Genomic DNA, 42557 nt, shown 5'->3' with positions numbered 1-42557 from the left:
GTCGACGACGCCGGCGCCGCGATCCACGCCGCCCAGCAGGCCCTCGGTCATGCCCGGCGGCTGGTGCGCACCGCCCGCACCGCCGACGCCGCCGATGAGGCCGCCTGGGCGGCCAGCCCGGCCGGGCGGGTGGCCGCCGCTCCCGACGCGCTGGCCGCGCTGGCGGCCGCCGCCGACGCCCAGCGCGCCGAACTCGCCCGGCTGCTGGCCACGACCGGCGGTGGTGGGCTGGCCGACCGGCCCCGCCTCGCGCTCACAGACGCGCTCACCGGCGCCCTCGTGGCGCTCACCGACCTGCCCGGGCTGCGGCGCGCCGCGCACTGCGGCGCTCCCGCCTGCCGCCGCCGGCCCCAGACCTGCCCCCACGACCTGACCGGCCGCCCCGGCCTGAGCGCACCCGGGCCCACCGACGGCCACCGCCCCGGCGCCGCCCTGGACCGCTTCGTCCGCGCCCGCGACCGCCGCTGCCGCTTCCCCGGCTGCCGCCGCCGCATCCCCCGCGGCGGCGAACTGGACCACTCCCGGCCCTGGCCCGCCGGACCCACCAGCGCCACCAACCTCACCGGCTACTGCACCCCCGACCACCGCGGCAGACACCAGGCACCGGCCTGGCGACACACCCTCGCCCCCGACGGCACCCTCACCGTCACCACCCCCACCGGCCTGACCGCGACCACCACACCACCGCCCTACTGAGCCGCGACACGCCAGGCAGTGCTCGCCCTGAGCGGCCCACTACGGGACAGTTCCGAGGCGGCCAGAGCCCAACAAAGGCCTGACATGACGACGAGGTCTGCACGAGCGCCGCGTACCGGGTCGAGCGTCAGCCCGCACGCAGCGGCGTGGGGTGGTGCCTGTTCGCCGCGTAGTCGCCAGACAGACGCCCTCACCGACAACGCACGCGTGCCCGTGGCTCCACTCGCGGGGGGCGTACTGTGCCGTCCTTCGAGAGACCCGGCGAGGAGGTCGCCATGCCAGTCGTTCTCGTCCACGAAGGCCCAACTCTCACCCAGGAGCGGTACGAGGAGACCGTCCGCCGACTCACCGGTGGCCGAGGTCCTCTGGAGAAGCCGGCTGACTGGCCGGTCGAGGGCCTCCTCGTCCACACCGCGGGGCAAGGCCCCAACGGGTTCCGCGTCGTCGATGTCTGGGAGTCAGAGGAAGCCGCCCGGCGCTTCGGCGAGAAGCTCCTGCCCGTGCTGCAGGACGTCGGCATCACCGAGCAGCCAAACCTGTATCCCGCTCACACATTCGTCTCCGCCTGACGCCCGTCTCAGCGTGACGCCGTCGCCGCACCCTTCGCGCCAGGGGTGGTCCTCGAGCTCCGCGCGGGCCTGGCGTGCGCTGAGAGGCGGGTCACTTCTCGCAGTTCGCTCGACTTCTCGTGGCCGGCCGCCCCGAGGCCGGCCGCTCGATGAAGTGCCGTCGAGAGGGGCCACCTGGTACGCGTCGGCGCTCACGATGGCGACGAGAACACCGGCGTGGCTCGCGGATACCGGCCAGTCTGGGTCCGGCAGGACCGAGGCGGTTGGCGCTCACTGGCGTGTGTCCTTGAGCGGCCCACTAAGAGACACCTGCCGGGCGGCAGTCAGGCGAAGTCAACGACTGATCGCAGGCTCGCTCGGAAGGCCTGGATTGCCGGGTGTCCGGCGGCGCCGCGGCGCACCCCGGTGAACAGGCGTCTGGTGGGTCGTCCAGGCAAGTGGACCAGTTCGAGGTCGGCGTCACGGTCGGTCCAGAGCAGGTCCGGGAGCATGGCGATCGCGTGACCGGTCTCGACCAGGTGGACGTGGAGCAGGTAGTCCGGGCTGTCGAACCGGACGTCGGGTTCGAAGCCGACGCCGCGGCACAGCGCGCGCGCCCACCGGCCCGGTGGCGAGTCGGCCGGGTCGAGTACCCACGGTGCGTCGGCCAGGTCGCCGAGTGTGGTGCCCGCGTCGCTCCACCTGCCGCATTTGGGGAGGGCCAGCCGGATCTCATCGAGCAGCAGGTCCTCCTCGTCCACTCCTGACACCGCCACCCCGGGCTCTCCCGCGTACTCCTCGCCGAGGACGACGTCGAAGTCGTGGGTCAGCAGTCCGGCGAAGGCCTGTTCGGGCTGTCGCTGGGTCATCTCGACCCGCAGTCCGGGGTGCTGGTCGGCGAGACGGGTCAGCGCGGAGGGGATGAGGGTGAGCAGCACGCTCTGGAAGGAGGCGACGCGCAGGGTGCCCCCTACCTCGGTGAGCGACGCGGTCAGCTCTGCTTCGGCCAGTTCGAGCCGCTCGAGGACGGCATCGGTGTGCCGGACGAGGATGCGAGCTTGCTCGGTCAGTCGGACGCCGCGTCCGACCCGCTCCAGTAGTTGCACGCCGGTCTCGTTCTCCAGCTGGGATAGCTGCTGGGAGATCGCTGAGGGGCTGTAGGACAGCGCCCGGGCGACCTCGGCCAAAGTGCCGCGCCGCTGCAGTTCCCGGAGCAGGCGCAATCGGTGGACGTCGAGCATGCCGTCGCCCTTCCAATCAGTAAGCAGCGCTGACCGATGTAGTTCGGAATCATTCGCTGGACCAGAGGGTATGTGTCGTCGACGCTGAGCGTGTGCCCAATGTCGCCCCCATCTCGTCCTCGTGATCTCCCGCGACGCCGGCAACGGCCCGGCCGTCCTGATGGTGCTGGGCTCCTGCATCTCCTTGCAGGTGGGCGCCGCGAGTGCCGCGCAGCTGTTCCCCACGATGGGCAGCGCCGGGGTCACTCTGCTGCGGCTGCTCGTGGCCGCGGCCGTGTTGTTGATCGCAACTCGTCCGCACCTCCGCCGGTGGACCTGGCGGCAGTGGATGGCTGTGGTCGCGTTCGGGCTCTGTCTGGCCGGGATGAATGCCTCCTTCTACGCCGCCATCGCACGCATCCCCCTAGGCGCCGCCGTCACCATCGAGTTCCTCGGCCCGCTGGTGCTCGCCGCTGTGCTCTCCCGGCGGATGCGCGACCTGGGGTGGGTGCTGCTTGCCGCGGCCGGCGTCGTCCTGCTCGGACTGGCCGCTCACGCAGGTGCAGGTTCCGGCCTGGATCGGATTGGCGTTGCCTTCGCGCTGCTGGCCGGGGTGTTCTGGGCCGGATACATCCTCACCAGCGCCCGGGTAGGCGCCGCCGTACCCGGACAGGGCGGTCTTGCGGTCGCCCTCGCCGTGGGCTCCCTCGCCCTCGTTCCCGTCGGAGCCGCGGGTGCGGCGGCCGCGATCGGCCGGCCTGACCTGCTCCTGCTGGGGGCCGTCACCGGCCTGCTCGCCTCGGTGGTGCCCTACACGCTGGAGTTGTCCGCTCTGCGGCGGCTGACGCCCAGCGTCTTCGGCGTCCTGCTCAGCCTCGAGCCGGCCATCGCTGCGCTCGCAGGCTGGCTACTCCTGGATCAGCCGCTCGGGGCACGCGAGGCTGCGGCTGTGGCGCTGGTCGTGCTCGCCAGCATCGGCTCCACGACCTTCGCGCAGCGGCCGGCCGGCAGCGATCCACCGGCACCGCCAACCGACGTCGGTCAGGCTCCCCCAGCGGTGGAGAAGCAAGTGCCGCAGCTGTCGTGAGCAAGCGTCCCTGAAGCCGCCCTTGCGGTCAGCCGGGCCTGCTGTCTCAGAGCGGCCCACTTTGGGACACCCGGGGCTGTGCCTGTGCCGTAGCCCGCGCCTGTGCAGTAGGCCACCTCAGGAGCGGGGAGCCCGTCCCTTCCGGAGCGTCTCATGAAGCCCAGAGGTGGCCGACTCACCCGGGCCAGCCGCCGGCACGAGCAGCCACAGCAGCGGGTACACGAGGATGCCGGCGCCCATCACCGCTAGAGCGACGAACCCGACACGCCATAGCAAGGGATCTGTGTCGGTGTACTCGGCCAACCCGCCGCACACGCCGCCCAAGACCTTGTTGGTGGAGCTGCGGACGAGCCGACGGTGCGGAAATCCAGCTGCGGGTACAGGCGCTGCCGGCTGCCAGGACGGCTGATCCGGTCGAGGAGGCTCGCCGGGAGACGGGACGGCGGAGGCCGAGGGATCCGGGAACGGGCTCGCTGTCATGGCATGAAGCCTTTCTCGCGCCTGCGCCGGTGGACACGGAACAAGGTCCCCTTCAACCCTGGCCATCTGGCTGGGGCGGTCACCCCCTCACAGCGGGCACCCCCAGGGAGGCCCATCGCTCGCCAGCAGACGGCGGCTCGCAGAGGGCGGCCAGACGTGCGCCAACGTCTGGGGTGTCCCTGGGGTCGTCTCCAGGGTGAGCCGGCGGCGGTGTCCCCAAGCGGCCCATTCAGGGACACTTCGTTGCGCCGCCTGCCAACCCTTGACGATCGACGTTCGTTCGTCCAGGCTTACCGTTCGTGGACGCTTACCGACCTGATGTGGCGTGGACCGCGCTGGGGGACCCCTCGCGGCGCGCCATCGTCGAGTGCCTGGCCGAGCGGCCTCGAGCGGTCGGCGAGCTGGCCGACGCGCTGCCGATCAGCCGGCCGGCGGTGTCCCAGCACCTGAAGGTGCTCAGGGACGCAGGACTCGTCGCCGAGCGCGTCGCCGGCACCCGGCGGATCTATCGGCTCAATCCGGCTGGCGTCGCTGCGATGCGCGACCAGCTCGACACGTACTGGAACCGGGCGCTGGCCGGTTACCAGGACACCGTCGGGTCCCCCGACGACAGCGAGGAACAACACGTCGTCGACCCAGGACAGGAGAGGTCATGACCCAGGCAGCCACCGCCGCTGTGCGCAAGCAGATCGTCGTCGAGGCGCCCCAAGAGCGGGCGTTCACTGTGTTCACCCAGAACTTCGGGGACTTCAAGCCGCGTGAGCACAACATCATGCAGTCGCCGATCGCCATGACGGTGTTCGAGCCGCAGGTCGGCGGGCACATCGTCGACATCGCCGAGGACGGCAGCGAGTGCCGCTGGGCACGGGTGCTGGCCTACGAGCCGTACGAGCGGGTCGTGTTCAGCTGGGACATCGGCCCGGACTGGCAGATCGTGACCGACCCGGACAACGCCAGCGAGGTCGAGGTGCGGTTCATCGCTGAGAGCCCACGGCGCACCCGCGTCGAGCTGGAGCACCGCAACATCGACCGGCACGGCCCCGGCTGGGAGGCCGTCCGCGACGGCATCGCCACCGATCAGGGATGGCCGCTCTACCTGGACCGCTACGCCGCCCTGATCAACGAGGGAAGCTGACGTGCCCCCGATCCTCGCCACCGCCGAGGTGGACCGCCCGGCCGAGGAAGTCTTCGCCTATGCCACCGATCCCGCGCGCTTCCCCGAGTGGCAGGCGGGCGTGGTCAGCGGTCACATGGACGGCGAAGGGACCCGGGTGGGCGCGCGGTGCATTTCGGTCCGCCGCATCGGCGGTGCCGAACGGGCGTCCACGTCTGAACTGGTGCACGTCGACCCGCCGCGCACGTGGAGTGTGCGGGGCATCGACGGGCCAATCCGTGCCGCGGTCGACGTCACTGTCGAACCCATCAGCGCCAAGCGGTCCCGCGTGTCTATCGGGGTCGACTTCATCGGCCACGGCATCGGGAAGCTGCTCGTGCCGCTCGTAGTCCGTCGCGAGGCGCTCAAGGAGATGCCGGCCAACCTCGCCCGGCTCAAGGATCGCCTCGAGCAGCACACCAGCTGATTCGGCCACTAGCCGCTCGCTTGAGAGGCCGGTGCTCCGGATGTGGAGCTGGCATCGTCGACCTGCTCGCCCCGGCCGGCTGTGGGCCGGGACGGGTCGTGCTCGGTGAGCCACTTTCGATGCGCCTCGGTCCACACGCCCGCCGATATGTCCCTGAAGCCGCCCTCTGTCCCAGAGCGGCCCACTGTGGGTCACGTCGTTCGAGCTTGGGCGCGATCACGGCTCTGGCGCAGGCCACAGACCAAGCGAACTGGGCGTCGGTGACTCCGATGAGAGCAAGACCAGCGCGCTGCGATCCCTGGTCGGCTGCGCGGTGAAAAGGACTTGCGGGGCGTGGACTTGGTCAGACACAGCCAACAGCACACGCCGTCTACCCACGGTGATTCGCGCGGTCGCGGATGGGATCGCGAGTCCGTGCAGGGGCGTGGGACTCGGCGGTAGACGGCGGGGGTCGCTCCCAAGCCTGGGGCGCTAAAGCGAAAGGGCCGGTCTGCCGATCAGGAGACGTGGGACGACTTGAGGAGCGGTGGCGGCGTCGGCTTGAAGTCCATGGGCACACACGGGAGCCGAGACGCCAAGGTGAGAGTCGCACGGTCAGGTTTCAGGAGGCGGCCAGGCTGTGCCATCCGTCCGGAAAGGTGTGGGCGCTCATCCACCCGGCCGAATACGCACCCTTGCTTTCGCCCACCACGGCACGCGGCTTCAAGGTTCCGGGGACCCCGGACGGCGTCGGAGAACAGCAGTGCTTCATCGACCTGGACGGTAACGCCAGCATCATCGAGGTGACCCACTTCGACCTGGAACGCCGCGCGACGACGCGGGTCGTGTCACCTCCGCCCCCCGTGCCGACACGGACGGGGTTTGAGGTCCAACCCGTCGAGGCTGGCTGCATCGTCACGCTCACCTGTGAGGTCGACCTTCCGATAGGGCAGGTTCTTCGGCCCGACGGTGAGACGGAGTGGCGGCACGTCCGGCGGGTTCTGGACGATGAGGCAGGAAGCCAGTTGTTCCGCGAAGACCTGAGCATTCAGCCAAGTCATCGCGCTGACAGGTGGGCTCGGTAGGCGCCCTGTCCCTGAGCGGCCCACTCAGGGACACCGGGCCACTTGTGCTTGGCAAGGCGTACACCCGATGGAGCCAAGATCCGCTGCCCCGACAGGCAACTGTTCGCCATCACCACGGCAGTAAGAGCAGCGGCAGTTAGCGGCACGAGGGCCCTGACCAGTTCTCGGACGACACGGCGTCGTCTCTTGCTGCGCCGAGTTGTTCTCGGCAAGGAGCGTCCCGGTTCACAGTGGCCCAACGCGGGCATACAGAAGTGCGCCTGACCCCGTCCCCAACTTCCCCGAGCTCGTCCCCAGACCACCACATCGAGGGGTTCACCATGACCTTGCGGCGTAGTATTTCCATCATTTTCGCGGGCCTGGCGGTCTTCGCCGGCTCTGCAACTGTCAGCGCACAGCCGGCGTCAGCGTCAACTGGTCACACTGAGTGTCGCGAGGTAGGCGTTATGGAGTACGAGGGCGTCGACTACCCCGTCCTTGAGTGCGTATACAAAGGCGGAGGAGGTTCTCAGCCTGTTGATATCAACGCGGGTACGGAGGCCCTCGGGGGAGGACCGACGGAGCGCGAAGCCGGAGGTCGTGCGCCAAGGCCGCCGGAATGCGCATGGGGCGAAGAGCGGAAGGCAGACGGGAACTGTGCGCCGAAGCAGATCAGCGAACAGGACCAGATAAAATGCGAGGAGCGAGGCCGAAGAGCTAATGCTGTGTGCCTACTGCAAGCAGCCGCGGTTTGCGGCGTGCTGTCGGGGCCGGACGCTCTCGCGTGTATTGCGATAGTTCCAGCGGTAGGAGAGCCGCTGTGCGAGCAGCGGGAGAGAGTAGTTGCCGCAGAATGCAAGTATGGGCCAATGCCTCCGCTACTTTCTATTGTGGACCCGTGAGTCTCAGCGCACGCGAACTAACAGCTCCGCCTCCAGTTCGGTGACTTTGTGAGACTCTCGGGACGCGTCGGGATGCCAGGCCCGAAGGCAGCAGATCGTCCGGTTGCACTTCGGGGGATACCCGCGCGGCGGATCCCGCGAGCGGCCGGGCCAGGTCGACGGTCGACTGGGGTGTCTCTGAGGCCGCCTTCAGGGCGGGCGCTTCGGACGCGGGACCAGCGCGGCCGCAACGGGGCAGTGGGCTCCGGCGATCCGGCCGCACAGTCCTGCAGAGCGAGCGGTCAGCTGTCGAGGAGGCGGCGAGCGTGATCGGCGGCGGGTCCGGCCAGGCGAGCGGCCAGCTCGGCGAACAGGTCGGCGGCGCGAGCGCCGTTCCAGTCCCCCGGCAACAGCTCCAGCGGGAGCCCCGGGTCGGCGTAGGGCAGCCCGCGCCAGTCGGTGACCAGCCGGACGTGGTCGGCGAACGCCCCCGCCGGGTCGACCGGCTGGTCCGGCCGGGCGCGCTCCAGGGCTGGGGCGTGCCGGTCGAGGAAGCCCGCGTAGCGCTCGTGCAGCGCGTCGAGGTCCCACCAGCGGGCGACCGCCACCCGGGCCTGCTCCCGCGGCACCCGCGCCTGCGAGAACAGCTCCACGTAGCCGGCCAGCCCGCGCCGACGCAGCACCTCCCGGACGTCGTCGCCCAGGTGCCCGGGCGCGATCCAGACCCCCGGCGCCACGGTCCCGAAGCCGAGCCGGGTCAGCTCCGAGCGCAGCCGGTGGCGGTGCTCGCGCTCGGACTCCGGCACGGAGAAGACGACGAGCAGCCAGCCGTCGGACTCGCGGGCCCGGCGCCGGCCGAAGATCCGCGCGTCCCCCTCGGCGAGCACCTCCAGCGCCTCGCCGGTGAGCGCGTACCCGGCCACGTCCCCGTCGCGCCGGGCGTCCAGCAGCCCCCGACGCTTGAGCCGGGAGATCGACGAGCGGACGGCGGGTTCCTCGACACCCAGGTCGGCCATCAGGCGGACGACCGCGGCGACCGACAGCCAGCCCCCGCGGGCGCGGGCGTACAGGCCGTAGAGGCTGACGATCAGCTGGCGGGGCTGGAGGACCACCAGGCCCGCCGCCTCCTCGACGGCGGTCACGGGTCCACGATAACCGGCGCCGAACCGCGCATGTCGGCCCGTTGACTCCCGTCAGGACAGCGCCATACTGGCGGCAGGGTGCGGCCCGGCCGGACCCGGCGACCGCAGGGAGGTCCGTCCCGTGACGCTGAGCGCCCCGCCCCTGTCTCCCTCCACGCACGTCGACTCCTTCTGCCGCGACCACCTGCCCCCACCGGGGTCGTGGCCGGTCCTCGAGCTGGGGGACCTGTCCTACGGCGAGCGGCTGAACTGCGCGACCGAGCTGCTCGACGGCACGATCGCGCGGTACGGCACCGACCGGCCCTGCGTGCGGGCGCCCGGCGGCCCGGCCTGGACCTACGGACAGCTGCGGGAACGGGCCGGCCGGATCGCCGGCGTCCTCGCCGACGAGCTGGGCGTCGTCCCCGGGAACCGGGTGCTGCTGCGCGGCTTCAACAGCCCGCACCTCGTCGCCTGCTGGCTGGCGGTCCTCAAGGCGGGCGGGGTCGTGGTGACGACGATGCCGGCGCTGCGCGCCGGGGAACTGGCCACCGTCGCGCAGATGTGCCGGCCGACCGTCGCGCTGTGCGACAGCCGGCTCACCGACGACCTGACCGCCGCCGCCGTCCCGGGGATGACGGTGGTGACCTACGGGGACGGCGGCCCCGGGGACCTGCTCGCCCGGGCCGCGGCCCACCCGGCCGACTTCTCCGACGTCCTCACGGCCGCCGACGACGTGGCCCTGCTGGCGTTCACCTCGGGCACCACCGGCAAGCCCAAGGCGACGATGCACTTCCACCGGGACGTGCTCGCCATCGCCGACACCTTCTCCGCCCACGTGGTGCGGCCCGAGCCCGACGACGTCTTCGCCGGCAGCCCCCCGCTCGCCTTCACCTACGGTCTCGGCGGGCTGGTGGTCTTCCCGCTGCGGGCCGGCGCCAGCGTGCTGCTGCTCGAGCACCCCTCCCCCGACCTGCTCGCCGACGCCGTCGGTGAGCACGGGGTGACGGTGCTGTTCACCGCGCCCACGGCCTACAAGGCGATCGTGGCCGGGGGGAACGGGCGCCGGCTGGCGGGCCTGCGCCGCGCGGTCTCGGCCGGGGAGCCGCTGCCGGCCGCGGTGTGGCACGGCGTGCACGAGGCGAGCGGGGTGCGGGTCATCGACGGCATCGGCTCCACCGAGATGTTGCACGTCTTCATCTCCTCGGCCGACGACGACATCCGGCCCGGCTGCACCGGCCGCGCCGTCCCCGGCTACACCGCCGTCGTCCTGGACGACGGCGGCAACCCGGTGCCCGACGGCACCGAGGGCCACCTCGCCGTCCGGGGCCCCACCGGCTGCCGCTACCTGGACGGCGACCGGCAGGAGGGCTACGTCCGGCACGGCTGGAACCACACCGGCGACACCTACGTCCGCGACGCCGACGGCTACTTCACGTACCGGGCGCGCACCGACGACATGATCATCTCGGCCGGGTACAACATCGCCGGGCCGGAGGTGGAACAGGCGCTGCTGACCCACCCGGCCGTCGTCGAGTGCGCGGTCGTCGGCGCCCCGGACCCCGACCGCGGCACGATCGTCAAGGCGTTCGTGGTGCTCGACCCCCACCACGCCGGCCAGGTCTCCGGCGAGGAGCTGCAGGAGCACTGCCGGCAGCTGATCGCCCGGTACAAGTGCCCCCGCGCCGTCGAGTTCCGCACCGAGCTGCCCCGCACCAGCACGGGCAAGCTGCAGCGGTACCGGCTGCGGTGAGCGGCATGCGCATCGCGGTCACCGGCGGCGGGCCGGGCGGGCTGTACTTCTCGGCCCTCGTCAAGCAGCTCGATCCGGCGCACGAGGTCACCGTGTGGGAGCGCAACGCGCCCGACGACACCTTCGGCTTCGGCGTCGTCTTCTCCGACGAGACCCTCGGCGGCATCGAGCACGCGGACCCCGTCGTGTTCCGGGAGATGGAGCGGCACTTCGCCCGGTGGGACGACATCGACGTCCACCACCGCGGCCGGGTGACCACCTCCGGCGGGCACGGGTTCGCCGCGATGAGCCGCAAGGAGCTGCTGGGCATCCTGCAGCGGCGCTGCGCCGACCTCGGCGTGCCGGTGCACTTCCGCACCGAGGCCCCCGACCCCGAACAGCTGCGCGCCGGGCACGACCTCGTCGTCGCGTCCGACGGCGCCCGGTCGGCGGTCCGCACCCGCTACGCCGACGTCTTCCGGCCGACCTTCGACACCCGGCGCTGCCGGTACATGTGGCTGGGCACCGACCTGGTGTTCGAGGCGTTCGAGTTCTACGTGGAGGAGACGCCGTACGGCGTCATGCAGATCCACGGCTACCCCTACGACCGCACCGGCAGCACGTTCATCGTGGAGATGCACGAGGACGTGTGGCAGCGCGCGTTCGCCGACGTCGCCGCACTGGACCTCCCGCCCGGCGAGAGCGACACCAAGTCGATCGCGCTGGTCGAGCACCTGTTCGCACGTGTGCTCGGCGGCCACCGGGTGTTCGCCAACAACTCCAAGTGGCTGAACTTCCTGTCGCTGCGCAACGAGACCTGGCGGCACGGGAACCTGGTGCTGCTCGGGGACGCCGCGCACACCGCGCACTTCTCGATCGGTTCGGGCACCAAGCTGGCGATGGAGGACGCGCTCGCGCTGGCCGCCTGCCTGCACGAGCAGCCCGACGTCGACGCCGCGCTCACCGCCTACGAGGCCGAGCGCCGGCCGGTGGTGCTCTCCACCCAGCGCGCCGCGCAGGCCAGCCTGGAGTGGTTCGAGGACATCGGCCGCTACGTGCACCAGGACCCCGAGCAGTTCGCCTTCAACATCATCACCCGCAGCCGGCGGGTCACCCACGACAACCTGCGGCTGCGCGACCCGGAGTTCGTCGCCGGCGTCGACGCCTGGTTCGCCCGCACGCAGCCGGTCCCGGTCGAGCCGCGGCCGCCGATGTTCCACGCGTTCCGGCTCGGCTCCCTGGAGCTGGCCAACCGCATCGTCGTCTCGGCGATGGACATGTACTCCGCCGTCGACGGCCTGCCCACCGACTTCCACCTCGTGCATCTGGGCAGCAAGGCGCTCGGCGGGGCCGGTCTGGTGATGACCGAGATGGTCTGCGTCTCCCCCGAGGGCCGGATCACCCCGGGCTGCACCGGCTTCTACACACCGGAGCAGGAGGCGGCGTGGTCGCGGGTCGTCGACTTCGTGCACTCGGCGACCGACGCGCGGATCGGCGTCCAGCTGGGGCACTCCGGTCGCAAGGGCTCCACGAAGCTCATGTGGGAGGGCATCGACGAGCCGCTACCGGAGGGCAACTGGGAGGTGGTCGGCCCGTCGGCCGTCCCCTACTCGCCGGCCAACGCCGTGCCGCGGGAGCTGACCGACGCCGACCTCGCCACCATCCGCGAGCAGTTCGTCGCCAGCGCCCGCGCCGCGGCCCGCGCCGGCTTCGACGTCCTGGAGCTGCACTGCGCGCACGGCTACCTGCTGTCGTCGTTCATCTCCCCGCTGGCCAACCACCGCACCGACCGCTACGGGGGCCCGCTGGCCAACCGGCTGCGCTACCCGCTGGAGGTGTTCGACGCCGTGCGCGCCGCGTGGCCGGCCGAGCGTCCGATGACGGTGCGCATCTCGGCCACCGACTGGTGCGAGGGCGGCACCGACGTCGAGGACGCCGTCGCCGTCGCACGGGCCTTCGCCGAGCACGGCGCCGACGGCATCGACGTCTCCACCGGCCAGGTCGTCAAGGAGGAGCGGCCGGCCTTCGGCCGCAGCTACCAGACGCCCTACGCCGACCGGATCCGCAACGAGGTCGGCCGCGAGTACGGGGTGGCGGTGATCGCGGTCGGGGCGATCTCCAGCTGGGACGACGTCAACTCGATCCTGCTGGCCGGCCGCGCGGACCTCTGCGCGCTGGGCCGGCCGCACCTGTACGACCCGCAGTGGACGCTGCACGCCGCCGCCGAGCAGGGCTACGCCGGCCCGGGTGCCCGGTGGCCGGCACCGTTCCGCGCGGGCAGCCGGCGGCCGCAGACCGGGCGCAGCGACGGGCCGCGGCCGCGGCTGGAGCTGATCCGTGAGGGGACGACGGGCACCCGGCACGCCCGCTGGCGCCCCTCGGCGTGAGGCGGTGCCGGCCGCCGTGCCCCCGCCGCCGCAGGGAACGGCCGTCGTCGCGACGGATCGGCCGGGATGACAGCCCGGCGCGACAGCCGACACGATGGGGCCCCGGTCACCGGCGACCGGGGACGGACCGAGGGGAGCGGCCATGACCGACCGACCAGGGATCCCGGCGCGCGAGCTGTCCGACGAGGAGCTGGAACGCCAGGGCGTGCACGCCCACGCGATGCGGCACTGGGTCTTCCTGCACGGGACGGCCGAGCAGTTCCGCACCCACACCGAGCGCATGCTCGAACTGGAGCAGGAGTACCTGCGCCGACACCCGCAGCGCACGTGGCAGGGCTCCGGTGGGGACACGGCGGCACCGTCCCGCGACGACCGCATCCGCGACCTCGTGCAGACCTTCTCCCGGGCGATCACCGCGCTGCTGGACGAGGAGCCCTCGGCGGCCGCGCCGTCCCGCGACCGGACCGACCCGGAGCAGGCGCAGGCGGCGCTGCTGCGCCGGTTCGCCGATGCGCCGGGTGGCCGGATGCACAAGCTGGAGGCCCACCAGATCGCCCGGCAGCTGGCGCCCGACAGCCACCTGGTGGCCCGGCTCTACCGCCAGGACCCCCCGCTGCTCCAGGCCGAGCGGGACATGCGGGTGCTCACCGACGCCGGCCGGGAGTGGCTGGACCGCCACCCCGTCCCCGCGTGAGGGAGGACCCCCTGCCCCACCACTCGCAGGCTCGCGGCGGGACCCTGCAGGAGGGCCGCGAGCCCGGCCCCGTCCTCAGCGGTCGGCGGTGAGCTGCACCCAGGCCTGCTGCGCGCGCGGCGCCCACGTGGCGTGCCGCTCCCGGAAGACCTCCGCCGCGCGACTGCCGCTCCAGCGGGGCGGCAGCAGCTCGCGGGGCAGCCCGGGGTCCAGCAGCGGGAAGCGGCGCCACTCCTGCACGAGCCGGACCTGGGCGACCAGCGCCTGGCGGTCGGTGCGCGGGCGCCGCCGGCCGACCAGCTCGAGGAAGTCCTCGTAGCCGCGCTCGATGCCGTCGAGGTCCCAGGCGGTGCGGGCCAGCGAGCGCTCGTTCCCGACGACCCCGGCCGTGGCGACGAACGACCAGCTGCCGGCGAGCAGCCCCAGCTCGTCGAGCACCCGGCGCGCCTCCTGCTCGCGGTCCACCCGCGGGGTGACCCACGTGCCGGCGTCCAGCGAGCCGAGCCCGGCCCAGCCCAGCTGGGTGCGCAGCCGCTGGCGCACCGCCCGGTTGTTCTCCGGGACGCCGACCGACAGCACCAGCCAGCGGCCGTCCCACGCGCGGTCGTCGGCGGCGAAGCCGTAGATGCGCTCGGTGCCCTCCCGCAGCAGCCGGGTGCCGGCGGCCGTCAGCGACCAGCGGGTCTCCCGCCCGATCCGGCTGGCCTCGATCCACCCGCTGTCGGCGGTCCGCATGATGGCCTGGCGGGCCGCCTTCTCCGCGACGTCGAGGTCGGCGAGCAGCTCCAGGAGACTCGCGGTCCACACCGGCCGGCCGCTGGGCAGCACGAACTCCCCCAGCACCGTGAGCAGCAGGCTGCGTGCGCTGGCCGCCCCCAGCTCCTGACGACGGGTGACGAACGGTCCGTCCACGACCTCCACGCCCCTCATCGTGACACCCCGTGCCGCCCTGACCCGCGTTGCGCGCCGACGGCGACACCGCAGGTCACGGAACGACACCATCTCCGCCGGAGCGCTGGTGTGACCCTTGACACAGGTTCATCGTGCGCTACATGGTCTCGGAGCATCAGACGTGCGGGTGTAGCACGTCGTGACCCCCGGAGTGTGCCCGTGCTGCATCACCTGTCCGGTCGACGACTGCTCGGCGGCCTCGGCGCCGGTGTCCTCACCCTGGCCATGACCGCGTGCGGAGGCGGCAGCCTCGGCGGGGAGGAGGAGGGCGGTGGAGCCGGTGGCGGCGAGGGCGGTGGCACCGTCCGCGTCGGCCTGGTCATCCCGCAGGCCGGGGTCTACACCCCGCTGGGCGAGGACATGCAGCAGGGCTGGGACCTGTGGCTGGAGCAGAACGGCGGGGAGATGGGCGGCTTCACCGTCGAGACGGTGACCGCCGACGAGGGCGAGGGCCCCGACACCGGCGTCCCGGCCGTGCAGCGGCTGCTCACCGAGGGCGACGTCGACGCGATGGTCGGCATCGTCAACTCCGCCACCGCCCTCGGCGTCGCCGAGCAGGTGACGGAGGCCCAGGTGCCGCTGATCGTGGCCAACGCCGGCGCGGAGGCCATCACGAAGGACGCCGCGAGCCCCTACGTGTGGCGCTCGTCGTTCACCAACGCCCAGATCGCCGCAGCCATGGGCGAGCACCTCGCCGCGGAGGGCATCGGCCCGGTGTACGTGATGGCCCCGGACTACGCGGCCGGCCAGGAGGTCGTCGCCGGGTTCACCGCGGCGTACACCGCCGGCGGCGGCACGATCGCCGGCCAGGCGCTGACGCCGTTCGGCACCACCCAGGACTTCCAGCCGTTCCTCTCCGGCATCCAGGGCTCCGGCGCCGCCGCCACGTTCGTCTTCTACGCCGGTGGTGAGGCGGTCAGCTTCGTCCAGCAGTACGCGGACTTCGGCCTCAAGGACACCACCCCGCTGTACGGCTCCGGCTTCCTCACCGAGGGCAGCGTGCTCGACGCGCAGGGCGCGGCGGCGGTCGGCGTCCGGACGACGCTGCACTACTCGACCGAGATCGACAACGCGGCCAACACGGAGTTCGTACAGGCCTACCAGGAGGCCTACGGCGAGCTGCCGACGACCTACGCCGTGCAGGCCTACGACGCCGCCAACGTCCTGGCCCGCGCGCTGGAGGAGGCCGGCGGCACCGGCGGCGAGGCGCTCAGCGAGGCCCTCGGCGGCCTCGGCGAGATCGACGACAGCCCCCGCGGCCCGTGGAGCTTCACGAACCAGACCCCGGAGCAGGCGGTCTACCTGCGTGAGGTGGCCGACGAGAACGGCACCCTCGTGAACTCCGTCGTCGAGGACCTCGGCGTCTTCCCCCAGCCCTGACCCCGCCCGGCGCCGGGCCGCGAGGACCACCCCGCGGCCCGGCGCCTGCGAGAGGAGCAGTTCCCATGCTCGGCTGGTTCGACGCGAACCTCGTCAGCATCCTCAACGGCTTCGCGATCGGTGCGCTGCTGTTCGTCCTGGCCGTGGGGCTGTCCATCGTCTTCGGGATGATGGACGTGCTGAACCTGGCCCACGGCGCGTTCTTCCTCGTCGGCTCCTACCTGGCGGTCAGTTTCGTCGCCGGCGACTCCTGGGGCGGGTTCCTCACCGCGCTCGGCGTCGCCGCCGTCGTGGGCCTCCTGGCCGGCGCCGTCCTGTCGGGGATGACCGAGCCGCTGGCCCGGCGGCCGATCCTGGACCAGGCGCTGCTCACCCTGGGCATCTCGCTGGTCGTGGCCGAGGTGCTGTCGATCGTCTACGGCAACGACGTCCGCTCGGTCTCCCCGCCGCCCGGCCTCGACGGCAGCGTGGACGTCGCGGGCAGCGCCTACCCCACCTACCGGCTGATGCTCATCGGCGTCGGGCTGGTCCTGGCGCTGGTCGTCTGGCTGGTCGTGGAGCGGACCTCGGTGGGTGCACTGGTCCGGGCCAGCGTCGCCGACCGGGAGATGGTCTCGGCGATGGGCATCGACAACCGCAAGGTGAAGGTCGCCGTCCTGGGCATCGGCTCGATGCTGGCCACCGTGGCCGGCGTGCTCGCCGCCCCGGTGTACGGCGCGCGGCCGGGCCTGGACGAGACGATCCTGCTGCTGGCCCTGGTGGTCGTCGTCATCGGCGGCCTGGGGTCCATCCGCGGCGCGCTGATCGGAGCGCTGGTGATCGGCCAGGTCGAGTCGCTGGGCCGCGCGCTGCTGCCCGACCTCGCCTCGTTCATCCTCTTCGGCACCCTCGCCCTGGTGCTCATCGTCCGACCCCGTGGACTCTTCGCCGGGAAGGTGGCCCACTCATGAGTGTGGAGAGCCCTCCCGTCGTGAGCACCGCGGACGGCGCCCCGGACACGACCGCCACGCCGTGGCGCCGCAACCGGCGGCTCACCGTCGTGCTGGGCCTGGTCCTGCTGGCGGTGCTGGCCGTCGTCCCCCTGTTCGTCGACCCGTTCGGCACGAACACCGTCTCCCGGATGCTCGTCTTCGCGTTGTTCGCGATGAGCCTGGACCTGCTGGTCGGCCTGACCGGGCTGCCCTCGCTGGGGCACGCCGCCTGGTTCGGCATCGGCGCCTACACCGCGGGGCTGGTCGCGATCCACTGGAGCGCCGAGGGCCTGGTCACCGTGCTGGCCGCGGCGGTCGCCGGCGCGGTCGCGGCGGCGGCCACGGGGTGGCTGGCGGTGCGCAGCGGCGGGGTCTTCTTCCTGATGCTCACCCTCGCCATCGGCGAGCTGGTGCACCAGCTCGCGCAGTCGCTGTCGTCGGTCACCGGCGGCTCCAACGGGCTGTTCGGCATCCCCTCGATCCGGATCGCCGGCACCCCGTTGACGCTGGCCGGCTACGTGTACTGGTTCGTCCTCGCGGTCGTGCTGCTCGGAGCCCTCGCCCTGTGGCTGGTCGCCTCGTCGCCCTTCGGTGGCGTCCTGCGTGGCATCCGCGACAACGAGGCCCGCATGCGCTCACTCGGGTACTCGCCGTTCCGCTACAAGTACGCCGCCTTCGCCATCGCCGGCGGGTTCGCCGGCCTGGCCGGCGGGTTGTTCGCCGGCCTGGTGCGGATCGTGAACCCGAGCGACACCGGCTTCACCACCAGCGCGCTCCTGCTGCTGGCGGTCGTCCTCGGCGGCGCGGGCACGTTGTGGGGGCCGGCGCTCGGGGCCGCGCTCGTCGTCCTCGTCCGCGACACCTTCGGGCCGACGCTCGACGGGCACGGCCCGCTGCTGCTCGGCCTGGTGTTCATCGCCGCGGTGTACGTGCTGCCCCGCGGGTTCGCGGGTCTCGCGGGGCTCCGGCGCCGGCGCACGCCGAGGAGCCCGGCATGACCGCACCGCTGCTGTCCCTGTCCGGGGTGAGCCGCTCCTTCGGCGCCCTGACGGCCGTGGACGACGTCACCCTCGACGTCCCTCCCGGCGCCCGGCACGCCCTCATCGGCCCCAACGGCGCGGGCAAGAGCACCCTGTTCAAGCTGGTCACCGGGTCGATGCGGGTCTCCGCAGGCACCGTCGCCCTCGCCGGGGACGACGTCACGCGGCTGCCGGAGCCCCAGCGCGCGCGGCGCGGCATCAGCCAGACGCTGCAGCACTCGAGCCTGTTCCTCGGCCAGACGGTGGAGCAGAACGTGCTGCTCGCCGCCCAGCGGCAGTACCGGAGCCGGCACTCGCTGGTCCCCCGCCGGCAGGCCGCCGCCCGGGCACGGGCGCGGGAACTGCTCACCGACGTCGGGCTCGCCGCGCGCGCGGGCACCCCCGTCGCCGCGCTCTCCCACGGCGAGCGCCGTCAGCTGGAGGTGGCGGTCGCGCTGGCCTGCGAGCCGCGGCTGCTGCTGCTCGACGAGCCCGCCGCCGGGATGTCGCCGGCGGAGAGCGCCCGGCTGGTGGCGCTGCTCCAGGCGCTGCCGGAGTCGGTGACGGTGGTGATCGTCGAGCACGACCTCGACGTCGTCTTCGCCCTCGCCACCTCGGTGACGGTGCTGCACCTGGGCCGGGTGCTGCTGACCGGCTCCCCCGACGAGGTGCGGGCCAGCGCGGCGGTGCAGGAGGCCTACCTCGGCACCGGGCGCGGCGCCCTGTTCCTGGACGGCACCGGTCCGGCACACCTGGAGGTGAGCTGAGTGCTCGAGGTCCGCGGGCTGCGGTCCGGTTACAAGCGCAGCACCGTCCTGCAGGGGGTGGACCTCGACGTCCCCGACGGCCGCGTGGTCGGCTTGCTGGGCCGCAACGGCGTCGGCAAGACCACGCTGATCCACACCCTCATGGGCCTGGTGACGCCGTCGGCGGGGTCGGTCCACCTCGACGGCGCCGACCTCACCGGCCGACGTCCCGACGTCGTGGCGCGGGCCGGGGTCGCCCTGGTGCCGCAGGGCCGGCGGGTGTGGGCGCCGCTGACCGTCACCGAGCACCTCGCCCTCGCCGCCCGCCGCGGCCGGGGGCGCGGCCCGTGGGACGTCCCGCGGGTGATCGCGCTGCTGCCCCGGCTTGGCGAACGCCTCCGGCACACCGCCGGGCAGCTCTCCGGCGGGGAGCAGCAGATGCTGGCCATCGCGCGGGCCCTGCTCACCAACCCCCGGCTGGTGCTCATGGACGAACCCTCCGACGGGCTGGCCCCCGCCGTCGTCGACCTGATCGGCGAGGCGGTCGCCGGCATGAAGGCCGAAGGCGTGACCCTGGTGGTCGTCGAGCAGGACCTCCACCTGGCGTTCGCCGTCGCCGACGAGATCGCCGTCATGGACAAGGGCCGGGTGGTGCACCGCTCCCCCACGCTGGAGTTCCGCAGTGACAGCTCGGTCGCCGCCGCGCTGCTCGGCGTGGCCTGACCCTAGCGCTACATCCGTCCGCCCACTTGCGTGCCATCGTGTAGCACGTCAGGATGAGTGGTGGGCGTCACACGCGCGGCGCCGGCAACTCCCTGGAGGTCCCGTGACAACCCTCGAAGACCGCTCGGCCGCGACGGAGGGCCCCGGCCCGGTCGCCGAGCCGGCCGCGACTCCCGAGGTCTCCTTCGACACGTCCCCGGAGGCCTACCGGCACTGGACGCTGTCGGTCGACGGCGAGGTCGCCACGCTGACCCTCGACGTCGCCGAGGACGGCGGCATCGTCCCCGGCTACGAGCTGAAGATGAACAGCTACGACCTCGGCGTCGACATCGAGCTGCACGACGCGGTCCAGCGGATCCGCTTCGAGCACCCCGAGGTCAAGGCGGTGGTCGTCACCAGCGCCAAGGAGCGGATGTTCTGCGCGGGCGCCAACATCAAGATGCTGGCCGCCTCCCCGCACAGCTGGAAGGTGAACTTCTGCAAGTTCACCAACGAGACCCGCAACGGCTTCGAGGACGCCAGCGCCCACTCCGGCCTGCCCTTCCTCGCCGCGGTGAACGGCACCGCGGCCGGCGGCGGCTACGAGCTCGCGCTGGCCTGCGACCAGATCGTGCTGGTCGACGACAACTCCTCCGCCGTCTCGCTGCCCGAGGTCCCGCTGCTGGGCGTCCTCCCGGGCACCGGCGGGCTGACCCGCGTGGTCGACAAGCGCGGCGTCCGCCGCGACCTCGCCGACGTCTTCTCCACCACCGCCGAAGGCATCCGCGGCGAACGCGCGGTGCAGTGGCGCCTGGTCGACGCCAGCGTCAAGGCCCGCGACTTCCCCCAGGAGGTCGCCCGCCGGGCCGCCGAGCTCGCGGCCCGCTCGACCCGGCCCGGCGCCGGCGCAGGCGGCGTCGCGCTGACCCCGCTGCGTCGCGAGACCGACGGCGACACCACCCGCTACGAGCACGTGCGCGTGGTCCTCGACCGGAACTCTGGCACCGCGACGATCACCGTGCTCGGCCCGGCCGCCGTCCCCGGCACCGTCGAGGAGTTGCAGGAACAGGGGGACGCCGCCTGGCTGCTGGCCGCCACCCGAGAGCTCGACGACGCCGTCCTGCGGCTGCGCACCAACGAGCTGGCGATCGGCACCTGGCTGCTGCGGACGGAGGGGGACGTCGCCACCACCGCCGCCTACGACGAGTTCCTCCTGGCCAACCGCGGACACTGGCTGGTCAACGAGACGATCGGCTTCTACCGCCGGACGGTGAAGCGGCTGGACACCACCAGCCGCAGCCTCTTCGCGCTCATCGAGCCGGGCAGCTGCTTCGTCGGCGCCCTGGCCGAGATCGCCTTCGCCGCCGACCGGCAGTTCATGCTCGAGGGCATCTGGGAGGACGCGGCCGAGGAGGGCCGTGAGGCCCTGCCGCCCGCGGTGATCCGGCTGGACGAGTTCAACACCGGCCTGCTGCCGATGAGCAACGACCTCACCCGGCTGCAGGTCCGCTTCCTCGGCAGCGCCGCGGAACTGGCCGCCGCCGAGGCCGCCGTGGGCCGCGACCTGCTCGCCGCCGACGCCGCCGAGCTGGGCCTGGTCACCAGCACCCCGGACGACATCGACTGGGAGGACGAGATCCGCCTGGTCGTCGAGGAGCGGGCCAGCTTCTCCCCCGACGCCCTCACCGGCATGGAGGCCAACCTCCGCTTCGCCGGCCGCGAGACGCCGGAGACGAAGGTGTTCGGCCGGCTCACCGCCTGGCAGAACTGGATCTTCCAGCGGCCCAACGCCGCTGGGCCGGAAGGAGCGCTGCGCCGGTACGGCACCGGCAAGCGGGCCGACTACGACAGGAAGCGGGTCTGAGCATGACCACCACCGAGAGCACGCCGCAGAGCGGCACGGTCACCGGTGACGCCCCCCGGCCCACCGGTCCGCTGTCGAAGATCGACTACAGCGAGCGCATCCCGAACAACGTCAACCTGGCCGGCGACCGCAAGCTGCAGCGGGCCCTGGAGAGCTGGCAGCCGAAGTTCCTCGACTGGTGGAAGAACCTGGGCCCCTCCATCCCCACCCACGACGTCTACCTGCGCACCGCCATCGCGGTCGGCCGGGACGGCTGGGCGCACTTCGACCGGGTGCCGATGGAGGAGTACCGCTGGGGCATCTTCCTCGCCGAGCGCGACCCCGACCGCACGGTGGCCTTCGGCCACCACAAGGGCGAGCCGGCCTGGCAGGAGGTGCCCGGCGAGTACCGCTCGGACCTGCGCCGCCTGATCGTCATCCAGGGCGACACCGAGCCGGCGTCGGTGGAGCAGCAGCGGCACCTGGGCATGACGGCGCCGTCCCTGTACGACATGCGCAACCTCTTCCAGGTCAACGTGGAGGAGGGCCGCCACCTGTGGGCGATGGTCTACCTGCTGCAGGCCTACTTCGGGAAGGACGGCCGTGAGGAGGCCGAGGAGCTGCTCAAGCGCAACTCCGGCGACTACGACTCCCCGCGCATCCTCGGCGCGTTCAACGAGGAGACGACCGACTGGCTGTCGTTCTTCATGTTCACCTACTTCACCGACCGGGACGGCAAGTACCAGCTCGGCACGCTGAAGGAGAGCGGTTTCGACCCGCTCGCGCGCACCTGCGAGTTCATGCTCAAGGAGGAGGCGCACCACATGTTCGTCGGGACGACGGGCGTGCAGCGCACCGTCCAGCGGACCGCGCAGCTGATGAAGGAGCACGGCACCGACGACATCTGGGAGTACGGCGGGATCCCGCTGTCGGTGATCCAGAAGTACCTGAACTTCCAGTACTCGGTGTCGATGGACCTCTTCGGCTCGGAGGTGTCCTCCAACGCGGCGTCCTACTACACCGCCGGCCTCAAGGGCCGCTGGATGGAGACCCGCCGCAAGGACGACCACCTGCTCACCGACTACACGATGGAGGTGCCCGGCATCGAGAGCGGGCGCATGACCACCCGGACCGTCCCGATGCTCAACGCGCTCAACCTCGACCTGCGCAACGAGTACTCCGCCGACTGCGAGAACGGCGTCAAGCGCTGGAACCAGGAACTGGAGGAGGCGGGCCTGGAGCAGCGGCTGTTCCTCCCCCACCAGGGGTTCAACCGCAAGGTCGGTGCCTTCGCCGGGCACCACGTCACGCCCACCGGCGAGATCGTCGACGAGGCCACCTGGGAGCGGTCGGTCGGCGAGTACCTGCCGACCGCGGAGGACCGGGCGCGGGTCGCCGAGCTGATGGTGCCGCACCACGAGCCGGGCGAGTTCGCCGGCTGGATCTCCCCGCCGTCGGTCGGCATCAACTCGCTGCCGGTCGAGTACGACTACGTCCGATTCTGAGCAGCCCGAGCGGAGTCGCTGGAGCACGTCACCGCCCTCCAGCGACTCCGCTCCGGCAGAAGGGCTGAGCAGCGTGGCCACCCTCGACACCGTTCCCGTCGCACCGTCCCTCCCCCCGCCGCCCGGCGCCGAGCCGTTCAACGCCGCGGAGTGGCTGGTCACCCGGCACGCCCGCACCGACCCGGGGCGGCGCGCGATCACCGCGATCGACCTCGACGGCGGCGTGCGCACCCTCACCTACGGCGAGCTCGACGACGCGGTCACCCGCTTCGCCGCCGCGCTGATCGCCTCCGGCGTCCGCCCCGAGGAGCGGCTGCTGCTGTGCATGGGCGACACCCCGGAACTGCTGACCGCCTTCCTGGCCGGCCTGCGCATCGGCGCGGTGCCCGTCCCGGTCAGCACGATGCTCAAGCCCAAGGACATCGCCCTGCTGGCCACCGACAGCCGCGCCCGGCTGGTCGCGCTGAGCTCCGAGTTCGCCGCGCTGGCACCGGCGGTCGGCGGGCTGCGCGACCTCGCCGACGTCGTGCTGCTCGCCGGCCCGGACGAGCCCCTGCCCGAGGTGGTCGGCGCCCGGGTGCGCGGCTGGGACGCGTTCGTCGCCGCCGGTGCCGACGCCCTCGACCAGGCCGCCACGCCCTACCCCACCGTGGCCGACTCCCCTGCCTTCTGGCTCTACACCTCCGGCACGACCGGCACGCCCAAGGGCGCGATGCACCGGCACGGGTCGCTCCGGGACACCGCCGAGACCTACGCCCGCGACGTGCTGGCCATCGGCCCGGACGACGTCACGTTCTCGGTGGCCAAGTTCTTCTTCGCCTACGGCCTGGGCAACACGATGACCTTCCCGTTCTCGGTGGGGGCCAGCACGGTGCTCGACCGCGCCCGGCCCAGCCCGGCGAGCACGCTGCGGGTGCTGCAGGAGCACCGGCCGACGCTCTTCTTCGGCGGCCCCACCTACTACGCCGCCCTGCTCGCCGCGGGCCTGCCGGCCGACGCCTTCGCGGGCGTGCGCGCCAGCGTCTCGGCCGGCGAGGCGTTCCCCGCCGCGCTGTTCGAGCGGTTCACCGGCACCTTCGGCGTCGAGATGCTCGACGGCATCGGCTCCACCGAGATGCTGCACATCTTCATCAGCGGCCGGCCCGGGCGGACCCGCGCCGGCTCCACCGGGGAGATCGTCGCCGGCTACGAGGCCAGGATCGTCGACGACGACGGCGCACCGGTCCCCGACGGCACCCCCGGCCACCTGTACGTGCGCGGCGACTCCGCGGCCACCGGCTACTGGCAGCGGACCGAGGTGACCCGGCGCGTCTTCCAGGGCCCCTGGGTGCGCACCGGCGACACCTACGTCCGCAGCGCCGACGGTTACTACACCTCGCTGGGCCGCACCGACGACATCATCAAGGCCGGCGGCATCTGGGTCTCCCCCACCGAGGTCGAGGAGCGGCTGCGCCAGCACCCGGCGGTCAACCAGGTCGTCGTCGTGTCGCTGCCCGACGCCGACGGCCTGGACAAGCCGGTCGCCTGCGTCGTCCTGCTCCCCGGCGACCCGACGACGGAGGACGACCTCGTCACCTTCTGTCGCGAGGGGCTGGCCGCGTTCAAGCGCCCGCGCCACGTCCTGGTCTTCGACGAACTGCCGACGACGGCCACCGGCAAGCTGCAGCGCTTCCGCATCCGCGAGCTGGCCCTCGACCGGCTCAGCGGCGCCGCCCGCTCCGACAACCTGGCCGCCGCGACCCCCGGAGAACCCGCATGACCGCGACCGACCTCGCCCCGCCGCACACCGGGGCGGGCGACGGCCGCCGGGTCGACGTCGACCTGCTCGTGGTCGGGGCCGGCCCGGCCGGCCTGTACGCCGCGTACTACGCCGGGTTCCGCGGCCTGCGGACGGCGCTCGTCGACAGCCTGCCCGAGCCGGGCGGGCAGGTGACGGCGCTCTACCCGGAGAAGCTGATCTACGACGTCGCGGGCTTCCCCGGCATCAAGGGCCGCGACCTCGTCGGCGGGCTGGTCGAGCAGGCCGCCCGCTTCGACCCGGTGTACGTCCTCGGCGAGCGCGCCGAGACGCTGACCGACGAGGCCGGGCACCGCCCGCGGGCCGGCGCCCGGCTGGTGGTCACCACCGACAAGGGCACCCGCATCACCTGCGGCGCCGTGGTCGTCACCGGCGGGATCGGCACCTTCACCCCGCGCCCGCTGCCCGGTGGCGCCGAGTGGGAGGGCCGCGGCCTCACCTACGTGGTCAAGGAGATCGCCGCGCACGCCGGCCAGGACGTCGTCATCGTCGGCGGCGGGGACTCCGCGGTGGACTGGGCGCTGGCCCTGGAGGACGTCGCCGCCTCGGTCACCCTCGTGCACCGCCGCAGGCACTTCCGCGCCCACGCCGCCAGCGTCGCGGACATGGAGCGCGGGCGGACCGTGATCGTCACCGACGCCCAGGTCCAGTCCCTGGCCGGGGGCCTCGTCGATGGGGAGGAGGTCCTGCACACGGTGCACGTGCGCGCCAAGGACGGCACCGTCACCCCGTACCCGGCACAGGCGGTCATCGCCGCGCTGGGCTTCACCGCCGACATCGGCCCGCTGGAGACCTGGGGCCTGGACATCGTCGACCGCAAGATCATGGTGGACACCGCCATGCGCACCTCGGTGCCCGGCGTCTACTCCGCCGGGGACATCACCGAGTACGCGGGCAAGGTGCGGTTGATCGCCGTCGGTTTCGGGGAGGCAGCGACCGCGGTCAACAACGCCGCGACCTACCTCGACCCCGACCAGCCCCTCTTCCCCGGCCACAGCAGCGACGACCCCGCCGGGATCGGCGCGACCGCCCACGCCTGAGCCCGGCCCCACCTCCGAGGAGACCTCCCGTGCCCTACGTCATCGGCGCCGAGTGCATCGACACCACGGACATGTCCTGCGTCGAGGAGTGCCCGGTGGACTGCATCTACGAGGGGGACCGCAAGCTCTACATCAACCCCAAGGAGTGCATCGACTGCGGCGCCTGCGAGCCGGTGTGTCCGGTGGAGGCGATCGCCCAGGACCGCCGGGTGAGCGACGAGAACGAGCCGCACATCGACGACAACCGGCGGTTCTTCGTCGAGGTGCTGCCCGGCCGCGACGCCCCGCTGGGCAGCCCCGGCGGCGCCTCCAAGGTCGGCCGGATCGGCGTGGACACCGAGCTCGTCGCCGGGAACTCCTGACCGTGCGCGTCGTCCTCGCCCTCAGCAGCGACCAGACCGCCGTCGCCGCCGAGGCCCGCGCCGCCGAGGCCGCCGGCTACGACGGGATCGCCTGCGGGGAGCACCTGTTCTTCCACAGTCCCCACCCGAACGGTTTCGTCGCGCTGGCTGCGGCCGCGGGGGCCACGAGCACCATCCGGCTGCTCAGCGCGCTGACCGTCGTCCCGCTCTACCCGGCCGCCCTGGCCGCGAAGCTGGCCACCACGCTGGACCGGGTCAGCGGCGGCCGCTTCGACCTGGGCGTCGGCGTCGGCGGCGAGCACCCGCCCGAGTTCGTCGCCGCCGGCGTCGACGTCGCCGAGCGCGGCGCCCGCGCCGACGAGGCGCTGGAGCTGTTCCGGGCGCTGTGGGCGGGCGGCCCGGTCGACTTCGCCGGCCGGTTCACGACCGTGCCGGGTCTGGCCCTCGACCCCGGTCCCGTGCAGCCGGGTGGGCCACCGATCTGGCTGGGCGGGCGCCGGCCGGCCGCGATCCGCCGCGCCGGCCGCTTCGCCGACGTCTGGATGCCGTACATGTACACGCCCGAGCAGCTGGCCCGCAGCCTCGGCGAGGTGCGGCAGGCCGCCGAGGCCGCCGGCCGGGACCCGGCGACGGTGCGCGGCGCCGTGTTCTGCTGGGGCGGGGTGGACGAGGACGCCGCCCGCTCGCGGCGACAGGTGGTGGAGACCGTCAGCGCGGTCTACCAGCAGGACTTCGACCCGCTGGCCGACCGCTACCTGCTGCACGGCGACCCGGACCGGGTCGCCGCCCGGGTCCGCGAGTACGCCGACGCCGGGGCCGGGACGCTGGTCTTCTCCCCCGTCGGGCAGGACGCCGAGCGCCGAGCGCTGGTCGACCTGTTCACCTCCGCCGTCCTGCCCGCCGTCCGGCCGGCGCCGCGCGACTGACGCCGCCGGACCGCGCACACCGCGGCGCGGTCCGGCGGAGCGGAGGAGGATGGGCGGATGGACAGCGACGGCCCCGGCCAGCAGGCGGCGATCCGGGCGGAACAGGCGGGCCGGCGCACCCGCGAGCTCGCCGACCGGCTGGCCCGGCTGGCCGAGGAGCACGGCTCGGCCGGCGACGCCCGGCTCGCGCAGCAGCGTGCCGCGGAGGCGGTCGAGAACGCGCGCCGCGCGCACGAGCGCGCCGCCGCCGGCCACGAGCGGGCCGCCCACAGCCACGAGGCGGCCGCCGAGGCGCACGAGCAGGCCTCCCGGCGCGGCAGCGGCGACCCCGAGGAGCACCGCCGCCGGGCCGGCGCGCACCGGCGGGAGGCGGCGGCCGACCGCGAGCACGCCGCGGCCGACCGGCAGCACGCCGCCGAGGACGGCGCCCGCCGGGCCGACGAGGCGCCCTCGCGATGAGCGGACCCGACGGGCTCGGCGCAGGCGAGGCCCTGGACACCCTCGCCGAGCTGCAGGTGGCGCACGAGGAGCTGAGGGTCGCCGAGGAGGAGGTCCGCGTCCAGCAGGAGCAGATCCAGCAACTCCTGAACCGGTACGAGGCCGAGCGCCGCTGGCGCGGCCACCTGTCGGCGGTCGTGCCGGTGGGGCTGTGCATCACCGACGGCGACGGGAAGGTGCTCGACGCCAACCCGGCCCTCGCCCAGCAGCTGCACGTGCCCCTGTCGCGACTGCGCGGCAAGCCCTTCAGCGTCTTCCTGTCCCCCGCGGACGTGCGCTCGTACCGCTCGGCGCTGCGTGCGCTCGGTTCGGGTCAGGCCCGCGAGCACCACTCGCACGTCCTCGTGCGGGGCCGGGGGCCCGACGAGAGCCCGGTCTCGTTGTTCGGGTTCCCCGAGCTCCACGGCGAGCCGGGGGGCGACACCCGGATCCAGTGGGTCCTCATCCCGGCCGGAACGCCGGACGGTGATGCCGACGCGGGGAGCCGGTCCGTCGAGGCGGAGAGCCTCGGTCTGGCCACGGCGCTGGCCGAGCTCTCGTCGCTGCCGCTGGCCGAGGGCCACCGCCAGGAGCTGATGGGCCGCATGGCCGTCCTGGTGCGCAGCGCGGTGCCGGCGGCGGGAGCGGTCAGCATCAGCCTCGGCTCGCCCCTCGCACCCCAGGTGCTGGGCAGCGACTCGACGGCGGCCCAGACCTTCGACGGCCGGCAGATGCAGGCCGGCGAGGGCCCGTGCTGGAACGCCTACTCCTCCGGCGAGGCGGTGGTCACCGGCGACGTCGACGCCGACCCGCGGTGGCCCGTCCTCGCGCGCACGGCCGCCGACGGCACCGTCCGGAGCGTGCTGGCCATCCCCCTCCCGGAGGACGGCGTGCCCGCCGGCGTCCTCAACGTCTACTCGGCCGACCGCAACGCCTTCGACGCGACCGGTCTGCGGATCGCCGAGCTGGTGGCCGCCGCGGTGAGCGGGGTCCTGCAGACCGTGGCCGAACGCGAGTCCCTGCGCACGCTCGCGGCCAACCTCGAGAAGGCGCTGACCTCCCGCGCGGTCATCGACCAGGCCAAGGGCGTGCTCATGGCCCGCCTGGGGGTGGGCGCCGACGACGCGTTCGCCCGCCTGGTCACCTTGAGCAACCGGCTCAACGTGAAGCTCCGCGACCTCGCGCAGCTGGTCGTCGAGGGCCACGCGGACGAGGTGATCGCCGCCGGCCGGTGACCGGCCGGGGTCAGGGGTCGGTGGGGTCCATGAGGACGACGGCCCCGGCGGGACCGGCCGGCCCCTGGGTGAAGGCGGTGACCGTGACCCGCACGCGCACCGGGCGTCCCCGCCGGTTCACCGCGTCCAGCTCGACGACGTCGTGCCCCTCACCGCCACCACCGACCTGCCGCCGCAGCAGCGGGTGCAGCGGCCCCGCGGGCAGCCCGATGTCCAGGCTGAGCAGGTAGCGGCCCTGCACCTCGTCCTCGCGCAGGCCCCACAGGTCCTCCGCCGCGGAGTTCCACACCAGGACGCGCAGGTCCGGGTCCACGACGACGACGCCCGCCCGGAAACTGCCCAGCACCCCGCTCATGAACCGGTTGAGGCCGGCGACCTCGTCGGTGCTGACCCGCAGCTCCTCGTTGGTGGAGTGGAGCTCGTCGTTCATCGACTGGAGCTCCTCGTTCATCGTCTCCAGTTCCTCGTTCGTCGACTGGAGCTCCTCGTTGGTGGTCTCCAGCTCCTCCACCGTCGACTGGAGCTCTTCGTTGGTGGTCTCCAGCTCCTCGTTGGCCGACTGGAGCTCCTCGTAGGCGGTCTCCAGCTGGTGGTTGGCGAACTCCAGCTCCTGCTGCAGCCGCCGGTAGCGGGTGACGTCGTCGAACACCACCGTGGTGCCCAGCAGACCGCCGTCCTCGCGGAACACCGGCACCACCTGGACGTCGAAGACGGCCGGCTCCTGCCCCGGCCGCGGGCGCTCCACGCCCCGCAGCCACAGCGGGCGGCGGGTCGCCACCGCCTCGGCGATCGAGGTCCGCAGCTCCACCGGGCGGTAGGAGATCTCCAGGTCCTGGAACGGCCGGCCGACGTCGCGCAGGTCGAGGCCGAACACCCGCTCGGCCTCGTGGTTGACCATGGCGAGGCGTCCGTCGACGTCGACGGCGAGCTGGGCGGAGGGCCCGGAGAGGAACGCCTCGGCGCGCAGCCGCGAGATGTCCGCGCCCGCGCCGTCCTGGGCCACCGCGAACACCGCGGACGCCGTCCGCCGCTCGCGCACCGGACCGCTGTTCCGCCTGTGGAAGAACCGTCGGCCGAGGTCGATCGGCGTGAACAGCTGCGTGTGGGACAGCAGCATCTCGGCCTTGCCGAGGAACAGCACCCCGTGGGGGTTGAGCGCGTAGTGCAGCCGGCCGAGGATGCGCTGCTGGGTCTCGGCGGTGAAGTACATGAGCGTGTTGCGGCACAGCAGCAGGTCGACGTGGGAGATCGGCGCGTCCTGCACCAGGTCGTTGCGGCCGAAGATCAGCGAGCGGCGCAGGTCCTTGCGGAACGCGAAGCGCCCGGCCTCGGTCGTGAAGTACTCCTGCACCTGCTCGGGCGTCAGCCCGGACAGCTCCCGCTCGCTGAACGCGCCCTGGCGGGCGTGTGCCAGGGCCTCCTCGTCGACGTCCGTGGCGTAGATCTTGACCCGTCGGCGGAACTCGTCGACCCCGAGCGCGTCGGCGAGCAGGATCGCCACGCTGTAGGCCTCCTGCCCGGAGGCACACCCGGCGCTCCACACCCGGATGCCGGGGCCGGACGTGCTCAGCAGCTGGGGCAGCAGGACCTCACGCAGGTGGTCCCACGACGGGCGGTCGCGGAAGAAACTCGTGACGTTGATGAGGATCGTGTTGAACAGCGGCGTGAACTCGTCGGGGTGCACCTCCAGGTGGTCCTGGTAGTCGCCGACCCGCTCGATGCCGACCTCGGCCATGCGGCGTTGGACCCGCCGGACGAGACTGGGCCGCTTGTAGCCGGTGAAGTCGAAGCCGCGGCGCTCCCGCAGGTAGACCAGCAGCGCCTCGAACTCGGGGTCCCGGCCCTCCGCGGCGTCGCCGGTGGCCGGCTCCTCGGTGGCGAGACCGTCGCCACCGGCCCGCCCGTCGTCCTCGACAGCGGGAGGGGCGTCCGTGGTCCGGGGGTCCACGGGCTCAGGCCTGGCCGGACTCGTCGGGGAGGCCCTCCGCGCTCAGCTCCCCGCGCTGCAGCAGCTTCCGGAGGACGGCGGCGGCGTCCATGGCCTCGTCGTGACGACGGCGGAACGTCGCGGCACTGTGCGGGTGCCCCCGGTCCGCGGCGCGGTTGCTCATCTGGCTGCTGAGCGCCGCCTTCTCCTCCAGGCTCCGCAAGGCCATCCAGAGCGCGCCCTCCAGGGCCTGCGACTGCTCCTCCGCCAGCGCCTGGGGCGACCAGGCGTGGCCGACCCGGCAGCGGTAGCGCTCCAAGCCGCCCTCGGTGATCGTGAAGAGCGCGCCGTGGCAGCTCGGGCAGCCGAAGCCGGAGGGCTCACCCGGCCGATCGTCCTGGTCGTACGCGGTGCCGTTCAGTTCGGCCATGGCCGTCTCCGTGTCCATGAGGTCGCTCGGGGGTGGCGCCGCGGCCGTGTCGACCTCCTCGGCGAGCAGCCGTTCGAGGAGCGCCCCCATCTCGGCCACTGGGACGGCGTGCTCGGCGCCCCCGACCTCCAACGCGTGCTGCGGCATGCTCCGGTACATCGCCTCGTCCGGCCGCTGGACGACGCCGACGCCGCCGCGCGCGCGGATGCCGACGATCCCCGCGGTGCCGTCGTCCAGCGCCCCGGACAGCACGACGCCGACCACGCGGGGGCCCGCAGCTCGGGCGGCGGAGCGGAACAGGACGTCGACCGCCGGCCGGTGCCCGTTCTCGCGCGGCCCCCGACTCAGCATCAGCCGGCCGTCGACGACCATGAGGTGCCGGTCGGGCACGGCCACGGCCACGGTGCCCGGCTCGAGCGGCTGACCGTCGCGAGCCGGGCGGACCGGCAGCGAGGACACCCGCGCGAGGATCTCGGGCAGGGCACTGCGGGCGCTCGCCGGGATGTGCAGCACGACGAGCACGGCGGCCGGGAGGTCCGTCGGCAGGCCGCGCAGCAGCGCCTGCAGCGCCTCCACCCCGCCGGCCGAGGCGCCGACCACCACCAGGTCACGCCGAGTCGCCACCGAGCCCGCCCATCCCGTCACGGAGGCCGCCTCGGTCCGGCGGCGCAGGAGGTCGTGACCCCTGAACGGTAGCCCCGCCACCCGGCGGACACGCTCCCCGGCGCTCCGCTGCGTACGTGCGCTGTTACGGCACCGATGGGGGTCGGAGCCCCGGCCCCGCGCACGCCCGTGCGCGTTCCCGGCGAGCTCGACCGCGCCGGCGCCCACCACCTCCTCGACGCCCTGGCCGCGCTCGCCCTCACCGGCCACCCCGAGTCCCGGACCCGGCCGGCGCCCGGCCGCGCGCTGCGCGGCGCGGCTCGCCCGTCGGGGTGGTCGACGCTGGAACGAGGGCCGCGGGCGGGCCCGATCCGGGATGATGACGTGGGCGGTGGCCGGGCGATCGGCTGCCCGCGAGCCGCCTCCGTCCCGGACCGGGTCGGTCGGGCCGGTGCGATCCGCCGGCGGCAGGAACGGGGTGGGCCGATGGCCGGACGCGGCACGGGACCGGACTTCGTCGAGGCGCTCGCCCGCGGTCTCGACGTCATCGCCGCCTTCGGCGCCGACCGCCCCACCATGTCCCTCACCGAGGTCGCCGCCGCCGCCGGGCTGGCGCGACCCACCGCCCGCCGCCTGCTGCTGACGCTGGAGGAGCTGGGGCTGGTCCGCTCCGCCGGCGGCGTCTTCCACCTCACCCCCCGCGTGCTCGGGCTCGGCACGGCCTACGTCAGTGCCCTGGGGCTGTGGGACATCGCGCGCCCGCACCTGGAGTCGCTGGTCGCGCAGACCGGCGAGTCCTCGTCCATGGCGCAGCTCGACGGCTCCGACATCGTCTACGTCGCCCGGGTGGCGGTGCCCCGGATCATCACGCTGCGGGTGGAGATCGGCACCCGCTTCCCCGCCGTCCGCACCTCGCAGGGCAAGGTGCTGCTGGCCGCCCTCTCCACCGATGAGCTGGAGGCCGCCCTCGCGCAGCCCAGCCGTGCCGGCCTGCCGCCGGCACCGCAGCCGGACGCCGACCAGCTGCGTGACGAGCTGGTCAAGGTCCGGGCGCGGGGCTGGGCACTGGCCGACGAGGAGCTCGCCCCGGGCATCCGTTCCGTCGCGGTGCCGGTGCGCGACGGCAACGGCACGGTCCGCGCCGCCATGAACGTCACCGTGCACGCGGCCGAGACCTCGACCGAGGTGCTCGTGCAGGAGCACCTGCCCCGGCTGCTGCACACCGCCGCGGACATCAGCGTCGAGTGGGCGCTGTGGCAGTCCCGGCCGCACGTGGAGGTGCCGCGGCCCGCGGCCGGGAGCGCCGTCTCCGCCTGAATCGGCCGGCCGGCGCCGCGGTCAGGGCAGCTCGAGCGCGGCGTGGGTGCCGAACACCCGGCCGTGGTAGGTCAACGGCTGCCCCTCGGACGTCCCCGCGGCGACCACCGTGCCCAGCGCCACCACGTGGTCGCCCCCGTCGACCAGGGTGGCCACCTCGCAGGCCAGCCAGCCGGGCGCGCCCGGCAGCCGGGGCAGGTCGTGGTCGATCTCCCACCGGACACCGGAGAACTTGCCCGTGCCGCCCTTGCGCGCGAACGCCATCGCCAGGTGCGACTGGTGCGCGCCGAGCACGTTCACCCCGAACCGCCCGGACTCCCGGACGACGGCCAGCAGGTCCGACCCCCGGTCGAGGCTCACCAGCACCATGGGCGGGGTCATCGACAGCGAGGCGAAGGCGCTGACCGTCGTCCCGTGCGGCAGGCCGCCGGTGGTGCTGGTGATCACCGAGACCGGCGTCGGCACACCCGCCATCACCTCGCGGAACCGGGCCTGCAGCTCGGGATCGACGGGTGCGGCCTCGACGGGCGCGACCTCGACCGACGCGGGGTCCGGCTGGGCGGGGTGGGTCATCGGTGGGTCCTCCCGAGGTCGTCGGCGTCCGTGTCGGGGCCATGCTGGATCGGCTCGATCATGCCCGGGCCACCGGTCCGCCGTTGCGGCCGGCTCGCGCCCGGTGCCGCCGCGTCAGGTGCGGCGCAGGTAGCGGGAGATGGCCACGGCCGCGACGAGCGCGCCGCCGTAGAAGAGCTGCTGGGCGTAGTCCTGCGCGCCGAGCAGCTGCAGGCCGGCGGTGCCGGTGGCGAGGAACAGCACGGCCACCCCCGTGCCGAGGGCGTTGAACCGGCCCGGCTGGATGGTGGTGGCCCCGAGGAACACCGCCGCGTAGGCCGGGAGCAGGAAGGTCTCCACCGAGGTGGGGCCCGCCGAGCCGGTGGTGCCGACGTAGAGGATCCCGGCCAGCGACGCGATGACGCCGGCGAGGGTGAACGCACCGAACCGGATGCGGTCGGCGTTGATCCCGCTGAGGACGGCCACCTCGCGGGACTGGCCGACGAACAGGTTGCGCACGCCCAGCGGGGTGTAGTTCATGGCGTACCAGATGACGAGCATGACCAGCAGGCAGTAGTAGAACTGCACCGGCACCTGGCCGATCTGGCGCAGGTAGGTCCACATCGACAGGTCCCGGTCGACGCCGACGATCGTCGTGGAGTTGGCGATCCAGAAGACCAGGCCGCCGAAGAGGGTGCCGGTGCCGAGGGTCATGATGAACGGCTCGGTCTTGAACCTGACCACGAACAGCCCGTTGAACGCCCCGCACAGCGCGCCCACCGCGACCGCCGCCAGGCAGGCCAGCGGCAGCGAGACGCCGTGCCGGACGTTGAGCACCGCGACGATGATCGCCGACAGGCCGCCGATGCTGCCCAGCGACAGGTCGAGGTCGCCGGAGCGGGTGGGCAGCAGCGCGGCCAGCGCCAGCATGAAGAGGATCGACTGCGATCCCAGGATGTTGGCGATGTTCCCCATGGAGAGGAACGTGTCCGGGGCCAGCGCGGCGAAGACGACGAAGAGCACCAGCCACGCGATGGGCAGCGCGGCCTTCTCCCCCCACCGGCCGCGGGTCGAGCCGCGGCCCTGCGCGACGCTCGGTGCCGGCTGGGGGTCCTTCGCCTCGAGGGTGTCCGTCGCGCTCATCGTGCCACCTGTTCAACGGTCGGGAGGATCGTGGACTCACTGGTGCTGGCCCCGTAGACGCCGGCGGTGATCGCCTCCGGGGTGATGTCCCGGAGCGGGATCTCGGCGCCGGCCACCCCGCCGCTGACCACGACGACGCGGTCGCAGACGGTGGCCAGCTCGTCGAAGTCGCTGGAGACCCAGACCACCGACATGCCGTCCTCGGTGGCCCGCCGGACGACCCGGTAGATCTCGGCGCGGGCGGCGATGTCGACGCCCTGCGTCGGCTCGTGCAGCAGCAGGACCCGCGGCCCGATCTCCAGCCACTTGCCGACGACGACCTTCTGCGCGTTGCCGCCGCTGAGCGTGCCGACCGGCAGGTCGGTACGGCGCGGGCGGACGTCGAGCGTCTCGGCACGCGCATCGGCGGCGCCGCGCAGCCGGCGGTTGCGCAACCACCCCCGGACTGCGAAGCGCCGCACCACCAGCAGCATCATGTTCTCCGCGACGGACACGGCCGGGGCGATGGCGTCGCGGCGCCGGTCGGCCGGGATGAGCGCCAGACCCATGCCGACCGCCGTGGCCGGCTGCTGCCTGGCCACCGGCACCGTCGTCCCGTCGAGGGTCAGCTCGCCGCCGGTGGCCTGCTTCGCGCCGAAGAGCAGGTAGGGCACCTCCTCGGCGCCGGAGCCGAGCAGCCCGGCCAGGCCGACGACCTCACCCGGCGCGACGTGCAGGTCCAGGCCGCGGACCTGCCCGCCACGCAGCCCGGTGACGTGCAGCCCGGCGCCCGGGGAGCGGTCGAAGACCCGCGGCGGCGCGGTGGCCGGTCGGCCGTCGCCGTGCACGTTCCCGTGGCCGAACGCGTCCAGCTTGGCGATCGCGGGGCCCACGATCAGCTCGACGATCTCGGCGTCGGTCACGTCGCTCATCCGGGCGGTGGCGGCCAGCTTGCCGTCCCGGAGCACGGTGACGCGGTCGGCGATCTCCCGGACGGCGGGCAGGTCGTGGGAGATGAACACGACGCTGGCGCCCGAGGCGACGATCGTGCGGATCAGGTCGAAGAGGAACTGCACCTCCTCCTCGGGGAGGAAGACCGTCGGCTCGTCCAGCACGAGCACCGAGGAGGTGGCGCCGGTGCGTTCCCGGTACTGCTTGAGCTCCTCGGCGGCGCGGGCGATGGCCACCAGCGCCTGCTCGACCGGTGGCAGGTGGTTGATGACGGCGAGGGGGTCGACGTCCACGCCGTAACTGCGCAGCATGGCGCGGGCCTTGCGGGCCTCGGATCGCCACTGGATGCGCAGCCGCGAGCCGCTGCGCTCGGCCACCCCGCCCAGCAGGTTCTCCAGGACCGTCAGCGGCCGGGCCAGGCCGAGGTCCTGGTGGACGAAGCTCAGGCCCAGGTCGCGCGAGGCGCCGGCCTCCAGCGGGAGGGACACCTCTCGGCCGTCGACCAGCATGCGGGCGCCGGGCTCGGGGTCGTAGACGCCGGCCACGACCTTGACCAGGGTGGACTTGCCGCAGCCGTTCTCTCCCAGCAGGGCGAGGACCTCGCCGCGCTCCACGGTCATGGAGACGCCCTGCAACGCCTTGGTCGCACCGAAGGTCTTGGAGACGGAGTGGAGCTCGAGGGCGGTGGTCGTCATCCGTGGCTTCCCTGGGGCCGGAGCGCGGTTGCGCCGCTGGGGGTCGGGACGGGCGGGCGTGGGGAGGCCCCGGGCGGCGTGCCCGGGGCCTCCCGTCCGCTCAGACGGCGGGCGCGTCCAGCCAGAGGCTGCGGTAGCCCTCGACGTAGGCGTCCCCGAAGCCGTCGTTCGGTCCGTTGACCTCCTCGGCGTTCTCCGGCGTCCACAGGCGGTACGGCGAGAACGCCTCGTCGGACGGGATCGGCTGCTGGCCGGCGAGAACGCGGAACAGCTGGTCAGCGCCGGTGTAGGCCATCCAGTCGAAGTTCGGGCCCATGTCCGTGCCCATCGGGTTCTCCGGGTCGGTCATCAGCGCGACGAACGTGCGGTCGGCGCCGAAGGCGTAGGTCTTCGCGTCGACGTTGGACGACTGGATGGCCGGCAGGACGAACGGCGTCTGGGCGTCGAACACGGTGAAGACCGCGCGGATGTCGGGGTTGGCCACCAGCGCCGAGGAGACGGCGCTGGTGAGCTCGGTGGCGTAGTCGGGGATGGGGATGTTGATCGACTCGACGCCGCAGTCGTCTCCGCACAGCTCGGCGAACTGGTCCTTGACCGTCTGCTCCATGCCGATCGAGGGCGGGTTCTCGTTCGAGGTGATGACCAGCGCGTCGATCGGCCGGCCCTCGGACTCGACGAGGGCCTGCGCCACGCCGAGCTCCATGGACCGGTTGAACTGGCCGTTGGTCTGCCCGGCGATGAGGTCCGACGGCGGTTCCGAGACGTCGGACAGGTGCATGTCGACCACCTGGATGCCGGCCGCCTTCGCCGCCTCCATCTGCGGGGCCAGCGCGGCGGGGTCGATGCCGCAGACCAGCGCCACACCGTCGTAGCCCTGGTTGATCGCCAGGTTCATGCCCTGCACCCACGCCTGCGGGCCGCCGTCGTTCTGGAAGTACGTGCTGTCGGTCATGCCCACGCTCTTGGCGATGTCGACGACGGTGCGGGCCATCCGGTCGCAGCCCTCGAGCTGGCTGCTGACCGGCATGGAGAGGATCTTCTTGCCCGCCAAGGGGGCGACCGAGAACGCCTCGCCCTGCGGCTCGAACTCCGGCACGGCCATCGCCTCCTCGACGTCGGCGCGCAGCTGGTCGAGGGTCTCGTCGGACACCACGGCCTCGGCGCCGCTGTCGGCGGCGCCCTCGTTGCTGCTCGTGGGGGCGCACGCCACGGTGGTCAGGACCAGGGCCGCCGCGGCGACCGGCAGGGCCAGCCGCCGGGAGCGCGGCGAGCGGATCACGCGATGAGCCATGGAGTGGTCCTCTTCTCGGGGTCGCACAGCTGCGGGGATCGCCGTACACGGGCCGCCGGGCAGCCGCGGGGAGCGGGCCGGGCGTCGTGGTGGTGGCGGAACAGTGACAGCGGCCACATTCCTTGTCAACCGTCTGGCGGTCAGTTGTCCGTTGCGCCCCCTGCCGCGCGCCGGTCAACTCCCCTCCGCGGTCCGGGGCCCAGATGGCCACCGCAGCCCGTGGCGACGTTGACACCGCGACGTGTCATGCGTCACGGTGCTGGCCCGGGCGGACGATTGTCCGTTCACGTCTCGAGGCAGGAGTTCCCGTGACCGTTCCCGCAGCTGTCCCGACGCCGACGAGGGTGCCGATGGGCTCCGGGGAGATCAGCCTGTTCCGCAAGGGCTCGGGCCGCCCGGTCCTCTTCCTGCACGCCGCCGGCGGTGCGGGCAACTGGGAGCCGTTCCACGAGCGGATGTCGGAGGCGGTGGACCTCATCGCCCCCGACCACCCCGGGTTCGGCCTGAGCGACGAGCTGCCCGAGGTCGCCACCATGGCCGACCTCGTGCAGCACTACCTGCGACTGCTGGACGTCCTGGGCGTCGACCGCTTCGACCTCGTCGGAGCGTCCTTCGGCGGCTGGACCGCCGCGGAGCTGGCCAGCACGATCCCCGACCGCGTCGAGCACCTGGTGCTGATGGCGCCGGCCGGCCTCTCGGTGCCCGAGGCGCCGCCGGCCGACCTGTTCTCCATGGCCCCGCCGGACCTCGTGCGCGCGCTGTTCTACGACGACGCCCTCGTCGAGGCCGCGCTCTCCGCCCCGCCGACGCCGGAGCAGATCGCGCAGACGGAGAAGGACATGGCCGCCTTCGCCCGCTTCGCCCGGGACCCGTACCTGCACGACCCCGAGCTCCCGGCGCGGCTGCCGCGGATAAGCTGCCCCGCCCTGGTGATCGCCGCGGAGATCGACGTGATCGTCCCCCGGGCGCACAGCGAGGCCTACGCGAAGGCGATCCCCGGCGCCGAGCTGCGCGACCTGCCGCGCACCCGGCACGGCCTGCACCACGAGCGGCCGGACGAGGTCGCGGCCGAGGTGCTGGGCTTCCTCGCCGGTTCGGACGCCACCGCCCGATGAGGGCCGCGGTCACGGAGGGCCCGGGCACCATCCGGCTGGTCGAACGGCCGGAGCCGGGCCCTCCGCGGCCGGGGCAGACCCTGCTGCGGGTGGAGGCCGTCGGCATCTGCGGCTCCGACCTGCACCTCTACCACGCCGATCTGGGCCCGTCCCACGACGGTTTGCTCCCTCGCGTCCAGGGCCACGAGTTCTCCGCCGTCGTGGCCGTCGCCGACCCCGCCGGCGGACCGGCCGTGGGCGAGCGGGTGGCGGTCTGGCCGGTCCTGCCCTGCGGGGAGTGCCGGCCCTGCCGGGACGGCCGGGTCAACGTCTGCAGCCGGCTGCAGCTGCTCGGGGTCCACCGGGACGGCGCGCTGCAGGAGCACCTCCTGGTCGACACCGGCGCGCTGGTGGTGACCACCGGGCTGACCGCGGAGCAGACCGCGCTCGTCGAGCCGGTGTCGATCGCCGTGCACGCCGTGGCCCGCGGGCGGGTGGCCGACGGGGAGTCCGTCGTCGTCCTGGGCGGCGGGCCGATCGGCGTCGCCTGCGCGCTGGCCGCCCGCGACCGCGGCGCCGCCGTGCTCGTCACCGACCCTGTTCCCGCCCGCCGGGAGTTGCTGGCCGCGATCGGCTTCGCCACCGCTGCCCCGGACTCCCCCGCCCTCGCCGCCGCCGTGGCCGACCTCGCCGGGCCCGAGGGGCCGCACGTCGTCGTCGACACCACCGGCGCCCCCGCCGTCTTCGGCACCGCCCTGGAGCTGGCCGGGCACGGCGGCCGGGTCGTCGTCGTCGGGATGACCGCCGCCTCGGCGCCCACCAGCCCCGGCCCGCTGCCCATCAAGGAGCTCGACGTCCTGGGCGTCAGCTGCTGCACCTACGCGGAGTTCGCCGCCGCCGCGGACCTCGTGCGCCGCAACACCGCCACCGTCGACGCGCTGGTGAGCCACCGGGTGCCCCTGGCCACGGCGGCCGTGGCGCTGGACCTGCTCGAGGAACGCACCAGCCTGGCGTTCAAGGTGCTCGTCGACCTGCGCGACCCCACCCGCTCCGACCCCCGAGGGGACGACCCCGCATGAGCTCCCCCGCGCCCGACCCGCGCCCCCTGCCTGACCGGCTCCGGTTGGACGGCAGGCACGCCCTGGTGACCGGCGCGGCCAGCGGGTTGGGCCTGGCGATCGCCGAGGGCCTGCTGCAGAGCGGTGCGGCGGTGACGATGCTCGACGTCGACGGCGCGGAGCTGACGCGCAGCGCGGCGGCCCTGACCACCGCCGGCGGGACGGTCGGCACCCGCGTCTGCGACGTCTCCGACGCCGCGCAGGTGGAGGCCGCCGTGGCCGAGGCCGCCCGCGAGCACGGCGGGCTTGACGCGGTGTTCGCCAACGCCGGCATCGCCGGCGGGCCGTCGGTGCAGAGCCCCGAGGGCCGGCTCTACGACCTGGACTGGACGACCTTCGACGGCGCCCTCGCGGTCAACCTGGTGGGCACGCTGGCCACCGTCCGCGCCGCGGCCCGGGTGATGCGCCCGGCCGGCCGTGGGTCCGTCGTCGTCACCGTGTCGACGGCGGGGCTGCGGGCCGATGCCATGGTCGGCTACGGCTACAGCGCCTCCAAGGGCGCGCTGGCCAACCTGGTGCGCCAGGCCGCGGTGGACCTCGCCCCCGACGGCATCCGGGTCAACGGCATCGCCCCCGGCCCGTTCCACACCAACATCGGCGGCCGCGGGCCCAAGGACCCGGCGATCGACCAGGCGTGGGCCGACACGGTGCTGCTGAAGCGGATGGGCGACCCGCGCGAGGTGCAGGGCCTGGCGGTCCTGCTCGCCTCCGACGCGTCGTCGTTCATGACCGGCGCCGTGTACCCGGTGGACGGCGGCACGCTCGCCGGCGTCTTCTGACGCCCCCCTGACGACGGAGGGCCGGATCGGGAGATCCCGGTCCGGCCCTCCGTCGTCGGTTCGGCTCAGCCCTTGGGCACGAGGTTCATGTAGAGCCAGGTGTGGTCCGGGGCCAGCCCGGCGAGGAACTTGCCGCAGCCCTCGAGCACGTGCGGAGCCGACGTGACGTGCTGGGTGCCGGCGTGCATGTCGCGGAAGTACTGCTGCATCGCGCCGGTGCGCAGCGCCGAGGTGCCCGCCGCCTTGTAGACCTCGACGCTGATGGCCTCCGCGGTCCAGGTCGCGTTGTAGAGCGCCAGCCGCAGCCGGGTGCGCTGGTCGGAGTCGAGCTCGCCGCCGTTCTCCAGCGTCGCGGTCGCCTCCCGCCACACCTCGTACACGAACGCACGGGCGGCGTGGTACCTCGCCTCGAGCTCGCCGTAGATGGCGTGGAACCGGGTGCTCTCGGCCATGGACCCGGCCCGGCCGGCCTTGCCCCGCACCTGCTCGGAGAGGTCGTCGAGCATCCGGCGCGCGACGCCCAGCGCCCACCCCGAGTGGCCGATGAGGGCGAAGTGCATGATGCCGAGCTTGAAGATCCAGCCGCCGCGGCGGCCCTCCTCGACCGGGCCGAGGTGCGTGAAGGTCTCGGGCACGAAGACGTCGCGGATCTTGTAGTCGATGCTGCCGGTGGCCTTGAGACCCATGACGTCCCAGGTCTCGATCAGCTCGGCCTTCTCGACCGGGAGGACGAAGATCCGCGGCTCGCCGGTCTCCTCGATGATGCCGAGCGTGTGGATCCACTGCGAGTGCTTGATGCCGGAGGCGAAGCTCCAGTCGCCGCTGAGCCGGAAGCCGTCACCGTCGGTCTTCGCGGTGCCCGGGCGGGTGCCCTGGCCGGCCACGACGGGCAGGCGCTCGCCGGAGAACATCTCCTTGACGGCCGCGTCCTGCAGGTAGGCCCCGCCGGTGCCGATGGCCAGCGAGGCGGCCATGTGCACCCACGCCGTCGACGGGTCGGCCGCTGCCAGCGTCTGGACGATCTCCAGCGAGGAGAGCGGGTCGCACTCGGCGCCGCCCAGCTCGCGGGGGGTCCACATGCCGTACAGGCGGGCCTCGTGCAGGGCGTCGTCGACCGCGTCGACGAGCCGCCCGGCTGCCTCGTTGGCGGCCGCGCTCTCCCGGACCAGTGGCTGCAGCGCTCGGGCGGCAGCGACCAGGTCGGCCGGCTCCACGCCGCCCGAGGAGGCGAGGGCCTGGTCGGGTGCGGTCGTCGTCATGGTGGCTCCTGTTCTGCTGAGCGAGGCTCGTGCGGGTCGGGTGGAGCAGGACGTCGGTGGCCTCGCGAGGCGGGCCACTGCGCAGGGGCCGTCCGTTCCGGGCCGGCAGTGAACCGGGGGCCCAGCTGCCGGTGTCCGTCTGACGGACAACCATCCGCAGCAAGTCTCCGGCGCGTCGCGCCGGTGTGTCAAGAGACACATGTCGCGGACCGGGGGCCGGATCGGGACCCCGGTCCGCGAACTTGACACGCCTCGCGGCCGACAGCACCGTACGACCGGTCGGCACACGGACGCGGGGTGGGAGACGGTGCAGCGATGACGGTCGGACCGGCGGCTCCGGTCGTGTCCCTCGCCTACGGCCGGGGCACCGTCGACGTCCCCCTCCACGACGGCGCCCTCGTGGTCACGCCGCACGACGACCCGGCGCTCCCCGACCCCGCCGCCGCGCTGCGGGCGGCCCTCCGCGCTCCCCTCGGGACTCCGCCGCTGGCGGCGATGGTCCGCGACGGCATGACGATCGCCGTCTCGGTGTGCGACGGCACCCGGGCCCAGCCGCGCGAGCAGATGCTGACCGCCCTGCTGGAGGAGATCGACGGCGCCGTGCGTGGCTGCGAGGTCGTCGTCCTGGTGGCCACCGGCACGCACCGCGGCAACACCCCCGAGGAGCTGCGCGCCATGCTCGGCGAAGAGGTGATGAGCCGGTGCGAGCTCGTCAACCACGATGCCCGCGACCGCTCCTCGCTCACCTCGCTGGGCACGGTCGGCGACGGCGTGCCCCTGGAGCTCAACTCGCGGTGGCTGGCCGCCGACCTGCGGATCACCACCGGCTTCGTCGAGCCGCACTTCTTCGCCGGCTTCAGCGGCGGCCCGAAGATGGTCGCGCCCGGCCTGGCGGGCCTGGACACCGTGATGGTGCTGCACGACGCCGCCCGCATCGGCAGCCCGAAGGCGACCTGGGGCGTGGTCGAGGACAACCCGGTGCACCGGGACATCCG

38 protein-coding genes (1 of these 38 only partly in view) are annotated in these 42557 nt (G+C 73.3%); 27 read left to right on the top strand and 11 right to left on the bottom strand.

Translation table 11 applies throughout. From position 1 onward, the window contains the following. Both CRP39_RS27090 and CRP39_RS24625 read left to right on the top strand, forming a co-directional pair. Positions 1 to 696 (top strand): HNH endonuclease signature motif containing protein (locus CRP39_RS27090; RefSeq protein ID WP_172442629.1); only part of this gene is annotated, 696 nt, incomplete at its 5' end. A 275-nt stretch (positions 697 to 971) separates the two neighbouring features. Beyond that, entirely contained in the window at positions 972 to 1265 is a 294-nt protein-coding gene (locus tag CRP39_RS24625; RefSeq protein ID WP_097209030.1) for a hypothetical protein, read from the top strand. Positions 1266 to 1588: 323 nt separating this feature from the next. Here CRP39_RS24625 and CRP39_RS24620 read toward each other — a convergent pair whose 3' ends face one another. Continuing rightward, positions 1589 to 2485: a LysR family transcriptional regulator gene (locus CRP39_RS24620; RefSeq protein ID WP_097209029.1), complete on the bottom strand. Its 897-nt coding sequence runs from the start codon at positions 2483 to 2485 to the stop codon at positions 1589 to 1591. A gap of 160 nt (positions 2486 to 2645) precedes the next feature. Here CRP39_RS24620 and CRP39_RS24615 point away from each other — a divergent pair, with 160 nt between their 5' ends. Next, positions 2646 to 3551: an EamA family transporter gene (locus tag CRP39_RS24615; RefSeq protein ID WP_097209043.1), complete on the top strand. Its 906-nt coding sequence runs from the start codon at positions 2646 to 2648 to the stop codon at positions 3549 to 3551. Positions 3552 to 3668: 117 nt separating this feature from the next. Here CRP39_RS24615 and CRP39_RS24610 read toward each other — a convergent pair whose 3' ends face one another. Continuing rightward, positions 3669 to 4031 carry a PspC domain-containing protein gene (locus CRP39_RS24610; protein WP_097209028.1) on the bottom strand — a complete coding sequence of 121 codons (363 nt, stop codon included), beginning with the start codon at positions 4029 to 4031 and terminating at the stop codon, positions 3669 to 3671. 299 nt (positions 4032 to 4330) lie between these two features. Here CRP39_RS24610 and CRP39_RS24605 point away from each other — a divergent pair, with 299 nt between their 5' ends. The 3 genes from CRP39_RS24605 to CRP39_RS24595 are packed head-to-tail and all read left to right on the top strand — an operon-like array spanning position 4331 to position 5611. Then, positions 4331 to 4687 (top strand): ArsR/SmtB family transcription factor, encoded by a 357-nt coding sequence (locus CRP39_RS24605; RefSeq protein ID WP_216359907.1) that lies wholly within the window; start codon positions 4331 to 4333, stop codon positions 4685 to 4687. Beyond that, the gene (locus CRP39_RS24600) at positions 4684 to 5166 is read left to right on the top strand and encodes an SRPBCC family protein (protein WP_097209027.1); all 483 of its coding nucleotides are present in this window, start codon (positions 4684 to 4686) and stop codon (positions 5164 to 5166) included. The genes CRP39_RS24605 and CRP39_RS24600 overlap by 4 nt, the downstream gene beginning before the upstream one ends. Before the next feature lies 1 nt (position 5167). After that, on the top strand, positions 5168 to 5611 hold the full coding sequence (locus CRP39_RS24595; protein WP_097209026.1) for an SRPBCC family protein: 444 nt from the start codon (positions 5168 to 5170) through the stop codon (positions 5609 to 5611). Between the two features lie 2226 nt (positions 5612 to 7837). Here CRP39_RS24595 and CRP39_RS24585 read toward each other — a convergent pair. Continuing rightward, the gene (locus CRP39_RS24585; protein ID WP_097209024.1) at positions 7838 to 8677 is read right to left on the bottom strand and encodes a PaaX family transcriptional regulator; all 840 of its coding nucleotides are present in this window, start codon (positions 8675 to 8677) and stop codon (positions 7838 to 7840) included. 121 nt (positions 8678 to 8798) lie between these two features. On the opposite strand from CRP39_RS24585, the gene CRP39_RS24580 reads away from it, so the two are divergent. The 3 genes from CRP39_RS24580 to CRP39_RS27305 all read left to right on the top strand — a co-directional run bounded on the left by CRP39_RS24580 (position 8799) and on the right by CRP39_RS27305 (position 13469). After that, a complete protein-coding gene (locus CRP39_RS24580; protein ID WP_097209023.1) occupies positions 8799 to 10409 on the top strand; it encodes an AMP-binding protein in 1611 nt (536 codons plus the stop codon). Positions 10410 to 10414: 5 nt separating this feature from the next. Further along, the gene (locus CRP39_RS24575; protein ID WP_097209022.1) at positions 10415 to 12775 is read left to right on the top strand and encodes a bifunctional salicylyl-CoA 5-hydroxylase/oxidoreductase; all 2361 of its coding nucleotides are present in this window, start codon (positions 10415 to 10417) and stop codon (positions 12773 to 12775) included. A 142-nt stretch (positions 12776 to 12917) separates the two neighbouring features. After that, positions 12918 to 13469, top strand: coding sequence for a DUF6158 family protein (locus CRP39_RS27305; RefSeq protein WP_183358926.1), 552 nt, complete (start codon positions 12918 to 12920; stop codon positions 13467 to 13469). 75 nt (positions 13470 to 13544) lie between these two features. On the opposite strand, the gene CRP39_RS24565 is transcribed toward CRP39_RS27305, so the two are convergent. Continuing rightward, positions 13545 to 14390, bottom strand: coding sequence for a PaaX family transcriptional regulator (locus tag CRP39_RS24565; protein WP_097209021.1), 846 nt, complete (start codon positions 14388 to 14390; stop codon positions 13545 to 13547). Positions 14391 to 14579: 189 nt separating this feature from the next. On the opposite strand from CRP39_RS24565, the gene CRP39_RS24560 reads away from it, so the two are divergent. From CRP39_RS24560 to CRP39_RS24500, 13 genes are all read left to right on the top strand, one after another. Continuing rightward, positions 14580 to 15800, top strand: a complete 1221-nt coding sequence (locus CRP39_RS24560) for an ABC transporter substrate-binding protein (protein ID WP_097209020.1) — start codon at positions 14580 to 14582, stop codon at positions 15798 to 15800. Between the two features lie 65 nt (positions 15801 to 15865). Then, positions 15866 to 16750: a branched-chain amino acid ABC transporter permease gene (locus tag CRP39_RS24555; RefSeq protein ID WP_097209019.1), complete on the top strand. Its 885-nt coding sequence runs from the start codon at positions 15866 to 15868 to the stop codon at positions 16748 to 16750. A 20-nt stretch (positions 16751 to 16770) separates the two neighbouring features. Beyond that, positions 16771 to 17769 (top strand): branched-chain amino acid ABC transporter permease, encoded by a 999-nt coding sequence (locus CRP39_RS24550; protein ID WP_172442627.1) that lies wholly within the window; start codon positions 16771 to 16773, stop codon positions 17767 to 17769. Then, a complete protein-coding gene (locus CRP39_RS24545; RefSeq protein ID WP_097209017.1) occupies positions 17766 to 18557 on the top strand; it encodes an ABC transporter ATP-binding protein in 792 nt (263 codons plus the stop codon). The genes CRP39_RS24550 and CRP39_RS24545 overlap by 4 nt, the downstream gene beginning before the upstream one ends. Continuing rightward, on the top strand, positions 18558 to 19259 hold the full coding sequence (locus CRP39_RS24540) for an ABC transporter ATP-binding protein (protein WP_097209016.1): 702 nt from the start codon (positions 18558 to 18560) through the stop codon (positions 19257 to 19259). A gap of 103 nt (positions 19260 to 19362) precedes the next feature. Continuing rightward, positions 19363 to 21102 (top strand): 2,3-epoxybenzoyl-CoA dihydrolase, encoded by a 1740-nt coding sequence (gene boxC, locus CRP39_RS24535; protein WP_097209015.1) that lies wholly within the window; start codon positions 19363 to 19365, stop codon positions 21100 to 21102. Positions 21103 to 21104: 2 nt separating this feature from the next. Then, positions 21105 to 22586 carry a benzoyl-CoA 2,3-epoxidase subunit BoxB gene (gene boxB / locus CRP39_RS24530; protein WP_216359906.1) on the top strand — a complete coding sequence of 494 codons (1482 nt, stop codon included), beginning with the start codon at positions 21105 to 21107 and terminating at the stop codon, positions 22584 to 22586. 73 nt (positions 22587 to 22659) lie between these two features. Beyond that, positions 22660 to 24345: a benzoate-CoA ligase family protein gene (locus CRP39_RS24525; protein ID WP_097209014.1), complete on the top strand. Its 1686-nt coding sequence runs from the start codon at positions 22660 to 22662 to the stop codon at positions 24343 to 24345. Then, positions 24342 to 25424 (top strand): NAD(P)/FAD-dependent oxidoreductase, encoded by a 1083-nt coding sequence (locus CRP39_RS24520; RefSeq protein ID WP_097209013.1) that lies wholly within the window; start codon positions 24342 to 24344, stop codon positions 25422 to 25424. The genes CRP39_RS24525 and CRP39_RS24520 overlap by 4 nt, the downstream gene beginning before the upstream one ends. A 29-nt stretch (positions 25425 to 25453) precedes the next feature. Then, entirely contained in the window at positions 25454 to 25786 is a 333-nt protein-coding gene (gene fdxA / locus CRP39_RS24515; protein ID WP_097209012.1) for a ferredoxin, read from the top strand. A 2-nt stretch (positions 25787 to 25788) separates the two neighbouring features. Further along, positions 25789 to 26712 (top strand): LLM class flavin-dependent oxidoreductase, encoded by a 924-nt coding sequence (locus tag CRP39_RS24510; RefSeq protein ID WP_172442626.1) that lies wholly within the window; start codon positions 25789 to 25791, stop codon positions 26710 to 26712. Positions 26713 to 26769: 57 nt separating this feature from the next. Beyond that, positions 26770 to 27171, top strand: coding sequence for a hypothetical protein (locus CRP39_RS26515; protein WP_097209010.1), 402 nt, complete (start codon positions 26770 to 26772; stop codon positions 27169 to 27171). After that, entirely contained in the window at positions 27168 to 28424 is a 1257-nt protein-coding gene (locus CRP39_RS24500; protein ID WP_097209009.1) for an ANTAR domain-containing protein, read from the top strand. The genes CRP39_RS26515 and CRP39_RS24500 overlap by 4 nt, the downstream gene beginning before the upstream one ends. Positions 28425 to 28434: 10 nt before the next feature. Here the strand turns inward: CRP39_RS24500 and CRP39_RS24495 are convergent, their stop codons facing one another. Together CRP39_RS24495 and CRP39_RS24490 are read right to left on the bottom strand one after the other, a co-directional pair. Next, entirely contained in the window at positions 28435 to 30372 is a 1938-nt protein-coding gene (locus CRP39_RS24495; protein WP_097209008.1) for a CheR family methyltransferase, read from the bottom strand. Between the two features lie 4 nt (positions 30373 to 30376). Further along, positions 30377 to 31405, bottom strand: a complete 1029-nt coding sequence (locus CRP39_RS24490; RefSeq protein ID WP_097209040.1) for a chemotaxis protein CheB — start codon at positions 31403 to 31405, stop codon at positions 30377 to 30379. A 168-nt stretch (positions 31406 to 31573) separates the two neighbouring features. On the opposite strand from CRP39_RS24490, the gene CRP39_RS24485 reads away from it, so the two are divergent. Beyond that, positions 31574 to 32701 (top strand): IclR family transcriptional regulator domain-containing protein, encoded by a 1128-nt coding sequence (locus CRP39_RS24485; protein ID WP_245854092.1) that lies wholly within the window; start codon positions 31574 to 31576, stop codon positions 32699 to 32701. Between the two features lie 21 nt (positions 32702 to 32722). On the opposite strand, the gene CRP39_RS24480 is transcribed toward CRP39_RS24485, so the two are convergent. The 4 genes from CRP39_RS24480 to CRP39_RS24465 all read right to left on the bottom strand — a co-directional run bounded on the left by CRP39_RS24480 (position 32723) and on the right by CRP39_RS24465 (position 37312). Beyond that, a complete protein-coding gene (locus CRP39_RS24480; RefSeq protein WP_097209007.1) occupies positions 32723 to 33274 on the bottom strand; it encodes a flavin reductase family protein in 552 nt (183 codons plus the stop codon). Positions 33275 to 33388: 114 nt separating this feature from the next. Next, entirely contained in the window at positions 33389 to 34396 is a 1008-nt protein-coding gene (locus CRP39_RS24475; protein ID WP_097209006.1) for an ABC transporter permease, read from the bottom strand. Beyond that, complete coding sequence (locus CRP39_RS24470) at positions 34393 to 36021, bottom strand: sugar ABC transporter ATP-binding protein (RefSeq protein ID WP_097209005.1); 1629 nt, start codon at positions 36019 to 36021, stop codon at positions 34393 to 34395. Before CRP39_RS24470 ends, CRP39_RS24475 begins: the two co-directional genes overlap by 4 nt. Positions 36022 to 36121: 100 nt before the next feature. Further along, complete coding sequence (locus tag CRP39_RS24465) at positions 36122 to 37312, bottom strand: sugar ABC transporter substrate-binding protein (RefSeq protein WP_143426753.1); 1191 nt, start codon at positions 37310 to 37312, stop codon at positions 36122 to 36124. A 308-nt stretch (positions 37313 to 37620) separates the two neighbouring features. On the opposite strand from CRP39_RS24465, the gene CRP39_RS24460 reads away from it, so the two are divergent. Genes CRP39_RS24460 through CRP39_RS24450 form a run of 3 tightly spaced genes read left to right on the top strand, consistent with a single transcriptional unit; the run spans position 37621 to position 40303 of the window. Continuing rightward, the gene (locus CRP39_RS24460; protein ID WP_172442625.1) at positions 37621 to 38427 is read left to right on the top strand and encodes an alpha/beta fold hydrolase; all 807 of its coding nucleotides are present in this window, start codon (positions 37621 to 37623) and stop codon (positions 38425 to 38427) included. Next, entirely contained in the window at positions 38424 to 39485 is a 1062-nt protein-coding gene (locus CRP39_RS24455) for a zinc-binding dehydrogenase (protein WP_097209002.1), read from the top strand. Before CRP39_RS24460 ends, CRP39_RS24455 begins: the two co-directional genes overlap by 4 nt. Then, on the top strand, positions 39482 to 40303 hold the full coding sequence (locus tag CRP39_RS24450; protein ID WP_097209001.1) for an SDR family NAD(P)-dependent oxidoreductase: 822 nt from the start codon (positions 39482 to 39484) through the stop codon (positions 40301 to 40303). The genes CRP39_RS24455 and CRP39_RS24450 overlap by 4 nt, the downstream gene beginning before the upstream one ends. A 65-nt stretch (positions 40304 to 40368) precedes the next feature. Here the strand turns inward: CRP39_RS24450 and CRP39_RS24445 are convergent, their stop codons facing one another. Continuing rightward, on the bottom strand, positions 40369 to 41562 hold the full coding sequence (locus CRP39_RS24445) for an acyl-CoA dehydrogenase family protein (RefSeq protein WP_172442624.1): 1194 nt from the start codon (positions 41560 to 41562) through the stop codon (positions 40369 to 40371). 315 nt (positions 41563 to 41877) lie between these two features. On the opposite strand from CRP39_RS24445, the gene larA reads away from it, so the two are divergent. Continuing rightward, a protein-coding gene (gene larA / locus CRP39_RS24440; protein WP_097208999.1) for a nickel-dependent lactate racemase crosses the window boundary here: on the top strand, positions 41878 to 42557 show its 5' portion. The gene runs 610 nt beyond the window's last position; the window shows 680 of its 1290 coding nt (coding positions 1-680); its start codon is at positions 41878 to 41880; the stop codon falls past the right edge of the window.

Source organism: Geodermatophilus sabuli, from assembly GCF_900215145.1.
GTDB lineage: Bacteria > Actinomycetota > Actinomycetes > Mycobacteriales > Geodermatophilaceae > Geodermatophilus > Geodermatophilus sabuli.
This window is presented reverse-complemented; position numbering and strand designations above follow the sequence as displayed.

Coding starts and splice junctions, on each gene's coding strand:
- CRP39_RS24625 (WP_097209030.1), top strand. CDS start 972: ATGCCAGTCGTTCTCGTCCACGAAGGCCCAACTCTCACCCAGGAGCGG.
- CRP39_RS24620 (WP_097209029.1), bottom strand. CDS start 2,485: ATGCTCGACGTCCACCGATTGCGCCTGCTCCGGGAACTGCAGCGGCGC.
- CRP39_RS24615 (WP_097209043.1), top strand. CDS start 2,646: ATGGTGCTGGGCTCCTGCATCTCCTTGCAGGTGGGCGCCGCGAGTGCC.
- CRP39_RS24610 (WP_097209028.1), bottom strand. CDS start 4,031: ATGACAGCGAGCCCGTTCCCGGATCCCTCGGCCTCCGCCGTCCCGTCT.
- CRP39_RS24600 (WP_097209027.1), top strand. CDS start 4,684: ATGACCCAGGCAGCCACCGCCGCTGTGCGCAAGCAGATCGTCGTCGAG.
- CRP39_RS24575 (WP_097209022.1), top strand. CDS start 10,415: ATGCGCATCGCGGTCACCGGCGGCGGGCCGGGCGGGCTGTACTTCTCG.
- CRP39_RS27305 (WP_183358926.1), top strand. CDS start 12,918: ATGACCGACCGACCAGGGATCCCGGCGCGCGAGCTGTCCGACGAGGAG.
- CRP39_RS24555 (WP_097209019.1), top strand. CDS start 15,866: ATGCTCGGCTGGTTCGACGCGAACCTCGTCAGCATCCTCAACGGCTTC.
- CRP39_RS24545 (WP_097209017.1), top strand. CDS start 17,766: ATGACCGCACCGCTGCTGTCCCTGTCCGGGGTGAGCCGCTCCTTCGGC.
- boxB (WP_216359906.1), top strand. CDS start 21,105: ATGACCACCACCGAGAGCACGCCGCAGAGCGGCACGGTCACCGGTGAC.
- CRP39_RS24520 (WP_097209013.1), top strand. CDS start 24,342: ATGACCGCGACCGACCTCGCCCCGCCGCACACCGGGGCGGGCGACGGC.
- CRP39_RS26515 (WP_097209010.1), top strand. CDS start 26,770: ATGGACAGCGACGGCCCCGGCCAGCAGGCGGCGATCCGGGCGGAACAG.
- CRP39_RS24500 (WP_097209009.1), top strand. CDS start 27,168: ATGAGCGGACCCGACGGGCTCGGCGCAGGCGAGGCCCTGGACACCCTC.
- CRP39_RS24480 (WP_097209007.1), bottom strand. CDS start 33,274: ATGACCCACCCCGCCCAGCCGGACCCCGCGTCGGTCGAGGTCGCGCCC.
- CRP39_RS24475 (WP_097209006.1), bottom strand. CDS start 34,396: ATGAGCGCGACGGACACCCTCGAGGCGAAGGACCCCCAGCCGGCACCG.
- CRP39_RS24470 (WP_097209005.1), bottom strand. CDS start 36,021: ATGACGACCACCGCCCTCGAGCTCCACTCCGTCTCCAAGACCTTCGGT.
- CRP39_RS24465 (WP_143426753.1), bottom strand. CDS start 37,312: ATGGCTCATCGCGTGATCCGCTCGCCGCGCTCCCGGCGGCTGGCCCTG.
- CRP39_RS24455 (WP_097209002.1), top strand. CDS start 38,424: ATGAGGGCCGCGGTCACGGAGGGCCCGGGCACCATCCGGCTGGTCGAA.
- CRP39_RS24450 (WP_097209001.1), top strand. CDS start 39,482: ATGAGCTCCCCCGCGCCCGACCCGCGCCCCCTGCCTGACCGGCTCCGG.
- CRP39_RS24445 (WP_172442624.1), bottom strand. CDS start 41,562: ATGACGACGACCGCACCCGACCAGGCCCTCGCCTCCTCGGGCGGCGTG.